The sequence below is a fragment of the Thermoprotei archaeon genome (assembly GCA_038881895.1).
Lineage (GTDB): Archaea > Thermoproteota > Thermoprotei > Gearchaeales > WAQG01 > JAVZOV01.
In genome coordinates, this window is the sequence record JAVZOV010000002.1 from 346,029 (window position 1) to 402,773 (window position 56,745).

70 protein-coding genes, 3 tRNA genes and 1 pseudogene (2 of these 74 running past the window's edge) are annotated in these 56,745 nt (G+C 34.6%); 50 read left to right on the forward strand and 24 right to left on the reverse strand.

The features are described from left to right. The 3 genes in view from QW128_04855 to QW128_04865 are tightly spaced (at most 9 nt apart) and all read right to left on the reverse strand, a layout consistent with a single transcriptional unit that may run on beyond the window. Nucleotides 1-721: the 5' portion of a (Fe-S)-binding protein gene (locus tag QW128_04855; GenBank protein ID MEM3832912.1), read on the reverse strand. It extends 230 nt beyond the left edge of the window; only the first 721 of its 951 coding nucleotides appear in the window; its start codon is at nt 719-721; its stop codon lies beyond the left edge, outside the window. A gap of 9 nt (nt 722-730) precedes the next feature. After that, the gene (locus tag QW128_04860; protein ID MEM3832913.1) at nt 731-1,042 is read right to left on the reverse strand and encodes a (Fe-S)-binding protein; all 312 of its coding nucleotides are present in this window, start codon (nt 1,040-1,042) and stop codon (nt 731-733) included. 5 nt (nt 1,043-1,047) lie between these two features. Next, nucleotides 1,048-2,487 carry an FAD-binding oxidoreductase gene (locus QW128_04865; GenBank protein ID MEM3832914.1) on the reverse strand — a complete coding sequence of 480 codons (1,440 nt, stop codon included), beginning with the start codon at nt 2,485-2,487 and terminating at the stop codon, nt 1,048-1,050. 197 nt (nt 2,488-2,684) lie between these two features. Here QW128_04865 and QW128_04870 point away from each other — a divergent pair, with 197 nt between their 5' ends. Further along, nucleotides 2,685-4,145 (forward strand): Nramp family divalent metal transporter, encoded by a 1,461-nt coding sequence (locus QW128_04870; GenBank protein MEM3832915.1) that lies wholly within the window; start codon nt 2,685-2,687, stop codon nt 4,143-4,145. A gap of 104 nt (nt 4,146-4,249) precedes the next feature. After that, a complete protein-coding gene (locus QW128_04875) occupies nt 4,250-5,212 on the forward strand; it encodes a TerC/Alx family metal homeostasis membrane protein (protein MEM3832916.1) in 963 nt (320 codons plus the stop codon). Nucleotides 5,213-5,454: 242 nt separating this feature from the next. Here QW128_04875 and QW128_04880 read toward each other — a convergent pair whose 3' ends face one another. From QW128_04880 to QW128_04890, 3 genes are all read right to left on the reverse strand, one after another. Then, nucleotides 5,455-6,225: a Sir2 family NAD-dependent protein deacetylase gene (locus QW128_04880; protein ID MEM3832917.1), complete on the reverse strand. Its 771-nt coding sequence runs from the start codon at nt 6,223-6,225 to the stop codon at nt 5,455-5,457. A 54-nt stretch (nt 6,226-6,279) separates the two neighbouring features. Next, nucleotides 6,280-6,780: a GNAT family N-acetyltransferase gene (locus tag QW128_04885; GenBank protein MEM3832918.1), complete on the reverse strand. Its 501-nt coding sequence runs from the start codon at nt 6,778-6,780 to the stop codon at nt 6,280-6,282. 658 nt (nt 6,781-7,438) lie between these two features. Further along, on the reverse strand, nt 7,439-8,356 hold the full coding sequence (locus QW128_04890) for an MBL fold metallo-hydrolase (protein MEM3832919.1): 918 nt from the start codon (nt 8,354-8,356) through the stop codon (nt 7,439-7,441). Between the two features lie 141 nt (nt 8,357-8,497). Between QW128_04890 and QW128_04895 the strand changes: the two genes are divergently transcribed. The 33 genes from QW128_04895 (at nt 8,498) to QW128_05055 (ending at nt 26,666) form a co-directional block, all read left to right on the forward strand. Then, nucleotides 8,498-9,499, forward strand: coding sequence for a 50S ribosomal protein L3 (locus tag QW128_04895; GenBank protein ID MEM3832920.1), 1,002 nt, complete (start codon nt 8,498-8,500; stop codon nt 9,497-9,499). A gap of 5 nt (nt 9,500-9,504) precedes the next feature. Beyond that, nucleotides 9,505-10,326: a 50S ribosomal protein L4 gene (gene rpl4p / locus QW128_04900; GenBank protein MEM3832921.1), complete on the forward strand. Its 822-nt coding sequence runs from the start codon at nt 9,505-9,507 to the stop codon at nt 10,324-10,326. Further along, complete coding sequence (locus QW128_04905; GenBank protein ID MEM3832922.1) at nt 10,327-10,578, forward strand: 50S ribosomal protein L23; 252 nt, start codon at nt 10,327-10,329, stop codon at nt 10,576-10,578. A gap of 10 nt (nt 10,579-10,588) precedes the next feature. Next, complete coding sequence (locus QW128_04910; GenBank protein MEM3832923.1) at nt 10,589-11,314, forward strand: 50S ribosomal protein L2; 726 nt, start codon at nt 10,589-10,591, stop codon at nt 11,312-11,314. 61 nt (nt 11,315-11,375) lie between these two features. Beyond that, nucleotides 11,376-11,771, forward strand: a complete 396-nt coding sequence (locus QW128_04915; protein MEM3832924.1) for a 30S ribosomal protein S19 — start codon at nt 11,376-11,378, stop codon at nt 11,769-11,771. A gap of 9 nt (nt 11,772-11,780) precedes the next feature. Next, nucleotides 11,781-12,245: a 50S ribosomal protein L22 gene (locus QW128_04920; protein ID MEM3832925.1), complete on the forward strand. Its 465-nt coding sequence runs from the start codon at nt 11,781-11,783 to the stop codon at nt 12,243-12,245. A 1-nt stretch (nt 12,246) separates the two neighbouring features. Then, a complete protein-coding gene (locus tag QW128_04925) occupies nt 12,247-12,912 on the forward strand; it encodes a 30S ribosomal protein S3 (GenBank protein MEM3832926.1) in 666 nt (221 codons plus the stop codon). Continuing rightward, nucleotides 12,881-13,162, forward strand: coding sequence for a 50S ribosomal protein L29 (gene rpmC, locus QW128_04930; protein ID MEM3832927.1), 282 nt, complete (start codon nt 12,881-12,883; stop codon nt 13,160-13,162). The genes QW128_04925 and rpmC overlap by 32 nt, the downstream gene beginning before the upstream one ends. Next, nucleotides 13,159-13,422: a ribonuclease P protein subunit gene (locus tag QW128_04935; protein MEM3832928.1), complete on the forward strand. Its 264-nt coding sequence runs from the start codon at nt 13,159-13,161 to the stop codon at nt 13,420-13,422. Before rpmC ends, QW128_04935 begins: the two co-directional genes overlap by 4 nt. Then, the gene (locus tag QW128_04940) at nt 13,413-13,751 is read left to right on the forward strand and encodes a 30S ribosomal protein S17 (GenBank protein MEM3832929.1); all 339 of its coding nucleotides are present in this window, start codon (nt 13,413-13,415) and stop codon (nt 13,749-13,751) included. Before QW128_04935 ends, QW128_04940 begins: the two co-directional genes overlap by 10 nt. 63 nt (nt 13,752-13,814) lie before the next feature. After that, the gene (locus tag QW128_04945; protein MEM3832930.1) at nt 13,815-14,243 is read left to right on the forward strand and encodes a 50S ribosomal protein L14; all 429 of its coding nucleotides are present in this window, start codon (nt 13,815-13,817) and stop codon (nt 14,241-14,243) included. Nucleotides 14,244-14,253: 10 nt separating this feature from the next. Next, nucleotides 14,254-14,649, forward strand: a complete 396-nt coding sequence (gene rplX, locus QW128_04950) for a 50S ribosomal protein L24 (GenBank protein MEM3832931.1) — start codon at nt 14,254-14,256, stop codon at nt 14,647-14,649. Continuing rightward, on the forward strand, nt 14,646-15,401 hold the full coding sequence (locus QW128_04955; GenBank protein MEM3832932.1) for a 30S ribosomal protein S4e: 756 nt from the start codon (nt 14,646-14,648) through the stop codon (nt 15,399-15,401). The genes rplX and QW128_04955 overlap by 4 nt, the downstream gene beginning before the upstream one ends. Then, nucleotides 15,373-15,891: a 50S ribosomal protein L5 gene (locus QW128_04960; protein MEM3832933.1), complete on the forward strand. Its 519-nt coding sequence runs from the start codon at nt 15,373-15,375 to the stop codon at nt 15,889-15,891. The genes QW128_04955 and QW128_04960 overlap by 29 nt, the downstream gene beginning before the upstream one ends. Before the next feature lie 11 nt (nt 15,892-15,902). After that, complete coding sequence (locus tag QW128_04965) at nt 15,903-16,067, forward strand: 30S ribosomal protein S14 (GenBank protein ID MEM3832934.1); 165 nt, start codon at nt 15,903-15,905, stop codon at nt 16,065-16,067. 57 nt (nt 16,068-16,124) lie between these two features. Next, entirely contained in the window at nt 16,125-16,517 is a 393-nt protein-coding gene (locus tag QW128_04970) for a 30S ribosomal protein S8 (protein MEM3832935.1), read from the forward strand. Beyond that, entirely contained in the window at nt 16,507-17,076 is a 570-nt protein-coding gene (locus QW128_04975) for a 50S ribosomal protein L6 (protein ID MEM3832936.1), read from the forward strand. Before QW128_04970 ends, QW128_04975 begins: the two co-directional genes overlap by 11 nt. Further along, entirely contained in the window at nt 17,073-17,465 is a 393-nt protein-coding gene (locus QW128_04980) for a 50S ribosomal protein L32e (GenBank protein MEM3832937.1), read from the forward strand. The genes QW128_04975 and QW128_04980 overlap by 4 nt, the downstream gene beginning before the upstream one ends. Next, nucleotides 17,462-17,914 carry a 50S ribosomal protein L19e gene (locus QW128_04985; GenBank protein MEM3832938.1) on the forward strand — a complete coding sequence of 151 codons (453 nt, stop codon included), beginning with the start codon at nt 17,462-17,464 and terminating at the stop codon, nt 17,912-17,914. The genes QW128_04980 and QW128_04985 overlap by 4 nt, the downstream gene beginning before the upstream one ends. A gap of 4 nt (nt 17,915-17,918) precedes the next feature. Continuing rightward, complete coding sequence (locus QW128_04990) at nt 17,919-18,527, forward strand: 50S ribosomal protein L18 (GenBank protein ID MEM3832939.1); 609 nt, start codon at nt 17,919-17,921, stop codon at nt 18,525-18,527. Next, nucleotides 18,527-19,147, forward strand: coding sequence for a 30S ribosomal protein S5 (locus QW128_04995; protein MEM3832940.1), 621 nt, complete (start codon nt 18,527-18,529; stop codon nt 19,145-19,147). The genes QW128_04990 and QW128_04995 overlap by 1 nt, the downstream gene beginning before the upstream one ends. Before the next feature lie 6 nt (nt 19,148-19,153). Continuing rightward, nucleotides 19,154-19,621: a 50S ribosomal protein L30 gene (locus QW128_05000; protein ID MEM3832941.1), complete on the forward strand. Its 468-nt coding sequence runs from the start codon at nt 19,154-19,156 to the stop codon at nt 19,619-19,621. A 109-nt stretch (nt 19,622-19,730) separates the two neighbouring features. After that, nucleotides 19,731-20,174, forward strand: coding sequence for an uL15 family ribosomal protein (locus tag QW128_05005; GenBank protein ID MEM3832942.1), 444 nt, complete (start codon nt 19,731-19,733; stop codon nt 20,172-20,174). A 14-nt stretch (nt 20,175-20,188) separates the two neighbouring features. Then, nucleotides 20,189-21,637: a preprotein translocase subunit SecY gene (gene secY / locus QW128_05010; GenBank protein ID MEM3832943.1), complete on the forward strand. Its 1,449-nt coding sequence runs from the start codon at nt 20,189-20,191 to the stop codon at nt 21,635-21,637. Between the two features lie 5 nt (nt 21,638-21,642). Further along, on the forward strand, nt 21,643-22,137 hold the full coding sequence (locus QW128_05015) for an EMC3/TMCO1 family protein (GenBank protein MEM3832944.1): 495 nt from the start codon (nt 21,643-21,645) through the stop codon (nt 22,135-22,137). A 10-nt stretch (nt 22,138-22,147) separates the two neighbouring features. Continuing rightward, on the forward strand, nt 22,148-22,414 hold the full coding sequence (locus QW128_05020) for a 50S ribosomal protein L34e (GenBank protein ID MEM3832945.1): 267 nt from the start codon (nt 22,148-22,150) through the stop codon (nt 22,412-22,414). A gap of 10 nt (nt 22,415-22,424) precedes the next feature. After that, nucleotides 22,425-22,970, forward strand: coding sequence for an AAA family ATPase (locus QW128_05025; protein MEM3832946.1), 546 nt, complete (start codon nt 22,425-22,427; stop codon nt 22,968-22,970). 351 nt (nt 22,971-23,321) lie between these two features. Continuing rightward, on the forward strand, nt 23,322-23,600 hold the full coding sequence (locus QW128_05030; GenBank protein ID MEM3832947.1) for a 50S ribosomal protein L14e: 279 nt from the start codon (nt 23,322-23,324) through the stop codon (nt 23,598-23,600). Between the two features lie 2 nt (nt 23,601-23,602). Next, entirely contained in the window at nt 23,603-23,896 is a 294-nt protein-coding gene (locus QW128_05035; protein ID MEM3832948.1) for a tRNA pseudouridine synthase A, read from the forward strand. Further along, a complete protein-coding gene (locus QW128_05040; protein ID MEM3832949.1) occupies nt 23,847-24,608 on the forward strand; it encodes an RNA-guided pseudouridylation complex pseudouridine synthase subunit Cbf5 in 762 nt (253 codons plus the stop codon). The genes QW128_05035 and QW128_05040 overlap by 50 nt, the downstream gene beginning before the upstream one ends. A gap of 252 nt (nt 24,609-24,860) precedes the next feature. After that, a complete protein-coding gene (locus QW128_05045; protein MEM3832950.1) occupies nt 24,861-26,018 on the forward strand; it encodes an FAD/NAD(P)-binding oxidoreductase in 1,158 nt (385 codons plus the stop codon). Between the two features lie 4 nt (nt 26,019-26,022). Continuing rightward, the gene (locus QW128_05050) at nt 26,023-26,505 is read left to right on the forward strand and encodes a DUF1641 domain-containing protein (protein MEM3832951.1); all 483 of its coding nucleotides are present in this window, start codon (nt 26,023-26,025) and stop codon (nt 26,503-26,505) included. 54 nt (nt 26,506-26,559) lie between these two features. Next, nucleotides 26,560-26,666 (forward strand) — tRNA-Ser (locus tag QW128_05055). A 110-nt stretch (nt 26,667-26,776) separates the two neighbouring features. On the opposite strand, the gene QW128_05060 is transcribed toward QW128_05055, so the two are convergent. The 4 genes from QW128_05060 to QW128_05075 all read right to left on the reverse strand — a co-directional run bounded on the left by QW128_05060 (nt 26,777) and on the right by QW128_05075 (nt 30,839). Beyond that, the gene (locus QW128_05060) at nt 26,777-28,144 is read right to left on the reverse strand and encodes a cation-efflux pump (protein MEM3832952.1); all 1,368 of its coding nucleotides are present in this window, start codon (nt 28,142-28,144) and stop codon (nt 26,777-26,779) included. A gap of 397 nt (nt 28,145-28,541) precedes the next feature. Next, entirely contained in the window at nt 28,542-29,696 is a 1,155-nt protein-coding gene (locus QW128_05065; GenBank protein ID MEM3832953.1) for a transposase, read from the reverse strand. Continuing rightward, complete coding sequence (locus tag QW128_05070; GenBank protein MEM3832954.1) at nt 29,663-29,848, reverse strand: helix-turn-helix domain-containing protein; 186 nt, start codon at nt 29,846-29,848, stop codon at nt 29,663-29,665. Before QW128_05070 ends, QW128_05065 begins: the two co-directional genes overlap by 34 nt. Nucleotides 29,849-30,035: 187 nt before the next feature. Continuing rightward, a complete protein-coding gene (locus QW128_05075; GenBank protein ID MEM3832955.1) occupies nt 30,036-30,839 on the reverse strand; it encodes an SDR family oxidoreductase in 804 nt (267 codons plus the stop codon). Between QW128_05075 and alaXM the strand changes: the two genes are divergently transcribed. The 4 genes from alaXM (at nt 30,812) to QW128_05095 (ending at nt 34,945) form a co-directional block, all read left to right on the forward strand. Then, nucleotides 30,812-31,690, forward strand: a complete 879-nt coding sequence (gene alaXM / locus QW128_05080) for an alanyl-tRNA editing protein AlaXM (protein ID MEM3832956.1) — start codon at nt 30,812-30,814, stop codon at nt 31,688-31,690. The two genes, QW128_05075 and alaXM, sit on opposite strands and share 28 nt — an antisense overlap. Before the next feature lie 48 nt (nt 31,691-31,738). Continuing rightward, nucleotides 31,739-32,737, forward strand: coding sequence for a thiamine-phosphate kinase (gene thiL / locus QW128_05085; GenBank protein MEM3832957.1), 999 nt, complete (start codon nt 31,739-31,741; stop codon nt 32,735-32,737). 70 nt (nt 32,738-32,807) lie between these two features. Then, on the forward strand, nt 32,808-33,902 hold the full coding sequence (locus QW128_05090; GenBank protein MEM3832958.1) for a formate--phosphoribosylaminoimidazolecarboxamide ligase family protein: 1,095 nt from the start codon (nt 32,808-32,810) through the stop codon (nt 33,900-33,902). Between the two features lie 14 nt (nt 33,903-33,916). Further along, nucleotides 33,917-34,945 (forward strand): formate--phosphoribosylaminoimidazolecarboxamide ligase, encoded by a 1,029-nt coding sequence (locus QW128_05095; protein MEM3832959.1) that lies wholly within the window; start codon nt 33,917-33,919, stop codon nt 34,943-34,945. A 1-nt stretch (nt 34,946) separates the two neighbouring features. Here the strand turns inward: QW128_05095 and QW128_05100 are convergent, their stop codons facing one another. Then, nucleotides 34,947-35,333, reverse strand: a complete 387-nt coding sequence (locus QW128_05100) for a RidA family protein (GenBank protein MEM3832960.1) — start codon at nt 35,331-35,333, stop codon at nt 34,947-34,949. A 130-nt stretch (nt 35,334-35,463) separates the two neighbouring features. After that, a tRNA-Cys gene (locus QW128_05105) sits at nt 35,464-35,538 on the reverse strand. A 197-nt stretch (nt 35,539-35,735) separates the two neighbouring features. Between QW128_05105 and QW128_05110 the strand changes: the two genes are divergently transcribed. From QW128_05110 to QW128_05125, 4 genes are read left to right on the forward strand one after another with little or no spacing between them, the layout of a single operon-like run. Next, entirely contained in the window at nt 35,736-36,308 is a 573-nt protein-coding gene (locus QW128_05110) for an ECF transporter S component (GenBank protein MEM3832961.1), read from the forward strand. Then, complete coding sequence (locus QW128_05115) at nt 36,296-37,771, forward strand: ABC transporter ATP-binding protein (GenBank protein MEM3832962.1); 1,476 nt, start codon at nt 36,296-36,298, stop codon at nt 37,769-37,771. Before QW128_05110 ends, QW128_05115 begins: the two co-directional genes overlap by 13 nt. Nucleotides 37,772-37,777: 6 nt before the next feature. Continuing rightward, nucleotides 37,778-38,497 carry an energy-coupling factor transporter transmembrane component T gene (locus tag QW128_05120; protein ID MEM3832963.1) on the forward strand — a complete coding sequence of 240 codons (720 nt, stop codon included), beginning with the start codon at nt 37,778-37,780 and terminating at the stop codon, nt 38,495-38,497. Continuing rightward, on the forward strand, nt 38,498-39,106 hold the full coding sequence (locus QW128_05125) for a phosphoribosyltransferase family protein (GenBank protein ID MEM3832964.1): 609 nt from the start codon (nt 38,498-38,500) through the stop codon (nt 39,104-39,106). It abuts the gene before it with no gap. Between the two features lie 8 nt (nt 39,107-39,114). Here the strand turns inward: QW128_05125 and QW128_05130 are convergent. From QW128_05130 to iorA, 5 genes and pseudogenes are all read right to left on the reverse strand, one after another. Then, nucleotides 39,115-39,935 (reverse strand): annotated as a pseudogene (locus QW128_05130) (NAD(P)-dependent oxidoreductase). A gap of 414 nt (nt 39,936-40,349) precedes the next feature. Beyond that, nucleotides 40,350-42,320: an acetoacetate--CoA ligase gene (locus QW128_05135; GenBank protein ID MEM3832965.1), complete on the reverse strand. Its 1,971-nt coding sequence runs from the start codon at nt 42,318-42,320 to the stop codon at nt 40,350-40,352. A 220-nt stretch (nt 42,321-42,540) separates the two neighbouring features. Next, nucleotides 42,541-42,666, reverse strand: coding sequence for a MerR family DNA-binding transcriptional regulator (locus QW128_05140; GenBank protein ID MEM3832966.1), 126 nt, complete (start codon nt 42,664-42,666; stop codon nt 42,541-42,543). Nucleotides 42,667-42,874: 208 nt separating this feature from the next. After that, nucleotides 42,875-43,504 carry an indolepyruvate oxidoreductase subunit beta gene (locus QW128_05145; protein ID MEM3832967.1) on the reverse strand — a complete coding sequence of 210 codons (630 nt, stop codon included), beginning with the start codon at nt 43,502-43,504 and terminating at the stop codon, nt 42,875-42,877. A 1-nt stretch (nt 43,505) separates the two neighbouring features. After that, nucleotides 43,506-45,380 (reverse strand): indolepyruvate ferredoxin oxidoreductase subunit alpha, encoded by a 1,875-nt coding sequence (gene iorA, locus QW128_05150; GenBank protein ID MEM3832968.1) that lies wholly within the window; start codon nt 45,378-45,380, stop codon nt 43,506-43,508. Nucleotides 45,381-45,634: 254 nt separating this feature from the next. Here iorA and tuf point away from each other — a divergent pair, with 254 nt between their 5' ends. From tuf to QW128_05170, 4 genes are all read left to right on the forward strand, one after another. Then, nucleotides 45,635-46,945 (forward strand): translation elongation factor EF-1 subunit alpha, encoded by a 1,311-nt coding sequence (tuf, locus tag QW128_05155; GenBank protein MEM3832969.1) that lies wholly within the window; start codon nt 45,635-45,637, stop codon nt 46,943-46,945. Nucleotides 46,946-46,964: 19 nt separating this feature from the next. Then, nucleotides 46,965-47,279 (forward strand): 30S ribosomal protein S10, encoded by a 315-nt coding sequence (gene rpsJ, locus QW128_05160; GenBank protein ID MEM3832970.1) that lies wholly within the window; start codon nt 46,965-46,967, stop codon nt 47,277-47,279. A gap of 52 nt (nt 47,280-47,331) precedes the next feature. Continuing rightward, nucleotides 47,332-47,436: transfer RNA gene (locus QW128_05165), tRNA-Ser, on the forward strand. A 209-nt stretch (nt 47,437-47,645) separates the two neighbouring features. Continuing rightward, entirely contained in the window at nt 47,646-48,563 is a 918-nt protein-coding gene (locus tag QW128_05170) for a carbohydrate kinase family protein (GenBank protein MEM3832971.1), read from the forward strand. Nucleotides 48,564-48,712: 149 nt separating this feature from the next. On the opposite strand, the gene QW128_05175 is transcribed toward QW128_05170, so the two are convergent. From QW128_05175 to QW128_05200, 6 genes are all read right to left on the reverse strand, one after another. Continuing rightward, nucleotides 48,713-49,414, reverse strand: a complete 702-nt coding sequence (locus QW128_05175; protein MEM3832972.1) for an ECF transporter S component — start codon at nt 49,412-49,414, stop codon at nt 48,713-48,715. Between the two features lie 426 nt (nt 49,415-49,840). Next, entirely contained in the window at nt 49,841-50,266 is a 426-nt protein-coding gene (locus QW128_05180; GenBank protein MEM3832973.1) for a hypothetical protein, read from the reverse strand. A gap of 102 nt (nt 50,267-50,368) precedes the next feature. Beyond that, the gene (locus QW128_05185) at nt 50,369-51,505 is read right to left on the reverse strand and encodes a transposase (protein ID MEM3832974.1); all 1,137 of its coding nucleotides are present in this window, start codon (nt 51,503-51,505) and stop codon (nt 50,369-50,371) included. Nucleotides 51,506-51,554: 49 nt separating this feature from the next. Continuing rightward, entirely contained in the window at nt 51,555-51,749 is a 195-nt protein-coding gene (locus tag QW128_05190) for a helix-turn-helix domain-containing protein (protein ID MEM3832975.1), read from the reverse strand. A gap of 212 nt (nt 51,750-51,961) precedes the next feature. After that, nucleotides 51,962-52,417, reverse strand: a complete 456-nt coding sequence (locus QW128_05195) for a DUF2258 domain-containing protein (GenBank protein ID MEM3832976.1) — start codon at nt 52,415-52,417, stop codon at nt 51,962-51,964. Nucleotides 52,418-52,649: 232 nt separating this feature from the next. Then, nucleotides 52,650-53,495, reverse strand: a complete 846-nt coding sequence (locus QW128_05200) for an FTR1 family protein (protein MEM3832977.1) — start codon at nt 53,493-53,495, stop codon at nt 52,650-52,652. Between the two features lie 522 nt (nt 53,496-54,017). Here QW128_05200 and QW128_05205 point away from each other — a divergent pair. The 3 genes from QW128_05205 to QW128_05215 all read left to right on the forward strand — a co-directional run bounded on the left by QW128_05205 (nt 54,018) and on the right by QW128_05215 (nt 56,032). Then, complete coding sequence (locus QW128_05205) at nt 54,018-54,662, forward strand: SCO family protein (protein MEM3832978.1); 645 nt, start codon at nt 54,018-54,020, stop codon at nt 54,660-54,662. A gap of 14 nt (nt 54,663-54,676) precedes the next feature. After that, nucleotides 54,677-55,294, forward strand: coding sequence for a hypothetical protein (locus QW128_05210; protein MEM3832979.1), 618 nt, complete (start codon nt 54,677-54,679; stop codon nt 55,292-55,294). 66 nt (nt 55,295-55,360) lie between these two features. Then, complete coding sequence (locus QW128_05215; protein ID MEM3832980.1) at nt 55,361-56,032, forward strand: hypothetical protein; 672 nt, start codon at nt 55,361-55,363, stop codon at nt 56,030-56,032. Nucleotides 56,033-56,378: 346 nt separating this feature from the next. Here the strand turns inward: QW128_05215 and QW128_05220 are convergent, their stop codons facing one another. Further along, a protein-coding gene (locus tag QW128_05220; protein ID MEM3832981.1) for a hemerythrin domain-containing protein crosses the window boundary here: on the reverse strand, nt 56,379-56,745 show its 3' portion. 38 nt of this gene lie beyond the right edge of the window; only the last 367 of its 405 coding nucleotides appear in the window; its start codon lies off the right edge, out of view; its stop codon occupies nt 56,379-56,381.

Below are 56,745 nucleotides of genomic sequence, written 5' to 3' on the forward strand. Positions count from 1 at the left end.
TAATGTTAATGCCACCTTTTTCTAAAAGTCTGCGAGGTTCATCGATGATTTTTAAATATCTTGCATAATAACATGGGTCATGTAGTGTTGCACTCTCCTTTAAGATTTTAGTTGGTTCAATACTTGAATTCGTAAGTATCTCAAAATAGTTTTTAACCATTAAATCATAACCAGGTATAATATTTTTGTAGACTTCTCTCATCATATACGTAGTATGTGGGTCAATAGTGATGAGTGTCCTCACACCTAGTGATTTTAATTTATTATAGACCATCACAGCATATTCCCTGAAGTCATTATCTAATCCCATATCATAAAGTAATGCGCCAGAATACATATCATTTTCGTATAAATAACCGAATTGAGTGCCTGTCTTTTTTAAGAGTATAGCGATCCCTCTTAACACTTCATATTGCTCTTTGAGTTCTTCTTCTGAAACCCTCAAAAGTAATTTACTTATTACACTTACGATTCCGCCAGCTTTCATTAAAACGCTAAGATATTTACTTTCCTCTACGGACTCTAAATATTTTATTGAAGCATTAATATAGGGGATCATTTGATAGAGAAGTCCAGTAAATAACACTGTATCACCACCTTTCGGTAGGTCTAATCCATCTGCCCATTTATAAATGACTTCTTTAGGCATTGGAAACGGCATACCATATTTTTTAGTATTATCAGCAATCATTTTTAAAATATCTTTTACAGGTAGAGGCATTTTTATCACCTAAATTTTAAAACTATTATATGCTAGATAGTATCTAAATGATCTTATAAATTTATCGATCTTAATTCCTGCAGGACATTGTGTATTGCAGGCTCCACATAATAAGCAACTAAAAATAGAATCTAAACCTGGTGCAGTCCAAATATTATTCTTTAATGCAAATATAATAATGTTAACTCTTCCTCTAGGTCCATATAATCTAGACTCATTAACTTTTAATGTAGGACATACCCACTCACAAAATCCGCAAAAAGAGCACTTCAAAAGTTCTTTCATAAACATCTCTTTTTCTAGCTTGACCTCCTCTAGCACAATTATCACCTTAGAAACATTTTATCTGGATTTAAAATATTTTTAGGATCAAAAATTTTCTTAACCTCCTTCATTAGTTCTAAAGCTTTCATACTTCCTTTACTTTCTAATTCCATAATTAATCCCTCCTTTTTTGTTTTCCCAATTCCGTGCTCTGAACTCATTGTACCATCTAATTCAATACCTATTTTCATAATCTCTTTAACCATTTCATAAAGAGCATTAAGCTTGTCCTCATCCTTTTCCTCGACCCAGATAACAGGATGAATGTTACCATCACTAATATGACCACCTAATGTCATAGGTATATTGAATTTATTCTCTAAATTTCTTAACCTATTAACTGCATCGATAAGTTTTGAAGGAGGAACTGAAATATCTTCAACGTATACCAATGGTCTGCTCATTGGATCTTTACGAGTTTCTGCCGCCAATTTAATTGATGCTGGATAATAATTTCTCCTGATATCAAAAAGGCCCATTTTTTCTGTTTCGTCCTGGTTCTTAGCCTTATAAATAGAGTTTGCTCCATGAGATGCGTATATGTTTTCTAAAGTGGACAAAATCCTTTCGGAAGCTTCTGGTGCGATAGCAACACTAGTTATTAAGAAATGTCCACTACCTTTTATTTTAGAACCCACAACTTCAGATGCTATTTTTACACTTTTATCATCAACAAACTCCATTATTAACACATCAATTTTACTCTTTTTTATATCAATAACAGTTTTCATCAAATCCTCGAGCTCTGAAAAGAACCCTGCTATAGTAACAACATTCTCAGGTAACGGTATTATTTTTAAAATTGCTTCTGTAACTATTGCCAGCGTACCTTCACTGCCAACGATTAACCTAATAAAATCATAACCCTGCCTATATTTCGTTGTCTTCGATCCAATACGAAGAATCGTTCCATTTTCATCAGGTAAAACAAATTCTAATCCCAACACCCAATCCTTTATTGTCCCATATTTAGCTCCCATCATTCCACCAGAACCACTATTAATAGCACCACCTATAGAAGCCGATTTAACTGATGCCGGATCTATCGGAAAAATATAGCCATGTTTTGCTAATTGCTGGTTTAGTTCAAACAATTTCAATCCAGGTTCAACAATCACATAAGAATCTACGATATTAATTTCCTTAATCTTTGTCATCCTTTCTAAACTTAATACAATACCATTTTCAGATGGTGTTGATGAACCAACAATCTCACTTGCAGAACCCTGGGGATAAATCTTCACATCATTCTTATAACAATATTTTATAATCTTGGACACATCTTCAGCAGATCGTGGAAAAACTACAGCTATCGCAGAACCTTCCATATAAACAGCATTTTTAACATAAAGCTTAATTACTAATTCATCGTCCTCCACGTTTTCACTTCCAATCATTTTCCGTAAATCATTAACAGCATCATCCTTTTTAACCAATTGCATCAACCAAGTTTAATTAATGCTCTATCTACAAAATATAGTTTTCGTATTTAACATAACTCTTATCATCACTATTCTAAAATTTAGTAACAGACCTATATATAATGTTATCCTATTTCATAACTTAATATTTAAGATTATCATATTATAATAGTAAAGTTTAAATAATACATATGAACAAACTATTAGTGTGATCTAGCATGGAAAAGAAGGATCCTGATGAAACTACACTTGGATATGAAGTTGCTGATAAATTACCTACACCAGAAGAAGTATTTAACGTGACTAAAATAACTTGGAAAAACAAGGTTATACTACTTTGGGGTTCAGCACTTATAGCATTAGGAACATCAATTGGAAGCGGAGAATTTCTCTTAGGGCCTTCAATGTCAATTACTATCGGACTTGGATTATTATGGTTAGTATGGATAGGAGCGCTATTACAGACAGCATTTATATACAGCTGGGCTAAAATTACGACAGCAACTGGAGAAACACCTATAACAACTATGTTCAGGATCGGAATATGGGCAGGAGTAATAGGTGCGGTGCTAGTTTTTCTCTCTTTTGTGTGGGGAGGATGGGCATATAGCAGTGCTGCTGCTCTCACAGGTGGAATTTTAGGAAGAATGCCAGGACCTGGTGATAGACCCTTAGTTGCTACTACAGGAATAATTCTATTAGGCTTAACATTCGTAATCTTATCTTTGGGTAAAAGAATCGCTAGAACACTTGAAATTTTTAATTGGTTTGATTTAGGTGTACTCTTTACATCATTTATAATTTTAGCTATAATACTTGTACCATTCTCTATTTGGAGTGAAGCTGGAAGGTACTTAATCTCAGTTGGGTATTTTCCTCCAAAGATAGATCCTGTTATGTTCGGGGGTTGGTGGGGATATATCGGCTATGCCACAGCTATTAATTATATCATTGTAAATTATTTTAAAGATAAAGGATTTGGAATGGGTTCTGTTACAGGATACATTCCAGCCATCGTTGGTGGTAAAAAGATACTCGTGTCACCTGTCGGAAAAATATTTAGGCTCACCGCTGAAAATCTTGCTACTTATAAAAGATGGCTAAAACTCGCTATGGAAGAGCTTTTAATAATATTCTGTCTTGGCGCAATTGTCGGTATGGCTATACCTATGATTCTCGCATATTCACTTGCATATGGTTGGAAAATATCAATATTGTGGAATGTCCCATTATGGTTAGCATATGGACTTGAAAAGTTTTATGGAGTGCCAGGATACTGGTGGGGTGTTATTGTTGCCATATTAGTTCTATTTAAAACACAAATGGGCGTTGCTGATGCCATAGTAAGAGCATTTAGTGACGCATTTTGGAAAATAGAAGGAGTAAGAAAGTGGGCCAAAGGTGATATTAGATATATATACTATATAACCTTAGCGGTAATTCTGGCTTGGGCCTCTGTGGCAATGTTCACATCTGCACCAGTCGGATTAATTCTGATAGCAGCAAATGCAGCTAATTTCGCAGCGTTCTTCTCTATCCCATTTCTGTTATATCTTAATTATAAGCTTCCCAAAGAGCTTAGACTGCACTGGGTCCTAGTACTTTCAAACATAGTTTTCATGATAATATGCATTATTGTCTTTGGATTCTCAATAACTAAGGCTTTAGGATTATGGTAAAATTTATAATACTTATTTTTTATGTCCTATTATGAGCATTCAGAGTGAAGTTTTCAGTTACAATAAATTTAAAATAGAGGATATTAATTGGAATTGTGATTAAGATGATGGAAACCCCACCAGCTCACTTAAACATTGTCCCCCCAGAGTGGTTTTGGGTTGTATATCATACTATTATAATCGTGTTAATTATTATTGATCTTAAATGGGCTTGGGGTGGTAAACATAAACCAACTTTAAAAACTACTTTGATGTGGTTAGTTGTGTGGATTTCTACGGCATTAATTTTTGGAGCATACATAATGTTAAGTTATGGTCATTTGGCCGGATTATTGTATTATGCTGCGTATGTTATTGAATATTCGCTTAGCATAGACAATATGTTTGTTTTCGCAGTAATATTTACATATTTTGCAGTTCCGTTAGAGTATCAAACAAAAACGTTATACATAGGTATTTTAACAGCAATAGTTTTAAGGGCTATTTTTATAGGGGTTGGAATCACAGCCCTTATGATATGGCGACCAATTATATATGTTTTTTCTGCTATTTTATTCTACACTGGATATAAGTTAATGAGGTCCAAGGAAGTTAGTATAGAGCCCGAAAGAAATCCATTAGTTAAACTTGCCAGAAAATATCTTCCCATCGTAAACTTCTATAAAGAAGACAAATTTATTGTTAGAGATAACAATGCATTACTATTTTCCCCATTAATACTTGTATTATTCACGATTGAGAGCACTGATATTATGTTTGCATTCGATTCTGTACCCGCAGTTATAGCTGTTACTGAAAATTTTTTCTTAGCATACGCATCTAACATAATGGCTATCTTGGGTTTACGAAGTTTATACTTTGTAATTGCAATAGTAGCATTCAGGTTAAAATATTTAAGTAAGGGATTAACAGTAGTACTAATGTTTTTAGGAGCAAAGATTATTGTGAATGAACTAGGTAGAGCATATGGTTTTGAAATACCAACAATAATATCAATAATCATCGTTCTATCAATAATATTTACATCAGCAATTGCATCAGTAGTATCTAAAAAAAGAGCTAAATAGCTGTTATCTAAACGCTGTCATAAGCAATTCTCTGTACTCAGATCACAGAAGATCTTAAAGGAACACTAAAGTATCATAAATATTGTAATTGAAATCTTCAATCTTTAGGGCAAGGATGTTAATATGTTAAAAAGCTTTAAGAATTTCGTTAAAATATGTTCTTCTATACGTTTTTATGTAAATTCTCATACTTTAATCCTTATAATACTTAGTCATAAGAAATTCTAATCGTTATGTGGAGGTTATTGGAGATGGTCTTTATGGTGTGTTTTTATTATTTTTACTATTTTTGGAAGAATTTCATCTGCTGGCGCTCTCAGTATGTGATAGGCTAAATCATCTATGGGGGTTTCAAGTATGTTTATTACTATGAGTTTTGAGCCTCTTTCGAATGCTTTTATTGGTAAGCTAGATGCAGGTTCAACGGCTAACGATGTACCTATTACTAGCATTACGTCAGCATTCGATGATAATTGGAGAGCCTTTATATAAGCATCTCTAGGTATAGGTTCATCAAACAAAACTGCTGTCGGTTTTAATATTGAGCCACAATTTTCACACGCTGGCACAATGCCTTTCTTAATTTTTGATACTAAAGGTCTAGCATCGTATTCAGACTTACATATTGGACATTTTAGTTTACTGATATTACCATGAAGTTCTATTACATTGGAACTACCAGCTTTCTGATGTAATTCATCAATATTCTGAGTGATTATGCCCTTAAGCAAACCTAAACGCTCAAGCTCTGCAAGAGCCTTATGTGATGGAGTAGGTTTTGCTTTAAGAAATAATTCCATTAAATCTTTAACCATATTCCACCAATCATAAGGTTTTTCAAGAAAGTAGCTTAATGTGAACTTATTAGGATCTAAACGTAACCATAAACCCTCAGGTCCTCTAAAAGTAGGTATACCAGCACTAACTGAAATGCCAGATCCTGTTAATGCAATCGCATAATTAGAATATGCTAATATTTTGCTAACTTCCTTTATTAACTCAGGCGTAGTCATTAATCATTTTTATTTATCTCAGGTATTTAAATATTTAAACGTGAATAGAAAAATTCACAAGTCCTCTTTCTCTGTGAATGCAGGACCTTTAACTTTTACCATATCACCATAACTAGCCACAGGTTTTGCGTTAAATTTTCTTAGTAAGTTGAGTACTTGAACGTTTTCTCTGAGCACATATGCATAAAGCCATTTTACACCTCTCTTCTGCGTTTCATTGATAAGTATACTTATCAGCTTTTTACCTAAACCTTTATTCCTCCAATCTTGACGTATAACAACGCCCACCTCTGCTTCTTCGTTAAATATATGCGCATCGGCGATACCAATAATATTGCCTTGTTTATCATGGGCAAGTAAGCACACCGTATTCTTATCACACGCAATTCTTTGCGCAAAATCATCAAAAAATTTTACAAAGTGTCCAAACCGCATGTATACACTTTCATAATCAAGCTGGCTCAAGAATTCAATAATCTTTTTAATATCTGAAACAGAAACAGTGCGAATAGAAACCTTTGAGCCATCTTTTAAAACAACTTCATATCTATCCATTTTATATCGTATGTATTATGCTATTTTTATTTTTAAACTTAATCCTTATAAAGATGGGCTCTAAATTATGTGGTTTTTGATGGACGTACGTAGCTTTTCCCTCTCGATTTTTTCATCGAGGCGCTTAGAAAACTAGAATTTTTGTTTTGTGATAAATAGACAACGCTTAAACATGCCAAATCTTAGGAAAACAGGAGGCACTCAAGGATTATCTACAATAGGAACTTGAATGCATACGTACATAGCTTACAGAATAATAAGATCTACGGGATGGAAGAACTGAAGAGTTCTTCAAACCAGTAGATAAAGAATAGTTGACACTCTCCACGGCTAAAGCCGGGAGATTCTCGGTTCCTCAGGCTTAAGCCTTCATCGTACTGAGTTCTGGGCTGTGTCAAGGCAGCCCCTGCCATGAGCATGTAATTCATAGCCCGCTTGCTGGAATCATCCCCCACCAGTCTTGGATGGAAGCCTTATTCCAGCTTTCGGACGTCCCCACCATCTCCTTGAGCGGGTCGCTCGCATGTGGATGAATGGAGGGATATAAACTTAACGGCAATTCATCTCCACGACTGAAGTCGGAAGCCTTCTCGCCGAAAGAATAGGTAAAAAGCTTACTGAATACTGAAAACCTTCTTAGTCATGAGGTGGCTCATTTTCATTCAGATTTCTTTGAAATACGATCGAGATAATTATATACTCCCATGACTGTTATTGCTATCGAACCTATAGCATAAATTGGTGTTCTCTTATTAGTAACCTCTTTACTAACTTCAGTTGATAAGAAAGATACTATATCATTCTGTGTTGATCCTTGTGAACGCATTTCACTAATCAATCTTAACCATTCGTTCATCCTGTCCCTATTTTTCTTAAATATATGTTCATCGTTCTCAATAACACCAAAATGTGGTATCAATATAAGTTTTGGTTTAAAGGATTCTAACACATCAATGCTCTTTAAAGCTAGGTTAAGGTCAAAACTCGGAGGGGGCATTGTAGGTATTAAGGCTGGGAAATGAGGATATATAATGCCTAATGCATCACCTGAAAACAGAATTTTTCTTGTTTCATCAACTACAGATATATGATGTGGCGCATGACCTGGTGTATAAATTAATCGCAGTTCAGTATTGTTTCCTAAATTTAAAAATAATTCATCTTTTACTGCTTCTACACGATCTTGTTCAACAGGTTCTGGAGTTCCGTATATTTTCATTAATTCTTCGCCATATACTGAGGTAGCGCTTTGTATTAACTTTGAAGGATCTATTATATGCCTTACAGCACGTTCATGAGCTATGATTTTAGCATTTTTCATATGTTTCGCAAGTGCTCCGACCGCTCCAGCATGATCTAAATGAACATGAGTGGGTATTATATAATCGACACACTTGAGGTCTATATTAAGCATCTGAAGACTCTTTATAACATTAATATAAGATGATGCGTATCCAACATCAATTAACGCAATCTTAGACCCTTTTACTAAATAAGATGCAATAGTTTTCTCAAAATTTGCTCCTAAAGTATCTATTAAATAAACATTCTCAACTACTTTAGATACTAATGACATTTTTATTCTAGTATTAGGTAATAAAGCAAAATTATAAAGTTTTCACATATCTTAAGTCTTTAAAACTCAAAGTGTTCATGCAATACTTTGTTAAAAGATATATAGAAGCCTTTCATTTCTTCTCTGTTGAGGGGTTGAGTTGTGGGCCGAAGGATTCATGAACCGCGGAGGGGGTCGCACGGATTTTATCCTAGAGTCAGGGCTAGCTCTCTTATACCTAGAATTAGAACGTGGCCTAAAGTAATTGGATCCCCCCGTTTATTAGGTTTTCCAGTTTATAAGGTTGGTATGGGTTATGTTATTAAAACCGAAACTTATCAAATGAGCCCTTATCATGGCAGAGATATTGCTAAACCTGTCACATTTCTCGAAGCACCACCGATATTTATTGCAGGAATTCGTGTATATGGAGAGAATAACGGGGCACTCAGGTCACTAACAGAAGTTTATGCAGAAAAACTTCCAGATAAACTATTTAGATTGATCAGTAGAAGAAAGAAAGAGACAAATACCGATGAAAAAATAAAAGAATTATATGAGAATATTGACAAGATTAAAGAGATACGAGTAATAGCAATAACACAACCATACAAAACAACAATTGGTAAAAAAACACCAGAATTACTAGAAATCGGAGTAAGCGGAGGAAATAACATTAAAGAACAATTAGATTTTATAAAGAATCTCCTAGGAAAAGAGATTAATATAAAAGATGTGTTCAGTAGTGGGCAGTTAGTAGATATTATTGGTGTCACAAAAGGTAAAGGCTTTCAAGGTGTTATAAAAAGATTTGGAGTGAAAGAATTGATCAAGTGGCATAAACACCGTAAAGGTTCTAGAAAAGTAGGAGCAATAAGTCCTCAGCATCCCTCAATGGTTCGCACAGTGCCTAGACCCGGACAAATGGGATTTCATAGAAGAACAGAATACAACAAACGTATTATAGAGATCGATAATGATCCTTCAAAGGTTAATCCATCATCAGGATTTAAATATTATGGCATTATAAGAAATAGTTACGTAATAATTGAAGGTAGCACACCTGGACCAGCAAAACGTATACTTATGTTAAGATACCCAGTAAGATCAAAACCAAGCTTATTGCAAATTCCACAAAAAGTAGTTCAAATCATCGGAGGATGAAATGAATGTCGACGTCAAGAGTAAAAGTTTTATCATTAAAGGGAGACACAATTGAGGAACTTAAAACAATACCAGAAGTCTTCACAATACCATATAGGCCAGACTTAATAAAAAGAGCTTTCCTTTCTGCATTAACGGCTTCTAGACAAGCACAAGGAAGAGATTCAATGGCTGGTAAAAGAACGACAGCTGAAAGTTGGGGTGTTGGGTATGGTATAGCCAGGGTTCCGAGAGTTAAAGGTAGTGGATACCCCGAGGCGAACGCAGGAGCCTTTGCTCCAATGACTGTTGGAGGATATAGAACAAAGGGTCCAAAAGTTGAAAAAGTAATTAGAGAACGAATCAATAAAAAGGAAAGACGCTTAGCTATAGCTTCAGCCATTGCAGCCACAGCAGAACTTAAAATCGTAGAATCACGGGGTCACATAATACCAAGAAACATTGAATTACCAATAGTGATAGATAATGACATAGAAAATATTAGTAAAACTTCTGAGTTAGTCAACGTCCTTAAGACTCTTAACTTGTACGGTGATGTAAGCAGAGCTAAGGATGGAGTTAAAACCAGAGCAGGTAAAGGTAAAATGAGAGGAAGACGGTATAAAAAAAGAAAAAGCCTCCTGATAGTCGTTAATAAAAGTGAAAATATCATGAAAGCAGCACGAAATCTACCCGGGGTCGATGTAGTGAATGTTAGAAGATTAAGCATACTTGATCTAGCTCCTGGCGGCAGAGCTGGCCGCCTTACAATTTGGAGTAAATCTGCATTTAATGAACTCATGAACTTCAAACTACAACATGCTTACATTGGATTGGGGGTGTCATAAATGGGAGTAATACTTTATCCGGTTCTTACTGAAGCCGCAATAGCTAAACTTGAAAAAGAAAACAGGTTCACATTTGTAGTAGATCTAAAAGCAAATAAGACACAAATAAAAGAAGAAGTCGAGAAACTATATGGTGTAAAAGTTGAAAATGTAAAGACATTAATAACACCACGGGGAATCAAAAAAGCTTACGTAAGATTATCAGAGGAATATTCAGCCATAGAATTAGCTACGAAATTAGGACTCTTATAAGGTGGTAAAAATGGGTAAACGTCTTCTCGCACAAAGAAGAGGAAGAGGAGTTTCACAATGGCGTGCACCAGATTGGAGAAAAATTGCACCAGCACGATATCCCCAAGACCTAATCAATCTAATAAACAATGGTAAAACAATCATAGCGACAGTTAAAAACTTAATTCCCGAAAGCGGACGAAATACACCATTAGCAGAAATCGTCTACAATGATGAAGTGTTCTACGTACCTAGCGTTGAAGGATTATCAAAAGGACAAACAATAATGATAGGTACAGAAGCATCAACATCAGTAGGCAATATAGTACCATTAGGATCTATTAGTGAAGGAACAATAATAAGTAACGTCGAGCGAAGGCCAGGTGATGGAGGTGCAATAGCTAGATCAGCAGGTGCCTATGCAGTTTTACTCTCACAAACAGAAAAAGGAGCAATAATACAATTTCCATCTGGGAAAACTATGGAACTAAATAAAAACTGCCTAGCAACAATTGGTGTAATAGCAGGTGGTGGTAAAACTGAAAAACCAAAACTAAAGGCAGGTGTAAACTACAAAATAATGAGAGTTAATAAGAAGAAGTGGCCAAAAGTAAGAGGAAAAGCAATGTATGCAGCCTCACACCCACATGGTGGTGGAGCACATCCAACAGGTGGTAGGCCAGTAAAAAAGATTGCCCCGCCAGGCCGGAAAGTCGGATTTTACGGATCAAAGAGAACTGGACGAAGAAAAAGGTAGAGGTGATCAAATTTCTCCCAAAAACTTTTATTTACCAATTATATATTAAGGGGTGAATAGCATGCCTAAAGAATTTATGTATAGGGGATACACTATAGAACAACTCCGTAACATGACGATGGATGAGTTAGTCCAAATTTTCCCAGCCAGAATTAGAAGAAGCTTAAAACGAAATCTTTTGGCAAGAGATGCAGTATTACTAGAAAAAATTAGGAAAGCTACAAGAAGTGATTTAAAAAAGCCTATAAAAACGCACTACAGGGAAATGATTATATTACCAGAAATGGTTGGATTAACTATTCACGTGTATAATGGTAAAGAATTTGTGCCTGTAGAAATTAAACCTGAGATGATAGGTCACAGGTTAGGAGAATTTGTTCATACATGTAAGAAAGTAACGCATGGAGAACCAGGTTTGAGAGCCACTCGGTCATCCATGTACGTACCGCTCAAATAGGTGTTCATTATGCCATCGTGGGGGTATTCAATAACAAAACTGGACCCGGAAAGAAGCGCAATAGCCAGTGGTAGAGACATGCCAATTTCGTTTAAAGATGCTGTAGAAATATGTAAAAACATTAAAGGACTTGATGTAGAGAGCGCTAAAAAGTTTCTCGAAGATGTAATATCAATGAAAAGAATGGTATCAATAAAGCGTTATAAGAAGAAACTACCACATCACTCTCTACAAGGATGGTATACAGGACGTTATCCAGTTAAAGCATCAAAATACATTCTGGATGTAGTAAAACAACTTGAAGCAAACGCAGAATATAAGGGTTTAGATACTTCGAGATTAAAAATTATTCACGCCGCAGCACAAAAAGGCATGGTAATAAAGAAATACATTCAAAGAGCCTATGGACGTTCAACACCATATTTTAGACAAACCGTGCATGTAGAACTGGCAGCCGTTGAGGTGATAAAATAACATGTCGTCAGTAAAAGGTACTACAACAAAAAAGCAATTTCTTTTAGAATCATCAAAGCGTATGGAGGTTATTCAGTACTTAAAGTCAACATTAAAGCGAGCAAGAATTGGAAACATAGAAATCCAAAGCACACCATTAGGATCTATGGTAATTATAGAGGCTGAGCGACCAGCCTTAATAATAGGAAGACATGGTTTAAAAATAAAAGAAATCGCAAAAACCTTAGAGGAAAAATTCGGCCTACTGAATCCCCAAATAAACGTTAGTGAAATACAAAATCCAGCATTAAATCCAGCACTTATAGCAGAACACATAGCATCAGCATTGGAACGAGGTATACACTTTAGACGTGCAGCAAACATAGCACTAAGGCAAATAATGGATGCAGGAGCTAGAGGTGCGGAAATAATTATAACAGGAAAATTAGTTAGCGAAAGATCGCGTCGTGAAAAATTCAGAGCAGGGGTATTATTAAAAGCTGGACAATACTCCATGGAGGAAGTAAGGACAGCGGTCACATCAGTATTACTTAAACCAGGAATTGTTGGAATACAGGTTAACATATTACCTCCCGTTGAATTACCTGAGGACACCCTACGCAAATTCGAGCTTATAGAAGCAAAGGTGGTAAGTAATGAAAGCTCAGGAGATCAGAAAGCTCAGTGATGAAGAATTAAACAAGAGACTTAATGAAATATCTGCTGAACTAGTAAAACTTAGAGGATTATACACTGCAGGAAGACCACCAAAAAATGTAATGTACCTAAGAAGCTTAAGAAAAGATTACGCAAGAATTTTAACAATACTACGGGAACGTCAACTCGGAATAACTAAAAAAGAAAAAGCCAAAGAAAAACCAAAAGGTAGTACGGAGAAAAAAGAGAAAAAGACTGATAGTGAGGTGAATAAAAATTGAGAATTAAACCAAAAAATATTATTGCTCATGAATTAATAGGTCTTAAAGTCAAAATTTATGATATGCATCATAAATATTTAGGTTCAGGAATCATTATTGATGAAACACGAAACCTTATAAAAGTTGTGACTAATAACTCAATAAAGAATTTTTTAAAAAATTCTTGCTTCTTTCATTTTATTCTTCCTGATAAAAAAACCGTTAAAATCAACGGCCAAGATCTTATTGGTAGACCGGAGGAGAGATTAAAATGGTTGTAGGACCAGGAAAAAAGATCTTTGGAATAGAACCTCCTCCTAATACATGCAATGATCCTAATTGTCCATATCATGGATCAATAAAAGTTAGAGGATTAATAACTGAGGGTATCATAGTAAAAACACGAGCGCAAAGGACAGTCGTTGTTGAGCGAGAAGTAATAAATTACGTGCCCAAATACATGCGTTATATAAGATCAAGAAGTAGAATGCATGCTCATGTCCCAGAATGTATGAACGTAAAAGAAGGGGATAAGGTTATCATAGGAGAAACTAGGCCAATAGCTAAAACCGTTTCCTTTGTAGTCTTAAAAAACTTCTCAGTGAGATGATAAGTATGCGCACAATTTTATATTCCAGTTTTATTTCTCATGTTCAGTATATAGGTGAACTAAATGGCTAAAAGAGGAGCAAAGGGTCCAACAGGAATCACGTATAAGCCTAATATAACTAGAGGATTACCTGTAGGCTCAATTGTTAACGTAGCCGATAATAGTGGTGTCTATTTAGGATTAATCATATCAGTTAAAGGTATGAAAACTCGACTAAGACGATTACCAGCAGCAGCTGTAGGTGATGTAGTAAAAATTGCAGCAAAGAAGACTAAACCAGGATTAAAAGGGCAAATCTTTGATGCAGTAATAATAAGACAGCGAAAGTCATACAGAAGACCAGACGGCACGTGGATACAATTCGAGGATAATGCAGCTGTAATAGTAACACCAGAAGGTGATGTGAAAGGTACTGAAATTAGAGGACCTGTTGCACGTGAAGCAGCAGAAAGATGGCCTAAAATTGCTGGTCTAGCAACAATGATCATATGAGGTGTATCCTATGCAAAGTGTGAAACCTGGAAATCAGCGAAAATCGATTTTTTCAGCTTCTTTACATAAAAGAAATAAATTGCTTCATGCACACTTAAGTAAAGAACTACGTAATAAATATCGTAGAAGAAGCATTAGAGTTAGAACAGGTGATAACGTAATTGTAATAAGAGGAGATTCAAAGGGTCATGAAGGAAAAGTCGTTCGTGTAGATGCTGAACGTGGATTTGTGTACATAGAAGGACTAACTATGAAAGATTCAAGAGGCAGAACCACATTAAGGCCTATTCATGCATCAAAAGTTATAGTCACAAAATTGGATCTAAGCGATGAGAAAAGAAGAACCAAATTAGAAGCTTTATCGAAAGTAACAATTAGTAATGTTCAAGCTGGTGAACAACCATGACAGGTCATTTAAAACGTGAAGCAGCACCATTTTACTGGCCGATATTAAGAAAAGAATATACATGGACCATAAGACCATCACCAGGGCCTCATCCATCTAAATTCTCAATACCGCTTCTATTAATAGTACGCGATATGCTTAAGTATGCTGAGACTTACAAAGAATCAAAAAAGATTATAAAAAGAGGGCTTATTAAAATAGATAGTAAAGTGAGACGTGATGAATCGTTTCCTGTTGGATTAATGGATATAGTAGAACTTATGCCCACAGGTGAAATATACAGAGTGCTACCTTATTCACGATATCCGTTAACGCTTGTGAAAATACCTGACACTGAAAAAGATATAAAAATAGGTAAGGTCATCAACAAACAACGTATAAAACATGGAAAAATACAAATTACATTACATGATGGAAGGAATATCCTTATTGACCAGTCTAGCACTGATATTCCTAATACTTATGATTCCTTAGTAATTAAATTATCTACTAACGAAATAATCCAACGCATACCATTAGCACTTGGATCTTATGGATTGGCTTATGCAGGTAGGTCAGTATCAAAACATGGCAAGATCATAGAAATCAGACACTTAATGCCTAAATATCGTTCAATATCTGTCCTTGATATAGGTGATGGTAAATCTCTCTCCGTTGGTATAAAGAATTTAATTCTTATTGGTATCGATTCACCTATTATAAAATTACCAAAAGGTGATTCAGATGTCGTTACAGGCAAATCCCATGAATAGGGTTAGACTAGGAGCAGTTACTATAAATATAGCAGTTGGTGAATCAGGCGAAAGATTATTGAAAGCAACAAAGGTTTTAGAGGAATTAACAGGTCAAAAACCAGCATTAAGGCCCGCAAAGAAAACAATAAAAGGTTTTGGTATTAGGAAAGGTGAACCAATAGCATGTATAGTAACATTGAGAGGACAACGTGCTAAAGAATTTCTTGATAAGACACTCAACGTAATAAATAGAAAAATACCACTTTCTAGTTTTTCAAAAACAGGAGTTTTTTCATTTGGTATTAAAGAACACATAGAAATACCAGACGCAAAATATAATCCTGCATTAGGAATTTTCGGCATGAATGTTTGTGTTACCCTTGAGAAACCAGGTTATAGGGTCAGTAAAAGAAGACGTGCTAAATCAAAAGTTGGTAGAAAACAACGTGTGACACCAGAAGAGGCTGCATCATTCATGAAAGAAAATTTTTCTGTTGAGATTATTTAAGGTGATTACTAATGGGTAAATACCGTCCTCCTAAGGTTAAAAAATTCGGGAAGGGTTCACGACAATGTAAGATTTGTGGTACTCATGAGGCGGTAATACAGAAATACGGATTAATGATCTGCAGACGCTGCTTTAGGGAAGTAGCTCCACTCATGGGTTTCAAGAAATACGAGTAACTAAGCTTTATAAGTAACCATGTCCTCATATCATAAGAATAAATCTAGGTGTTCACAATGGTGGTAAAAAATACATTGGCAAACACCCTATCAACATTGTATAACAATGAGCTACGAGGTAATAGAGAATGTACAATATATCCTGCTTCAAAATTTGTTGCTAGAGTGCTTCAAGTTATGCAACGCAACGGATACATAGGGGTATTTGAACTTATTGATGATAACAGAGGTGGTAAGTTTAAAGTTCAATTGCTCGGTCGTATTAACAAATGCGGAATTGTCTCTCCCCGCATCTCAGTAAAACATAATGAAATTGAAAAATTCGAAGTTAATTATCTTCCATCAAGAGACATAGGTATTATAATTATATCAACACCGCAGGGCATTATGACACATAAAGAGGCTAAAGAGAAAGGTATTGGAGGGGTGCTGGTGGCATATGTCTATTAGTACAAATATAACAGAATTCGTAAAAATCCATAGCATGAAAATTAAATTACCAGAAAACATAACTGCAGAAATTAATGATAAAAAAGTACGAATAAATGGACCGTTAGGATCTATAGAGAAAGATTTTTCACATGCTAAAGTTTCAATTGAGCTCTCAAATAATACCATAAATGTTTATAAGTTTATACGAAAAAAACGTGATATTTCAATAGTGAACACAATAGCTTCAAAAATAAAGAATATGATAACAGGTGTAACTCGTGGATATATTTATAAACTTAAAATAGCATATTCACATTTTCCAATTAATGTGAAAATGCACGGTAATTATGTGTTAATCGAAAACTTTATAGGAGAAAGAGCGCCTCGGAAAGCACGAATCATAGGAAACGTGAAAATCGATGTAAAAGGAGATGAAATAATAGTAAGCGGAATAGACCTTGATGAAGTGAGTCAAACAGCTGCAAACATACAACAAGCAACTAAGATTAGAAAGAGAGATCCAAGAAAGTTCCTTGATGGTATATATATAAGTATTAGAGGTGAGCACATAAAATGAAAGTGCACAAACATTTAGCGAAACTGCGAGCAAAATACAAAAGAGATCTACTTAAATTTTATAGAAGCCCAGACGCTTGGAAAGTTAAAAGATTAATCGATTCTTCATGGAGAAAACCAAAAGGACAAGATAATAAAATCAGGCTTGAGATCAAAGGATACACACCTAGAGTAAAAATAGGTTATAGAAATATGAAAAAGATTAGAAGTATTCACCCATCAGGTTATATTGAAGTTTTAGTACATAGAAAGGAAGATTTGGTAGGACTCCAACCAGATAAACATGTAGTAAGAATCGCTGCAACAGTAGGAAAATTTAAAAGACTGAGCATTATAGAAGAAGCTAACAAATTAGGACTGCGTGTATTAAATCCAGGTGGTGCTAAATGAGTCTTGATCATATAAAAGAATTAGCAGCACGAGAATTAGGCGTTGGTAAAAGCAGAATATGGTTAGATCCGGATGAATTTGATACGCTATCTTCCGTAATATCGAGAGAAGAAATTAGGGCTTTAATAAAGAGCGGTGTTATACAAATAAAACAGAAAAAAGGTATAAGTAGAGGAAGAACAAGAATAAGAAAAGCTAAAAAAGCAAAGGGGCTTAGAAAAGGCCCTGGTAGTAGAAAAGGTCATAAAGCAAACATCGAAAAAAGATTATGGTCTACACGGACCAGAACACTTCGATCATACTTAACAGATCTTAAAGATAAAAAATTAATCGATGTAAAAACCTATAGATTGCTCAGAAGTTACATCAAAAGTGGCATGTTTAAAAGCAAATCCCAACTTAAAGCTTATCTCTTAGAACATGATTTGCTAAAAAGAAAAATAAGGTGATCATATGGTAGTAGGACCCCACTATAGAGTACCGTTCAGAAGAAGACGAGAAGGTAAAACTAATTATAGGAAGAGGCTGGGTCTTATAAAATCTGAGAAACCGAGATTCGTAGTAAGAATTACAAACAAACATATAATAGCCCAACTTATACAGGCTTTTCCAGACCATGACAAAGTGATCATATCATCTTCCTCAAAAGAGCTCCTTAAACGCTTTGGTTGGAAAGGAGATGAAAATAACTTGCCAGCATCGTATCTTGTAGGATTAATATGCGGTTATAAAGCGTTAGCAAAAGGCGTAAAGACCGCAGTACCAGACATTGGTTTATACACTCCCACAAAAGGAGCTAAAGTATTTGCCATACTAATGGGAGCTAGAGATGCTGGTTTAGAAATACCTACAGGAGAAGAGGTCCTACCAAGTGAAGAAAGATTAAAAGGTGAACACATAGCTAAGTATGCTTTACTATTAAAAGAAAAAGATCCTCAACGTTATGAGAAACATTTTTCAAGATACATAATTCGTGGATTAAAACCTGAAGATCTACCACAACATTTCGAAGAAACAAAGAAAATTATTATTAAGGAGTTTAGTAATGCTAAAGAGGGTTGATAAAAGTGTCTGCAAACATTGAAGAGTGGGCACCAAAAACAAAGCTTGGTCAAATGGTTAAAGATGGTAAAATAACAAGACTTGAAGAAATATTTGAAAATAATCTAAAAATTAAAGAACCAGAAATTGTAGCAACACTATTACCCAACTTAAAACACGAAGTAATAACGGTAAACTATGTTCAACGACAAACAGATGCTGGAGAAATAGGTAGCTTCAGGGTACTTGTAGTAGTCGGTGATGAAAACGGACATTTAGGCATAGGAATAGGTAAATCAAGACAAATGAGAATAGCCATTAACAAAGCCTTTAATAATGCATTACTAAACACAGTACCCGTGTTAAGGGGATGTGGTAGCTGGGAATGCTCATGCACAAGACCACACAGTGTTCCATTCAAAGTTACAGGCAAGAGTGGGAGTGTTAAGATAGCAATTTATCCAGCTCCAAGAGGATTAGGATTGGTTGCAGGCGAAATAGTTAAATTAGTAATGTCAATGGCTGGAATACAAGATGCATGGACAAGATCTAGCGGTGAGACACGAACAACATTAAATCTTGCATTAGCAACCTATAACGCATTAAAATCAACATACAAATTTAACATAATGCGAGGCTGAATAATGATGGGATTATTAGCGATTATACGAATAAGAGGAACTGTTAATATGAACAGTAAAGAGGAAACCGCGTTAAAAATTTTGAGATTGCATAAAAGAAACCACACTACACTAGTTAGCAACACACCGCAAATGATAGGAATACTCAAGACAGCGTGGAAATATATAACATGGGGTGAGATAGATAAAACAACATTACAACTTCTGCTCATTAAACGAGGAAGAAAAGTGGGTAATAAACCCCTTACAGAGAACGATATAAAGAGTATAGGGTTTAACGGATTTGAAGATTTAGCACAAGCACTTTTAGAAGGAAAAGTAAAACTCAAAGATCTAAAAATAATAAAACCAGTGTTTAGACTGCACCCACCTAGGAAAGGTTTTAAGAGATCAGTAAAAAAGATGTATACTGACGGAGGAGAACTAGGTTACAGAGGATCTAAAATAAACGAACTTCTCTTACGCATGATATAACATTCATTTATAACTGAGAGTATAACTGAGCTGAGTTTCGTTTTAAGTGGAGAATAAGTTAATTTATAAGTAAGGTTGTTATAAAAATAAATTAAAGTGGTGTAGAATTGTGAGCATAAGAAGAGAAAAAAAGATTCGAAAAATGAGAGGATCACGCACTCACGGATGGGGAATACAAGGCCAACATAGGAGATCCGGTAGAAAAGGTGGTAGAGGAAAAGCTGGAAGAAAAAGCGGAAAACATAAATGGTCATGGGTTCTAAAATACCAGCCAGACTACTTTGGAAAACACGGTTTTCATCCAATCCCTAAAGGTATAGCCAGAACAATAAATGTTGGAGAATTAGACGAATTAGTCGAAATATTGGTTAACAAAGGACTAGCTATTAAATCCGAAAAAGGTATTGAAATTGACCTTACAAAATTAGGAATTAACAAAATGCTAGGGTCAGGAAAAGTTACAAAACCTCTAATCATTAAAGGAGTTGAGGATGCAAGCAAATTAGCCGAAGAAAAAATAATAGCTGCAGGTGGAACTATAATAAAAGAATAAGGAGGGTCAAATAATTGGGAGCTCTACAAATTTTAGATCCCATAATCAAACGATTACCAGAGGTAGCAAAACCTAGCAGACCAGTAAGTTTTAAAGGAAAGTTGGCATGGACAACAATAGTCCTTACAGTTTACCTAGTAATGGGACAAATACCATTGTATCCCTTAAACTATTCTACAAATCCAGCATTTCAAGGGCCACAAATTGCATTAATGAGTATAGTATTTGCATCGAAAATCGGCACTCTAATGCAATTAGGTGTAGGCCCAATAGTGACTGCAGGATTAATTATGCAGTTGCTAGTAGGCTCAAAACTCATTAACATGGATTTAACTGATCCCACACAAAAAGCCTTATTCACAGGAGCCCAAAAGCTCTTGGCAATAGTATTTGCTGCATTTGAAGCAACAGCTTATATTTTTGGAGGGTTCTTTGGCGCAGCCCCCTCAGGTTATTCATATCCACTTTTTGCTACACTTATTTTCACACAACTCTTTATCGCCGGTATATTAGTAATATATCTGGATGAAATCCTTGAGAAGGGTTGGGGTTTTGGGAGTGCAGTTAGTCTCTTTATATTAGCTGGAATAACGCAGCAGATTTTCAGCGAATTATTAAATCCAATATCTGTTGGTGATGGTCTTGCTTATGGCATTCTCTGGGCATTAGGATCTAGTATATCAAATAGTACAGCACTTCACTATATTATCATACGCGGTGGATCATGGCCGTCAATTGTAGGATTAATAACTACAATTATAGTTTTAATAATAGTAACTTATGCGACCGGAGCAAGAGTTGAAATCCCAATAGCCTATGCTAGATATGGTGGAATGAGAACAAAAATACCGCTCCAATTTCTTTATGTGTCTAACATACCTATAATACTTGCGTCAGCACTAAACGCAAATATCATATTCTTCTCACAATTTTTATGGAGAATGTATAATCCAGGAAATAGTAACCCAATACTCAATCTGTTTTTCCAATTCACATACGCACCAAATGCAACACAACCAACACCATCAGGAGGCCTTATATATTATATGACACCACCAAGAGGACTTATTAACGCTGTATCAGATCCGTTGCATGCTGTTGGATATGTTGTTATATTGGCATTATTATCTATAATATTTGCAATAGCATGGGTAAATACATCTGGTATGGATGCGCACAGTCAAGCCGAAAACCTAGTTCGTTCTGGAATACAAATACCAGGGTTCAGATCAAGTGTACAAGTTATTGAAAGCATGTTAAACCGCTATATACCAACCCTCACATGGTTCAGCGGTCTCATAGTAGGATTATTAGCAGCTTTCGCTGATATACTCGGAGCCTTAGGTACTGGAATGGGAATATTACTTGCAGTAGGTATTATAAACCAGTTCTATCAAATACTAGCAGCACAAAGATTAGAGGAAGAATATCCCGCAGTGGCTAGAATATTAGGATTAAGGTGATCTTTATGTATCCTTTAATACTTGAAAGCGTTTCTGATTATATTAAAGGCATCTTAGGAATATGGGCGCACCCACCATTAGCATCAATAATAGTGCTTTTACTTGCTACATTAATACCATTGATATCATACTCGATAACCAGAATGGTCGTAGGGGACATAAATAAATACAAACTGCTTCAAAGAGAAATCATGTCTCTCAATAGAGAGATACAAGAAGAATTAAGAAAAGTTAGGGATCCTAAATTAATCCCAAAAAAGAAAATGGAACGATTAAATGAATTACAAGCCAAAGTATTTAAATATTCCATGATGAACATGATCATCATGTTACCAATCTTCTGGATAATATGGATAATATTTTCAAATATATTTGGCGTTGAACCAATGGTATACTTCCCGCTTCTTAACGCAGTTCTTCCGTTCTATTGGTGGTACATGATCTGTGCATTTGGAATAGGAGCAATCATTTATAAGTTACTTGGTTTACAACCACCATAGGTGAAACACCTTGCCCAGGCCAGCGTTAAGAACACATTCAAGAGCAAAGGTTAAAGTAAGAACTCCAAGTGGAAAAACTTCACTACACGTTAGACCAAGAAACACTGAGAAAGCTCGATGTATAATTTGTAATAAACCTTTACACGGAACACATGTCAGTTTAAAAGCTAGAAAAATGGCCTTAAGCGAGAAAAGGCCTAGCAGACCTTATGGCGGATATATTTGCTCAACGTGTTTAAGTAATCTGATTTCTGCCAAAGTAAGAGCATCTTACTGAGGTCTTAACGATGCAGCCATTAGTTATTGCAGTTAGCGGGCCTCCAGGTTCGGGAAAATCAACCTATGCACAAACTATAGCTTATAAATTTAACTTAAAATATTTTTCTGCAGGAGCAATCTTCAGACAAATCGCTAAAGAAATGAGCGTAACATTCGCAGAATTGCATCAGATTGCTATGTCAAATTTTGACATTGATAAAAGAGTTGATGAGACAGTAATTAGTGAAGCAAAGAAAGGAAACATTGTTATAGATTCTCACTTGGGTGCATGGTTACTAAAAGACATCGCTGATATTAAAATATACGTTACGGCACCATTAGAGATTAGGATCGCAAGAATTAGTAAAAGGGATAATATAAGCATAGAAGATGCGAAAAAAATAGTAAAACATCGAGAAGAAATAAATGCAAAACGTTTTAAGATGTTCTATAACATTGATATAAATGATCTATCTATCTTCGATCTAATGATAAATACCGCACTATGGAATGAAGAATTCATAGCATCAACATTGATAAGTGCTATAAAAAATCTAAACAAAATAAGAGCATAGTTTTTATTTAGAATTTTACATAAAATTCGACAGGAAGGCTTACTGTTTTAACCGTGGGATGAATTGTTGGAAAGCTTAAATACGTTATCAGAACTATATAGTTTTTCAACGAGCCACTCCCAAGCAGACTATGGGTTATATATCCATGCAGAGGGCTGGTTGTGCAAATCCCAGAACTCAGTACGATGAAACCTCAAGCAGAGCAACAGAGAACCCCCATTTCAGTAGTGGAGCATGCCAAATCTCAGATCATTTTAGTGTGGTTTAACTATATTACATAAGTAAAATTGATTTTATTGAGGGTAAATTTATAAACATGATTAAGTTGTTGATTTAAGTTAGGTGAGAAAAATGCCTATAATAAATGTAGGATCAATCTGTGTAAAAAATAGAGGAAGAGAGGCTGGTCGAAAGTGCGTAGTAATAGATATAATAGATGAAAACTTTGTTTACATTACTGGTCCAAAAAGTCTTACAGGTGTAAGGAGAAGAAAAGCTAACGTAAAACATTTAGAAGTTACGCAATTGAAAATAGATATAAAAAGAAGAGCTACTGATGAAGAAGTACTAAAAGCATTAGAATCGGCAAAATTAATTGATGAAATGAAAACTCCTATTAAGGTTGGTTAATGATGAAATACATCGAAAGAATTCTCAGTGAAGCAGATATTGTAAAAGCAAAAGAACCTGATAGAGGATTTGGAATATCGCCATATGAACGCCCTATCGAAGAATATTTATTAAAAGGTTTCATACTTTTAGACAAACCAAGGGGTCCCTCAAGTCATGAAGTAGTAGCATGGATAAAAAAGATAATGAACATTAAAGCCGGACACGGGGGAACCCTAGAGCAGGAAAAAGCGGGGAAACCCCAAAGTGTCCGGTATACTTCCTATAGGTCTTGGAAAAGGCACAAAACTAGTTAAAGTATTATCAAATAGTGGTAAAGAGTATGTATGTCTTGCAAGACTCCATGGTGATGTAGATGAGAATGAGATCAGGAAAGTCATCAACCTATTCAAAGGAAAAATTTATCAACGTCCGCCAGTCAGATCGTCAGTAAAAAGGATCCTCCGCACTAGGACCATATATTCTATCGACATATTAGAAATAAAAGAGAGGAATGTACTCTTGAGAGTCAAATGTGAGGCAGGAACATACATGAGAAAACTATGCTATGATATAGGAGAAATACTGGGAGTTGGTGCCCACATGGATGAATTAAGGAGAACAGGAGTAGGACATTTTAATGAAAACGATGAAAGATTGGTTACACTCCATGAAGTATTAGGAGCTTACACGCTTTGGAAAGAGCAGAAATATGAAGACGAGCTTAGAAGAGTTGTGAGGCCAATGGAAGAAATAGTAACTAACTTTCCACCAATAATAATTAGAGACAGTGCAGTAGATGCGATAGCGCATGGTGCAAGCTTAGCAGCACCAGGAATTCTAACAATCAGTAGTAAAATAAATCGTGATAGTGTAACAGCATTATATACAAAAAAAGGAGAATTAGTAGCCATAGCAAAAGCACTATATTCAGCAAAAGAAATAGTTGAAATGGAATCAGGATTAGTAGCAAAACCTCTTAGAATTTTTATGGAAGCAGGAAAATATCCATCATGGAAGTCCGATTAATTACTTAATAATGTTATTCTAACTGATTATTTTATAACCTATAAACCTCTATTTTAGCTAACTACTTTATTATCAGAGTGTAAAAATTTATTATTTTTAGAAAATCTATTGAGCACGCAATGCGAGATCGAATATAATAGTAATAATTTAATATATATTAGATATGCTAGTATGTGTAGCACATGTATTTGATAGATTTATACCAATAGATAAATATTTATTACTACATTTATATCTCTACTATGAGTGATAATGAAAAATATTCTGGTACTAGGAGCTGGAGTTGGGGGATCCATAGTTGCGAACAATTTGGCATATAGGCTTTCAGATGATATTCGAAACAATAGGATAAAAATTACTGTCATAGATAAAGCTGATGTTCATTATTATCAACCAGGTTTTCTTTTCATCGCACTAAGTCTGATGACACCTAAAGAGATTATGAAACCAGTAAAAAGTGTTCTAACACCTAACGTAAACTTTATTAAGGATGAAATAAGTAAAATCGATTTAAATAATAGATCAGTCTTCACAGTGTCAGGCAAACAATTAAATTATGATTACTTAGTAATATCAACAGGAGCGCGTCTAGACTTAGAATCGGTACCTGGCATTAAAGAAACTGATCACTTCTATTCTCTAGAAGCAGCATTAAAACTTAGAGATAAAATATCTAAATTTAAAAATGGAAATATAGTAGTGACAATAGGCGGATTACCTTATAAATGTCCTCCAGCACCATTAGAAATGACTTTTATGATAGATAGCTACTTTAGAAAACTTGGAATAAGAGATAAAGTTAGCATTACTTATGCGTATCCATTACCAAGAGTATTCACAATACAGAATGTTGCCGAAACAGCGGGTGAATTGTTAGAATCTAGAGGAGTAAAAACTTCATTAATGTTTAACGTAGAATCAATAGACCCAGAGAAAAAAGAAATAAAATCCATGGAAGGAGAAACATTGAAATATGATCTTGCAATAGTTGTGCCACCTCATAAAGGTTCTGAAGTAATAGAGAAATCCGGAATTGGTGATGATGAGGGATGGATACAGACTGATAAATACACACTTAACATAAAAGGTTACGATGACGCATATGCAATAGGTGATGCAACAAATATTCCAACTTCCAAAGCTGGATCTGTAGCTGATTTTGAGGCATCAACTGTTGCCGCTAGAATAGTAGATGATCTACAAGGTATAGAACCTAATAAAGTATATGATGGAAAAACTATATGCTTTATGGTAACCGGAATTGGTGAAGGAACTCTACTGGTATTTGATTATAATACAATGCCTAACCCACCCCCTCCATCATTTGCATGTTATTGGACAAAGTTAGCATATAACAAGCTTTATTGGAGTTTAACTGTTAAATCTATATTACCAGGCATGGGGTGGTAAGACCATGGCATCTCAACCTGAACATAATGATATAGAAAAACTAGCAGAGATTCTATCAAAACAAGAGAACATAGAAGCCGTGACAAACCTCATTAACAGTTTACCAACAATACAATATACTATATCAAAACTGGAGGAATTAAAAAGAACAGGTTCACTAGATGTAATATTTAACTTACTTTGCCTTACTGCACAACTCAGAAACTTACTAACTGATGAAATGATAGCAGGCGGAGCTGAAGCACTTTCTACAGCTTTAGAATTATTATCGAAAGTAAAATCCCCAGCAATAGAAAAAATATTTTCAACATTAACAGATCATCCGAGCGAGCTTGAAGAGACAATTAAAAATGCACAGCCAGTCAAAGGAGTTTTAGGTTTAATGAAAGCACTTAGAGATCCTGATGTTCAACAAGGTCTCGGAGTCATAATAGCATTCTTAAAGTATTTCGGAAAATATGCAAAAGAAGAACTATCTGAAAAGTAACATCAAACTTTTTTAGAAATAAATTTTATAATCCAGTTAAGACTTTTTAAGCATGCCGGGGTCGCCTAGAGCAAAGCATCGTGCGGGCAGCTGGTAGGGCGCAGGCCTGGAGAGCCTGTGTCCGTTTAACGGACTCGCGGGTTCGAATCCCGCCCCCGGCGCTTTATTATTTTAAATTCTCATACTAACAAAGAACATTAATAAAAAGGAGATAAAATTTCGCTTGAGAACATGCTCTAAAGAGATTAAGATCTTGGAACAATTTAAAAGGTTATTTTTCACTCTCTGGTTCAATATGAATTGTGACTTTTATATTATTACCAATGGCATCAATAAAATAATTTTCTAATCTAGTGACCAAGTCATGAGCCTCCTCAACACTAATGTTTTTATTGATTACGCATGTAATGTCCATAAAGCGTTTCGAGCCAACTACAGAGTATGTGGCGGATTTTAATTTAATTTTAGATGATATTTCTGGATGGCTGTAAAAGACCTCATAAAGTATATTGTGAGGCTCTTTTTTATGTATTTTATAGTACGGTTCAACGTGGACTATAACATTTCTAATATTATCAATGTTATGCTTTATTGATTCTTCTACTTTTGTAGCTATCTTATGAGATTCGCTTATATTCAAGTTAGGGTCCATTTCTATATGTAATCTCACATCAAATTTATTATTGTAATAGCTTACATTTACATCGTTAACATTTAAAACTCCGCTAATACTTCGTGTGTGTTCTATAATTTTTTTCTTTAATTGTTTATTAATTATCGTTTCTTCTGTCCACGGTTCTACATGTATTATTATATCAATATTTAATTTATTGTATTTGCTTTTTATTGTCTTTTCTATTTTCTCAGTAATAGTGTGAGCAGCCTCAATATCTAAATCAGGAGGTGTTATGATAACCATATCAATAAAAACTCTACTCCCAGATTTGCGCGCTCTTAGATTTTTTATCTTAACATCCTGTTCATTAATAATACCTTTAATATTTTCTATTAACTCTTTAGGACTCCTATCCATCAACTCATCGATTGCTCGTTTACTTAATGTATAACTTGCGCGAGAAAAATAAACAGATATTAATATTGCAGTAGCAGAATCCAAAAACACTAAGCTTCTCTCGTCAGGATGCATAAGTATAGCATACAAAATAATTATAAGTACAGTTCCTGAGCTAAATAAATCACTAAAATAATGTAATGCATCAGCTTCAAGAGCTTGACTTTCATATTTTTTAGCAACATTATATAAGGTTTTTGATCTAGAATAATCTATAATAAGAGAAATAACCATAACCAATGCGGCAACCCCAGAAAACTCAACAGCAGCACCGCTGAAAATTCTTTGAAATCCCTCATAAATCACCCAAAAACTTGTAATGATTAATAACAAAGCCTCAGCCAATCCACCAAGATTCTCAGCTTTTCCATGACCATACATATGCTCAATATCAGGTGGCTTAGAAGCAATACTTACAGCATAAAGTGTAATGACCGTTGATAGTAAGTCCAACGATGAATGAAGAGATTCAGCGAGAATACTTAAACTTCCCGTAAATAAATAAGCTAAAACCTTAATACTAACAAGAAATAATGTAGCTAACAATGATACAAAAGCAACCTGCATCCGGGGATCTCTAATAATCATTGTTCCTATTAAGATGAAGAAATGGATAGATTTAAGTTTTAAGACTTCGTATAAAAAACTTTTCATGTGAATTATCTTAACTTAAAAATGTTTGTTGAATCACAATTCATGTCGAAAAAGAGTTTCTATTGACACCTCCCTAAAGTTGAGGAATTCTTGATTTTCCTGCTCTGCTTGAATGTGTTAATCACACCATCTTTGATGTGAAACCTCTTCAGATCCCTTGAATGACTTGCTGTAATATTCCTTAGATATACCTAATTTGAGCTTAATAATACACCCTAGACTGAAGTTCTAGGCTTTTTTGTTAAATTTTTCTTAAAATATTTTAGGAACTTCTACATCTCTACTCTTCCAGTTTCAGGAGGGTTCTGGATTAAGTAGGAATGCATAGTGAATTGTTGCTTTTATTCCTACTTAACCCTTCCCTCTCGATTAATTCGTTGAGGGCTCTTTGGGAGAACCCAATTCCCCGCATCTGAAGGTTCAACACCGCTACAACATCCCTATCCATCGTTAACCCGCATTCTTCGCATCTCATTATCCTGCCCAGATAGGAAGCCATGCTTCCAGAGCAGGCTGGGCAGGTTTTAGATGAGTTAGCTGGGTTAACGTATTTTACTGGTAGGTTAAGCCACTTCAGCTTATATTCAAGCATGAGTTGGAACATCCTCGCATTCCACTTTGAGAGCTTTCTGTTCATGTCTTTAGACTTGTTGAGGATTCGCCTCTTTACACCTTTCAGGTTTTCAAGTATTGCTCCGCAGTCCTTCTCCTTGAGCTCCCTCGCAACCTGCGTTGTTAGTTTGTGCATGAAGTCCTTGGCTCTATTCTTCTCACGCTTAGAGTATTTCTCTAATAGTCTCTTTGATGTATTGGGCTTAATCTTAGATAACTTTTGTATCCTCTGTCTTTTAACCTCATAAACTCTATGAATGTGGTAGAGCTCTCTTAAGTCATAGCGCTTAACCTCACCACCTATGAACGCCGTCACATTCGTTAAGTTAACATCGAAGGAAGCCCATTTTTCTGCCTTTGGCTCAACCCTCTTCTTAACCGTTACTATAAGCTCACTTTCAGTCATAAGTAGTCCACCGACTTTATCAAAGTCTTTTGGAATCCACGAACACTTACTCAAGTCGACCCCAAGATACCGCTTATTAGGCTCTATGCTTACCCTCAGCATGCCGTTTCTGAAGCTGAAGAGCGTGCCCTTAATATATACTGTCCTCTTAGTTATCTTAGGAGGCTCCTTCGCTTTCCCCCTATTGTAGAGCGTTATCCAGCCCTTAACCAATCCGATAACGGAGTTCATTGCTGAATCAACGTAGTGTTTGGAGTATCTCCACTCCCGTAGCAATTCATCCCTAAGCCTTTTCCTATCCTCAGCTTTCAAGTTAAGGTGAGCCTTCTTGGAAATTTTAACGTGCGAGAAGATTGCGTCTAAAGCCTTCTGCTTAACTTTGAAGTATTCCTCGATTAAATCCTTCGGAGCTTCTACTGGGATCCCGTAGCTCTTAACTGCTTCCATAGCCTCTCAACTTCGCTCTTGGGATAGCGGAGCTTGCCAGTTGGGAGTTTAACTGCCCTAATAATGCCTTTCTTCTGCCACTTCCAAAGAGTTTTAACTGAGATGTTGAATATCTTTGCGACATCCTTTGGTCTAAGCAGTTCTTCTTTCATCAAAGAGTTAATAGAGTTAAACAAATATTTAAACCTATCTATTCCAAAACTGCTGACCACGGCATCTCTTTCGGTAATAACGCCCTGCTTTAACCATTTTAACTGATGAGAATCTTAGAAGCGTGAATGTTCTGATCTTAATCACAGAAAGTGTCATGATAGATATTTATTGTTAAAAATGGATTATTTATAGGAACATGTAATTTCTGGATTCGTTAATTGTTTGACCTGAGTCTATTACGAATATCTGTCCTGTTATATTTTTAGCTTTTTCAGATGCTAAAAATACGACTAGTTCTGCAACCTCATCTGGGTTTAGCATCTTTTTAGTTAGAGTATGTTGTAATGCCCAGTTATCAGCAATCTTTTCCACATCATCCTTTCCTGCAAGTAATTCAATCAGGCTTAATCCCATTTTAGTTTTTACTAATCCGGCTGCTACTACATTCACAGTAATACCATAGGGTGATAATTCAGCAGCAAGTGCTCTTGTTAAACCTATTAATCCAGCTTTTGCAGCGCTATAAGGTATTAGAAGAGCCATTCCTATTATACCTGCTATGGAAGAGATGTTTATTATGCGCCCCCAACCTTTTTTAATCATAATCTCAGATGCGTATTTCGAACATAAGAACGCAGATTTTAAATTAGTATTAATTTGTTTATCCCATAATTTTTCATCAATATCATGAAGAGCTCTTGCTATGCCAACACCAGCATTATTGATTAGTATATCTACCGTTCCAAAAGCTTTTACAGTTTCACCAATTAATTTCCTAGCACCAGAATCTGCCGATACATCGGCTTGAATGATAATCCCGTCTCCTCCTGCACTTCTTATGTTCTCTAATGTCTCATCAGCTTCGTTAATACCTTTCTTCACATTCACAACAACCTTGGCTCCCATCTTTGCTAATAAAATGGCAATGCTTCTTCCAATCCCCCTACCGCTTCCAGTAACTATTGCTACACGACCCTTCAAATCGTTCATGTCACAACACAATATTATTAATTCTTCCAAAATTTAAATCCGTTTATCATAATTATTTCATTAAAATTTGTTCCAGAGAAACGGTAAATAAGTTTGTTAAATTTATAAAGCATGTAAAATTTAATGTTATTAGACGCAAAATGAGTAGTAAATTACTTTATATGTATGATAGTTATATAAAAGAGTTTGATGCGACAGTAACCTATGTTAATAATAACTCAATAGAATTGGATCAAACTGCGTTCTTTCCTACAAGTGGTGGTGTACAACATGATACTGGAATCTTGATATCACAGAATACGATTTATCAGGTTATAGATGTTGTAAAGGAGAATAACAGAGTATTTCATATAATTAATAAACCAGGATTAAAAATTAGTGATAAGGTTCACGGTGTAGTAGATTGGAATAGGAGGTACAAGTTAATGAGGATGCATACAGCAGCACATTTACTCAGTGCAGTATTTTATAATGACTTACATGCTTTAATAACGGGGAATCAATTAGATGTAGACAAATCAAGAATAGATTTCAGTGTAGAAACGTTTGATAGAGAATTGATCATGAAACTTGTTGAAAAAGCTAATCAATTGATAAAAAGTGATATTAAAGTTAAAATATACTTCATGAAAAGAGATGACGCACTAAAAATACCTGATCTAGTTAAACTTGCCGAAGCTCATCCACCAGATATTGAGGAATTACGTATAGTAGAAATTGAGGGAATTGATAAACAAGCCGATGGGGGCCCTCATGTTTCATATCTTAATGAGATTGGTAATATAGTAGTGCTTAAGTTAGAAAACAAAGGTAAGACTAATAGAAGAATTTACTACACAGTTCAACCATAAAAATAATAACATAAAAATTAATTTGATTATGTGATTTATTAGATTAGTATGAGAGATATAGTAGCATCGTTGGGTGAGCGAGGCATAATAGAGTATGCATGGAGCATTTTCTCTAAACACCCTAAAGAATTAATGGGTCATAATGATGATGTTGTTGCGCTACGAATTAATAATAAATTTCTGGTGTTTCATACTGATGTTTTAGTTGAAAGTTGTGACGTTTTGCCAGGAATGACTCCATACCAGATTGGACGAAAATCTATAGTAATGAACATATCTGATTTAGCATCAAAATCTGTAAAACCAGAAGGTATTTTAATTTCACTTGGGCTTCCGAAAACATATAAAAAACGTGATCTAGCAATGTTATTTAAAGGTATTGAAGAAGCATCAAGAAAATATAACTCTTATATATTAGGCGGTGACACAAGTGAATCTTCAGAGCTTTTCATAGCAGTTTTTGTTTACGGAATAACAGATTTTGAACCACCCAAAAGAAGTAATGCAAAACCAGGCGATATAGTAGCAGTTACTGGGTTATTTGGTCTTACTAGTATAGCCTATAAAATACTCTTAGAAAAGAACATGAAAGTCATGAAGAGTACAGCAAAGGAAGCATTACGATCAGTTTACTATCCTAATGCTAGATTAATGGAAGGATTAGCATTAAAAGGATTAGTCTCAGCAAGCATGGACGTTAGTGATGGCTTAGCTTTTTCCTTACACACAATAGCTGAAATGAGTAATGTAGGCATTAAAATAACTAACGTACCATTACATCCTTTAATTAAAAAATTTGCAAAGGATAATAAATTAGATCCGATAGACCTAATATTCTATAATGGAGGAGAAGAGTACGAGTTATTAGTCACAATTCCTCCAAATAAATGGAATGATGCAGTAACTAATATAAAAAACATAGGTGGCACACTCATAGAAATAGGAAAAATAACACATGAAAAAAAAGTTACAGCTAAGATAGGAAAAAAATACTATAAAATTGAAAAAAAAGGATGGAGTCACTTTAAAACATGGAATTATATATAGGATCAAACTTCTTATAAATTGCATCATAATATTTATAATTGCTTTTAAAACCTACTATTTAGTGAGAAATATGATAAGAACCAAGATTATTGAACTTGTTAAAAAATATGATACAAACAATATTCATATAGGTACAATAGGAAGCCATTCTGCACTGGATATCATGGATGGTGCCAAAGATGAGGATTTAAAGACTATAGTGGTGTGCCAGAGAGGAAGAGAAAAACCATACCTAATGTTTAAGAGACTGTATGACGAAATAATAATCCTTGATAAATTCTCGGAAATAATTAATGAAGAAGTTCAAGAAAAACTAAGGAGATTAAACACAATATTTATACCCAACCGTGCATTCACAACGTATATTCCATATGATGATATTGAAAATAAGTTTATGATACCAATATTCGGTAACAGGGATATGTTAAAAACTGAAGAAAGATGGGCACCAAAAAACCAATATTACCTTCTTGAAAAAGCTGGTATAAAACAACCCAAAAGATTTAAATCTCCAGATGAGATTGACCGGCTTGTAATAGTCAAAGTTCAGGAGGCTAAAAGAAAAACAGAGAGAGCATTTTTTACAGCGACTAATCTAGAGGATTACTGGAAAAAAGTCAGAGATAGGATAGAGAAAAAAATTATAACAAAGGAAGACTTAAAAAACGCTGTTATAGAAGAATTTGTACTCGGTACATACTTTAACTTTAATTACTTTTATTCTTTAATAGATGACGAATTAGAATTTTTAGGTATTGATAGGAGACTACAAACAAATCTTTATGACTTCGTGAATTTACCAGCAAAGCAACAATTAGATATTGATATACCACTCCAAAACATAGAAGTAGGACATATACCAGCAACAATAAGGGAATCGCTTCTAGAAAAAGTGTTTGATATAGGTCTAAGATTCGTTCAGACAACTAAAAAAGAGTATCCACCAGGTATTATAGGACCCTTCGCGCTTCAAGGGGTTGTTACTGTCGATCTAGATATAGTGATATTTGATATATCACCTAGAGTGCCAGGCAGCCCTGTACTAATCACAACATCACCATATAGCAAGTTCAAGCATGGATTCATCGTTGGAACTGGTCGGAGAATAGCTATGGAGATCAAAAAAGCTATAAACCTAAATAAAATCACGGATATTATAACATAAACGTGGTGACACGAATGAATAAATCAAATATAACAATTGCAACGCTAGGCTCACACTCTGCTTTACAAATACTCAAGGGAGCCAAAGACGAAGGATTTAAAACAGTTTTAATAAGTCTAAAAAAGAGATTAAAGCTTTATAGTAGATTTCGAAAATTAATAGATGAATTAATAATTGTAGAAGATTTTTCAGAAATTTCATCAAAAGAAATACAAGAAAAACTCCTTAATCTAAACTCTATACTAATACCTCATGGTTCTTTAATTGAATATATCAATCTAGAAACTATTGAAAAAAATTTTAAAGTTCCAATATTTGGTAACAAATATATCTTCAGATGGGAATCAGACAGGGTGCTTAAGGATAGGCTATTAAATGAGGCCCATATAAGAACACCAAAAACGTATAAAACACTTGACGAAATTAATAAACTAACAATAGTTAAACTTCCAGGAGCTAAAGGTGGCAAGGGATACTTTCTAACATCAAATCCAGATGACGTCAAAATAAAAATTCATAACATGGGATTAAAAATAGAGGATGTGTTCATCCAAGAATATATTATAGGTACAACAGCATATATTCATTTCTTCAATTCACCATTAACCAATGAACTTGAGCTAATAAGCATCGACAAAAGATATGAGACAAATGTTGATGGACTAGGAAGACTTCCAGCTGATATACAGCTATTATTAAAACCAGAAACCTCATATTTAGTTATAGGAAACGTCCCGATTGTGCTCAGGGAATCATTACTAGAGGAAATATTTGAAATAGGTGATAACCTCGTTGAAACATCTAAAAAACTTATACCACCAGGACTCATAGGCCCATTTTGTATCGAAGGAACTTATGATAAAGATGGAAATTTTTATGTGTTTGAATTCTCAGCCAGAATAGTTGCAGGCACAAACCTTTATACGCACGGTTCACCTTACACATGGTTACTATACAACGAGCCAATAAGCATGGGTCGGAGAATAGCTATAGAAATCAAAAAAGCAATACAAGAGAATAGGATAACAGATATTATAACATAATTTATGGTATAAACGCTATAGCTTCCACCTCTAAATCTACACCTCTAGGCAAATTACTTACCTCCACAACGCTTCGTGCAGGAGGACTATCTAGAAAATATTCAGAATATATAGAATTAAACTCGCCAAACTTGTTCATATCTTTAAGATACACATTAACTTTAACAATATTTCTTAAATTTCCTCCAGCAGCCTCTACAATATTTTTTAGATTATCTAAAACCCTGCGCACCTTAGTAGCAAAATCACCCTCAACGAGTTGACCAGTAACAGGATCGATTGGTATTTGTCCAGATATAAAAAGAAAAGATGACGCGAACACTCCTTGTGAATATGGACCAATTGGTTTAGGCGCCTTTTCTGTAAATATGATCTTTTTAACTGGCATAGACATCAGCATCAATTATCACAGACTGGTATTAAAGGTTTATCCCGGATTCTAATATATCGGATGCTATAAATATATAATTATGGCTTATATAAATATTCCTGTTCAATACTAAAACTATGAATAATAATGGAGCCGGGGGCGGGATTCGAACCCGCGTATAGCGGGTCTGCAGCCCGCCGCCTCACCACTCGACCACCCCGGCTTTAGACTTCTTCATATAGAATAATGGATATGGGAGTTAAAATATTTAACGTTAAAGAGACCCTAAAAGTTATGCAACACACATAATAATCAAAAATTTATGGATTCAAATTTATTAAGAAATTTAAATAACTATGTTAATTTTATAAAGTTATGTAGATCAAAATTTAAATACAGTTGTAACATAGATATTATTTGGTGATAACTGTGGATAAAAGTGTTACCCAATTATCAAAACCTGACACTTTTACTGCAATAGCGTATATTGCAGTAACATCAGCTGTCACAGCAGTTGGTTTTCTGTTTACTGCTCCAATACCTTTGATACCTGGCGCTATACAGTGGAGGGTTCTTGCATTTTTACCATGTGTGTTTGGCATATTATTTGGACCATTAATAGGTTTTCTCTCAGGAGCAATAGGTAATACTCTTTGGGCATTGCTCGGAGGTTATTTTAATCCTGCAACACCAATATTTGATCTTATCGGAGTTGGCATAACCGGATTATTACCAGGTCTTCTAACTAAACCAGAGGACTCACTAAATAGAAAAGGTCTTATTAAGATAAGTGTGTTATCGTTTGTTTCCGGTTTGATTATGGTTCCAATCGTTGCAATAGGATTTGATTGGGTTGGTGTTGCTCCTTTTGGTACTGCAGTGATTTTGTTAGCAATTAGTGATTTACCACCAATTCTTATTGGAACACCAGTAGTAGTGAGAATCATTGTTCCTACTTTAATAAGAAGAGGTTTAATACGATGGAGACTTTAAATAAACTTGTTGTTAAAAATTTACGTTGTAGTTATGATAGAAAACAAGTTCTAAATAATATATCTTTTTCTTTAAAAGATAGAGAAGCATTAGCAATAATAGGATCAGCTGGAACTGGAAAATCAACATTGGCGTATTGTTTATCAGGAATAATACCCCACAAGATTAGAGGAACAATTAGTGGAGAGATTCTTTTTCGTAATGAAAATATTTTAGGGAAGAAACCCAGTGAATTGGCTAGTAAAATTGGTTTTATTATGCAAAATTATGATATGCAAATTTTTGGTTTAACAGTTGAAGAAGATGTTAGATTTGGTCTTGAGAATCTTGGATTCGATGAAAACGAAATTGAAAAACGAATAAACTGGGTCTTGAAATCATTAGGGTTAGAAAAGTATAAAAGAACTTACGTATCACAACTTTCAAGTGGTTTAAAACAAAAGTTAGTGATGGCATCTATACTCGTTATGAGACCTGATATAATCATCATGGATGATCCTTTATTAAATCTTGATTGGATCGGGACCAAAAATTTAGAAAAGATTATTATTGATCTTAAGAAACAGGGTACTAGTTTTATAATACTCACCAAGCATATCGAAGGATTAGACAATGCTGTTGACAAAGTCGTCTTATTAAATAATAATATAATGAGTAATGAAAAAGTGAAGACATCTAGTATGTCAGAAATGCATAAAGTAAGAAAAAATGAAGAATTAGTAAAGCTAGATAAGGTGTGGTTTAGATATCCTAATGGAGATTTTATACTCAAAGATTTAACATTAAGTGTAAATAAGTATGATATAATAGCTATAATGGGTCCCAACGGTTCTGGAAAAACTACATTAATAAAACTCATGAGTGGCCTTCTAAAACCTACTAAAGGATGTGTTACTGTGGTTGGAAAAGATACTAAAAAATATAACGCGCCTAAATTAGTTAATCATGTTTCTCTTGTTTTTCAAAATCCTGAAAAATATATAACGTTTGAGACAGTATGGGATGAGGTCACTTTCGGATGTAAAAATCTAAAACTCCCTTTAACATACGCAGAAAATGCTTTAAAACTCTTTAATCTGTATGAAAGAAGACGTGATCCTCCCTATGAGCTAAGCATGAGTGAAAAAATTAAACTCCATATAGTATCTGCATTAGCATTAAATCCAGATATACTTATTCTTGATGAGCCAGTGACAGTTCATGATGCAAATTCATTAACACCATTAAAAACAGTAATAGAACAGTCATATAAGCAAGGTAAAGCTGTCATAATCGTCACCCATGATACTGACTTAGCATTGCATCTATGCAATAGAATCATCATAATTAATAACGGCGCGATCATAGCTGATAATACACCTGATGTAATACTTTCTAACGATACGTTAATAAAACAAATTGGATTAAAACCCATAAATACTTACGAGATTGGATTAACGATAAAAAAACAAGCTTCTGGGTGATATTCTATGATAAGTTTAGACCCGAGAACAAAGGTTATATTATTTGTTGTGTTGTTTGCGCTGGTTTTTATAGTAACAGGCTTCTATTACTTTTTGACGTTGATCATCATAGCATTTATAATAACCTTGTTTAACAAAAATGAGAAACGTTTTTTGAAGTCCCTGGTAAAATTCATACCGGTATTGTTGATTGCATTTATTATGTGGTCACTGTTTCATAACTGGTCACTATTTCACATAAACGATACGGAAAACTCCGGCGTAAATATAGGCATACTCATGACGGTTCGCCTTCTTACACTTTTTTCCATTTCATTATCCTTTCTCTTAACAATAAGACCTGAAGAGTTAATTAAAGCATTAGAAGCTCTTAACTTTCCTTATACGATTGCATTTACATTAGGACTTGCGCTAAGATATGTGGACACTATATCAGAGGAATACAATACTATAAAGGAAGCACAAACATCAAGAGGATTAGAATTAGATAGCGGATTTTTATTAAAAAGAATAAAAAATTACACATATGTTCTAATTCCATTGTTAGTTCGGAGTATAGAAACTGCAGAAAAGTTGGTATTTGCAATGGAACTTAGGGCATTCTCACTTAGAAAAAAACAACATAAGATAACGTACAAGCTTAAACTATTAGATTATATCTTGATTACATTTTCGCTAATAATTCTAAGCTTATCCATAGCTTATTATATTTTAAAGGTGATTTAGATGAACGAAGTTTGCATCTATAAGGGACAAAAATATTATACAATAGGATTATTTAACCTCATAAGAAAGCTTCCTATAGTACCTGTTGATGATGATATTTGGATAGCATCTGATGCTGAGCTTGTACTGGAAGATACTGAATTTATCAGCAGAGCCGCCCAGGAAATAGCGGAAACAATAAAACCATTAAACCCAGACATAATAATAACACCAGAAGCAAAATCAATTGCATTGACGTATGAGATTTCAAAAAACCTTAATCATAAACGATTTGTTGTCGCTAGAAAAAGTGTCAAAGGATACATGAAAGAGCACATAATTGAACAAGTTAGATCTATAACAACAAAGGAAGAACAAATGCTAGTATTAAACTTGGATGATATAAATCTTATTAAAGATCATAAAGTATGTATCTTTGATGATGTAGTATCCACCGGAGGAACCATAAAAGCATTGGAAAGCCTCGTAAAAAAAGCTGAAGGTAAAATTGTGTGTAAAATTAGTATCTGGCGTGAAGGACCATGGTATAAAACAAATGATTTATTATTCTTTGACATACTTCCTATTTTTGTTTCAAAAAAACTTTATAACAAATTTATAAAAACATGATCTTTTAATTATGTTGGTGACAGTCTCTTAAACACTTCAAAGATCGAAACAAAATCAGATTCTGATAATCCTAATCCCTCTGCCATTTTATAAAGCTGAAGTGCAATAGTTGACATTGGTGTTATCGCTTTTATTCTCTGAGCTTCTCTCTCTACTATTTCTAAATCTTTTTTCATGTGCTTTGTAGCGAACTGCGTGGAATAATCTGCGAATAATACTTTAGAAACCTTCAGTTCAGATGTGGGAGATCGTGCGCTGCTAAGCTCAGTTAATATTGTTGCTGTAATATTAGGATTAAGAACCACTTTTATTCCGAAATTATAAGCTTCTGCTATAGCAGCAATATAAGAACCTATTAACAAATTATTCACAAGCTTAGCGTACAATCCCATTCCATTTCTACCAATATAGATTATTGATGATGAAATATGTTGTAAAACATCCTTAATAGTATTAAAATATTCGCTTGGTCCTCCCACCAATATTGCGATCTTTTTCTGTTCCACCATTATAGAGGTTCCAATAACTAGTGCATCAAACATAATACCGCCATTCTCGTTAACCTTTTTAGCAAGCTCAATACTAACCGAAGGTGGTATAGTGGACATATCCACTAAAATTTTATCTTTTAAATAAGGAAGGATTTGATTTATTACTGAGGAGACTGCTGTATCATCAGAAAGCATAGTAATTATAAAATCTGCATTTCTACTAATCTCTTCTAAAGATCGTGCGTACGGAGTCCCGTACTTTTTACTGAAACTTTCAGCTTTCTCTAAAATTCTGTTGTATACAATAAACTCTTAGCGTTAGCTAAGTTAGCTCCTATTCTCCAACCGTTGTTGGATAGTTAATTTTTTATAACTATCTGTTCCATCTCTGCCAAAGTTTCATGGATGGCTTTCTGGGGCACGGGGCTCCCCTCATCCTGAGCAGATTAATACACGCAATTACATCTCTATCGTTTTCGTATCCGCATTTACATTTTAATAGTCTATTGCCCATTCAGTGCTAATTCTCCACCACACCGGGCACAGGCTTGAAGTTCCTCGAGGATTGACGTACACGATTGTCAAACCTTCAAGTTTAGCTTTGTATTCGATGTAGGATTGTATTCTTCTGAAGTTCCGTGAGTGGAGTCTTCGGTTAAGCATCTTGCCATGGTTCATGTGTTTACGTATTCCCCTCAAGTCTTCCATGATTACGCCTATTTTTCTTTCAAGATGAGTGACCAGAAAATTATTTACTCTTCTTTCTGAAGTTGTGGAATTATTTTTTCATAAAAATCTAAGGATTCTGGGTTTATAAGCGCATCTCTATTTGTTACAGGCTTACCATTTATTATGTTATAAACTGCGCTTTCTACCTTTTTCATATTAAATGTATATGGTATGTCTGAGGTTTCTATAATTAGGGCTGGGACGTGTCTAGGTGAGGCTTCTTCACGTAATGCTTTCCTTATCCTATCTTTTAGTTCATCTGTCAGTCTATATCCATAATTCAATTTAACAAATAATATAATACGTTCGTCACCTTTCCATTTCTGTCCAACAGCAAGACTGTCAGCAATTTCTTTAAATTTCTCCAATACTCTGTAAATCTCTGCAGGACCGATGCGTATACCAGAAGGTTTGAGAGTAAAATCTGAACGTCCAAGGAAAGTTATCCCACCAGTATCACTATGAATTATAATCCAATCGCCGTGTCTCCATACATTACGATACGGAGCATAATAACTAAAATACGATTCCCAGTATTTTTTACCATCAGGATCGTTCCAAAAGTAGAGAGGCATTGAGGGGGCTGGAGCTTCACATACAAGTTCTCCTTGCTGATCAAAAACTGGAATTCCTTTCTCGTCATATGCTCTAATTTTCATTCCAAGAGCTGGACCTTGTAATTCACCTGCAAAAACTGGTTGTATTGGAGAACCTGCAGCAAAACAACCATTAATATCTGTACCACCAGAAATAGAATTAAAATGCAAATCCGCCTTAATTTCTCTGTAAACATACTCAAATCCTTCTGCCGAAAGAGAAGAACCAGTTTGAGAGATCTCTCTTAACGATGATAGATCAAAAAACTTTTTAGGTTGTGCCCCAACATTTCTAAGATAATTTATGTAACTGGCACTGCAACCAAAAATTGTTATTCTCTCTTCTTGAATTAATCTCCACATTGTTGTCCAATCAGGATAATTAGGATTACCATCATATAGGACTATAGTAGCACCAACAGCCAGAGAACTCATTAACCAATTCCACATCATCCAACTAGGACTTGTTATGTAAGTAATTCTATCATCACGTTTCAAATCTGTATGAAGGATGAGTTCTTTCAGATGATTAATTAAGATACCTCCAGCTCCTTGAACCATACTTTTCGGTTTTCCGGTTGTACCAGATGAAAACATTATGTAGACCGGATGATCAAAAGGTAATTGTTCAAAAATAATTTCCTCTTTTGTAGATGAGATAAAATTATTATAAAGAATAGCATTAGGAATGGTACTTATGTCAGGCTTATCATTTATGTATGGAATAATGATGATTTTTTCTAGCGAAGAAATTCCTTTAGCAACTTTCTCAACATTAGGCAATAAATCATAAATTTTTCCTTTGTATGGATATCCATCAACAGTAAACAAGACTTTTGGGTTTATTTGAGTAAATCGATCTAAGACCGCATTAGGTCCTAATTCGACACCACATGATGACCATATAGCACCTATACTTGTAGATGCTAACATAGCTATTGAAGTCTCTGGTATATTAGGCATATAGGCAGCTACACGATCTCCAGGGGAGAGTGCAATCTCTTTTAAAGATCTCACTAAACGTGATACTATATCATATAATTCAGAATATGTGATTCGTTTATATTTTCCGATTTCAGATTTAAATATAAAAGCTAAGTGATCATCTCTATATCTTAAAAGATTTTCAGCAAAATTTAATCGAGCACCTATAAACCATTTAGCGCCAGGGAACTTGCTCAAATCATCAACTATAATATCATATGAACGCGATGCCTTAATCCCAACAAAATCCCAGACTGCAGCCCAAAAATCTGGTATATTTTCTATAGACCATTTATACAATTCATTATAAGATTTTATCTTTAGATCATATTTCTTGTTTACGAATTCAATGAACTTTGTTATGTTAGCTTGTTTTATTAGTTCTTCTGAAGGAGACCATAAAGCTGTCTTCATCATTAACTATACTATAAAGAAATAAATAAAGATTGCGCTAATTGTTCATGCGAATCTTTTTATGTATAGAATTTTTATTATGTAAAACTTACAAAAACTAATACAATTCTGAGTCATGAATGTGTTTAGCTAATACAGAAACGTTTAAGTTTCATTTTTAATAGTTAAACCATGCTAGGAATACTAAGTTAATGTAGTTACGGAATTTTAACCTAAGCCATTATACTATCTGTCCAACAGTCCTAACACGCCTTATTTTACCTTGTTTATCCCATTGCTGAACGGTCCAGGTGGTGACTCCAAGAAGCTTCTTTGCCTCCTTGATTGTATAGAGCTTTTCGGACATCATATTCTCCTATACCCACCAATATTTAAATATCTATTTTGAAACCGCTGAAAGAGGCTTTTAATAACAATGCAGTACTGATCTTCCCTGATCCGTAGAGCTCTTGTATTGTTTCTCCTATATTCTGGTCCAGCTCATCTCTTTTTCGCTCTAAGCAAAGAAGAACTCCCTTTAAGGTGGAGAGGATGACAGATTTAATTTTAGATTTCTATGAGATCTTTTCTTTAAGGTGCAACCCGATTTCCGATATAACTTGTTTAGAAATTTCATAGCCTTCATTGAATGCTAGCTCGTTTACAAGATAGAACTTCGGAGCTATCCGTTCTTTGATGGCATTAAGCAATTCGTTTGACGAAAGTGGAAGTACTTCTGTACCTGCTAATGCACCCAGCATCACAGTATTAATTACTTGAATAGCATTTAGCTTTCTAGCTATACTATCAGCATCGATTTTTATTATATTCTTTGTGATTTTTTTAATTCTAACGTATATTTCCTCTTTATCTGGAATGTTTATCTTTGGAAGAACAGGTTTGATAATATTATCATTCACAAGGACTATTGTCTTAGGATTCATATATCTTGCAGTTCTTAAAGTTTCTAGGGCCTCCAAACCTATAACAACATCAGCACTCCCATCATCTGCTATTGGTGAAAATTCTGTAAAACCAGCTTTTAGGTGCGAAATTACAGAACCTCCTCTTTGAGCCAATCCATGAATCTCTGTACTCTTCACGTTGAATCCCTTTTTCATTAGTGCACGCCCTATGATTTCTGATAATGTTAATATACCTTGTCCACCTACACCCGTTATTATTAATGTTAAAATTTTATTCATACTATTTTACCTCCATTATAGCTCTGTATGGGCATATCTGAGCACATGAACCGCATCCAGTGCATAACAATGGATCTATGAATGCTTTGTTCCCTGAAAGGCTAATAGCAGGACATGTGAAATAATCCGTACAGACTTTACATCCAGTGCACTTCAAATTATCAACAGTATAAAGTTTCATTTTTTCTCCACGGACTCTATGAAGATTTATTTCCTCAAGAGCACATAATCCACGTGAAATCACAACAGCAGGTCTCTTATTTTCAAGAACATATTTTATTGCATTCTTAATAATGTCTATACCATCCTTTATATTAAAAGAATTAATAACTTTCACATATTCAATGCCCAATGATTGTACTATATTCTCAATTGGTATTCCTCCTGTACCGAGAAGTACGCCAGTGCCCGGATGACTCTGTTGACCTGTCATAGCAGTAACACCATTATCCATAACAAGAATTAACAAAGGTGTACGATTATGAACCGCATTAATTAAAGCAGGTATGGCGGCATGATAAAATGTAGAGTCGCCTACAGCTGCAACGATAAACTGATCTTGTAAGAATGCTAATCCCTGTCCAACACCAACGCCAGCCCCCATAGAATAAAGAACGTCACCAAATCCAAACGGTGGATTTACAGATAAACTATAACATCCAATATCATTACTGTAAATGTAACTGACTCGCATAATAGCTAATGCTCTTTGCAATGAGTACAACGTAGATCTGTGCGGACAACCGGCACAAAAAGCTGGAGGTCTAGGTGGTAAAAATTTTGTTAACTCGTTATTAATGTTATCGTAAAATGAATAATCCCTAGAAACTTTAACACCAGTTAATTTGGAAAGAGCAATTATTACATGTCTTGGGCTCAGCTCATAGAACTCTGGAATTAAATCCTTTCCGTGTATTCGTTTTACCAAATTCTCATCTACCATGATACTTTTTACGCTATTTTCAATTATTGGATCTAACTCCTCAACAACTAATATTTCATTAACAGATCTAATAAAATCACTAACAACTTTTTTTGGTATTGGATAAGTGAAAGCTAACTTTAGAATACTCACTGCATCCCATAAATCTAAAGTGTCTACAGCCTCAACAACATTTGAATATGCAGCTCCAGCAGTTATTATTCCTAATCTTGAACCACTTTCGATTCTTTTTTCTAACTTGACCTCCTCAATCAAATTGTTCAATTTATTAAAACGTTCTAAAAGGAGTATCTTATTCTTCTTAGCGATAGAAGGTAAAAGTTGGAAACGTCCAGGATTCTTACTAAACAATGGTTTTCTATCCATCTTTATAACTTTTCCAAGTTTAACAACTCCACGAGAATGACTAACACGAGTAGTAGTTCTTAATATGACTGGCAACTCAACTTTTTCTGAAATGTCAAAAGCAACCTTTACAAAATCTTTGCACTCTTGAGCGTTACTAGGTTCAATAACTGGAACGTGCGCAAGTTGGCCATAAAATCTAGTATCCTGTTCATTCTGAGATGAATACATACTAGGATCATCAGCAACCACTACAACAAGACCGCCAATTACACCAGTGTAAGCGGAACTCACGAAGGAATCAGCTGCAACATTTAAACCTACGTGCTTCATTGTAACTAATGCCCTAAGTCCTGAAAGTGATGCAGCGATACCATTTTCATAAGCAACCTTCTCATTCACTGCCCATCCAGCTTTTATTCCAACTTTGTCAGCAACATTAATTAAAGTCTCTAAAACTTCAGTAGAAGGAGTGCCTGGATAACCAGAAGCAAGATCAACTCCTGCTTCAAGAGCTCCTCTAGCAATTGCTTCATTACCAAGAAGATAAACAATTTTTTCAGAAGAATCTAAAATCTCATGCCTCATACATAATCACCATAAGATAGATGATTCATACCAATACATGAAAAACTTAGTGATAGATAAAGTTATCATTTTTGATCCCTCATAAAAACCAAAAAGATATTCACTATAAAATTTTGCGTAAGAAATTCGCCCAGAAACCCTATCTTAGTTCTAGTATTATGTTGTTAGTAAGCTTAACAGGTAATAACATTAAAATGAGCTTTAACCTTATATATTCGTTTATATCAATGTGAGATAGAGACAGGTGGTATGTGATGTCATCTAAAAAACCACACATGAACCTGATAGTGGCAGGACACGTAGATCACGGTAAATCAACTACGGTAGGACACATACTTACTCTACTAGGAATCGTTGACGAGCGCAAGATGAAAGAAATAGAAGAGGAAGCTAAAAAGAAAGGCAAAGAGTTTGCAAAATATGCTTGGATTCTTGATACCTACAAAGAAGAACGAGAGAGAGACATGACAGTAAACCTTTCATTCTTAGAATTTGAAACGAAAAAATACTATTGGACTATTATAGATGCTCCAGGTCATAGGGACTTCGTAAAAAACATGGTAACAGGAGCATCACAAGCTGATGCAGCTATATTAGTTGTCTCAGCTAAAAGAGGTGAATATGAAGCAGGTACAGGCGTCACAGGCCAAACACGAGAACATGCATTCCTTTTAAAAACTATGGGTGTTAACCAATTAGTAGTTACTGTGAACAAAATGGATGATGAAACAGTCCAGTGGAGTAAACAGCGATACGAGGAAGTAAAAAGCGGGTTAGAAAAAATGCTAAAAATGCTTGGATATAAAACTGATACAATACGCTTTATTCCAACCTCCGCATGGTATGGTGATAACTTGTTAGAACGCAGTAAAAATACATCATGGTATGATGGACCAACTTTGATAGAAGCTTTAGACGAATTCTCTCAACCACCAAGACTTATTGACAAACCATTAAGATTACCAGTAGAAGCGGTTTACAGCATTTCTGGTGTCGGTCTGGTACCTGTAGGTAGGGTTGAAACTGGTATTATGAAACCTGGTGATATGGTAGTGTTCATGCCTGCAGGAAAAAAGGCTGAAATAAAGTCAATAGAAATGCACCATAAAAGACTCGATCAGGCAGTACCTGGTGACAACATTGGTTTTAACGTAAAAGGTGTTGAGAAAAACGATGTAAAGAGAGGAGACGTTATAGGTCCTGAAAGCTCTCCACCAACTGTTGCACAAGAATTCACAGCAAGAATCTTCGTCCTCTATCACCCAACATCCATAGCGGTAGGCTATACTCCAGTCATGCACGTTCATACAGCAACTGTTGCTACACAATTCGTTGAACTATCAAAGAAACTTGATCCTAGAACAGGACAAACAATTGAAAACAATCCTAAGTTCCTGAAACAGGGTGATGCAGCAATTGTAAGATTAAAACCATTAAGACCAACACCAATCGAAATATATCAGAACTTCCCACCATTAGGCAGATTCGCTATTAGAGATATGGGCAGAACTATAGCAGCCGGTGTAATATTAGATATTAAGCCATTAGAAATTAAGATTAAGTAAAACCTACAAGGCGACCATAATGCCTCAAGTAGCGCGTATAAAGCTTTCAAGTTTAAATTTAACAGAGCTAGAACAAGTTGTAGCAGAAATAAAAGATATTGCGGAAAAACAGGGCTCTAAAATTGCAGGACCAATCCCATTGCCAACGAAACGATTAAGAGTTGTCACTAGAAAAACACCGTGCGGTGAAGGAACACATACGTTCGATAAATGGGAAATGCGCATTCACTCAAGACTAATTGATGTAGTTGCAAGCGATCGATTAATGAGACAGATAATGAGAATCAAAGTACCTGATACTGTAAAGATCGAAATCAAACTTTTAACTTCTTAATAGATAAAGTTTTTAAATAAAATTAAATTTCTTTATCATGCCGGGGCTCCTAGCCGGGGTTGTAAAAAAGACCCCGAGGGCCGAGTGGATCAAGGCGCAGGCCTTGAGAGCCTGTGTCCGTTTAACGGACTCGCGGGTTCGAATCCCGCCCCCGGCGCTTTATAAAAAAAGAAATAATAAAACCTATCAAGAATTATCCAGCATATAAGCATTGATCATGATGTGTATGGTTAATAATTTCTTTATTAACAAATTTAACCGAAACAACAAACGTTTTCTATAGGGAAAGAAGATCAGCTAAAAGCTTTCATTTTTGTTAACAAAATAGTGTTATATTCTCAACGTTTATAAATAATATGAGATAACATGGTCGATGTGATTGCAGTTGGAAATGCTAATATTGATCTTATGTTTACGATAACATATTTTCCTAAACCAGATGAGGAAGTTCTAGGCAAAGATTTTAGAATTGTACCTGGAGGTTCAGCATCTAATTTTGCAGTAGCAATTTCGCGCCTTGGGGTTGCAACAGGTCTTATAGCATCTCTTGGTGATGATGCCTTTGGACAATTGATAATGAATAATCTAAAAAATGAAAATATTGATATATCTCACATCAAAGTTATTAAAAATTTCCCCACGGGCATAGTTACAATATTCATAGATGAACATGGAGAGAGAAGAATGATTGCATATAGAGGTGCGAACCTAATGCTGAGTAAAGATGATATAGACGTGAGATATATTAAATCGGCAAAATTAGTTCATCTAAGCGGAACAAAATTAGACCTATCTGAATATATTTCATCTATAGCAAAGCACGAAGGCTTAACTGTATCTTTTGACCCAGGAAGTGTGATATCTTCAATGGGTATTATAAAATGTAAAACAGTGCTTAGTAATACTGATATACTATTTGTTAACCGCCTAGAGATCATACAATTAACAGGAATACAAGATATTTTGAATGGTGTTTATGAATTAATCAACTATGGGCCTTCTATAGTAGTTGTGAAATTAGGCTCGGAAGGATCACTGGCTGTAACTAAGAATAAGAAGATAAGAGTTCCTGCATTTAAGGTCAAAGTTATTAATACAACCGGTGCAGGTGATGCATTTGATGCAGGATTTCTGAAAGCATTTTTATTTAATATGAAAATAGAAGATGCGCTAAAAATTGGTAACGCAGTTGCAGCATTATCAATAACAAAACCTGAGCCAAGGTTATCATTTCCTAAATTTGATGAAGTAGCGCATTTCTTAAGAACACAGACTTCATCATAACATCTCTGCTTTGTTGTTATAAGCATTATACATAGGTGAAAAGATATATAATATTAAAGCTAATCGTTCGAAAACTGCTGAAGAACTCTTCAGAGCAAAAAAGAGATTAATAATATCAAATTTTGTGATAACTTAATTTAGAAATTGTACTACAATACTAATCTCTTTCTTAACGATCTATATATTGGTAAGCTTATTAAAAGTCCTATGGTCATCTGTCCTATGTTAAATGGTATCTCTGCATAGGCTTCGGCTCCAACTATGATTAGTTCATACAAAAAGTATCCAGTCACCATTTCTATGCCACCAATTATTACTGAGAATGCTATCCAACCTAGTTCAGGATCAAGCTTTAGTGTACTTGCTATAATACCTATTAATGCAAAAATTACTAAAATTATCCACAAAATTCCTGGTATTAATAAAGTAAAGACGAAACTCCCTATTGTAAACTCTGCAATACCCTGATAATACATAAAGAGTACTACCATTGCGATAACTAAAATTATTGATAAAATTCCTACTAATCCAGCTCTCCATGATTTTTTAGCTATTTTCTTCGAAAATTTATGTGTCAGATAGCCTGTAATAAAGCCTTCTAAACCTTTAATTACCAATGTCCCAGGTGCATACTGAAAATAACCTAAGGTTATATCTGATATGGCAGAACCAACACCACCCGCAAATGCCCCAACATATGGACCAAAAAGTAATGCAGTAAGATAAACTGCAGCTTCTCCTATATTAAAATACCCACGTGTAGGTGCTATATAGACACTTATGGCCATGGTAGTTACTGCTACTAAAGCAGTCATGACACTAGTTATGGCAATAATCATAGTCTTATTCATATCATATTGATTAGAAAGATTCCAATGTATAAGTATTAGCTTATGCATAAGTCACTGTTGGAATAAAATTTTGCTACACAATCTTTAGTTATGTGTTAACAATAATTTCATGAACATATGTTGATAATAATATAAAAATTTTAAGTCGAAAAAATAAACGAATACAACTTATCGTATGAGAAAATTAACTTCTGATGACCTACTTACCTTTCTTCTTTTTCCCTTTTTTCTCTTCTTTCTTTTCTTCTGGTTTAGCTGCTTCAGACATTTTAGGTCACCGTTAAATATTCAATGATAACCTAAAAATAAAATTTTTCTTTAAAATTTAACAAATAATAAGATAAATAATTCCAATGAAATAATAATTCTTGTATATTTTATTAAAATCTTTTCAAAATAATCAAATGTTTAATGTATAATCTATAATTATTTTAATAACGCATCGTTTTTAGTGTGAGACTGAGTTGAATTCTTATGATGCCTCAGCATGTTCATTGTTGTGTATGCTTTTACACCACGTCCTCCCCTATATGCAAGCGTTTTTACACTAAGCGGACTCACAGACCCTGTTCTAGATGTCCATACAGAAACTCGTTCAGTAAGCAAGTCACGCCAGCTTAATTTTTTTGCTCGTATAGCTAAAAAGAGCATGTGATAAAGTGCTGCTGTAGCTTTATTACCTTTAGTATTTTCTGACGCCCACTTTGTTGATAACTCTGCTAACATCTCTAAACCATCAGGTGGACTTAATACTGACAACTGAGCTTCACTTTTATCTGAAGTAAATCTAACTATAAGTATCTTACCACTTTTTGTTATCCACATTTTTACATCTTGATACTTTGAATTCATTGCTGAACACAATACGTAAATTTCAACGAGTAATATATTTCTTGTCTTACACTTTATGGTATTTTAATATAAATTTTACATGAATATTCGATAAGAAACCCTTTAGTTTTGTGAGAGATTTTCAATAAGCTTATGTATGTTTTTAGATATAATATTTTGGGTTCTGAGTTGAGTAGGAATACATGGTGAATTGTTATTTTCATTCCTACTTAACTCTTCCCCCTTGATTAGCTCATTGGGGGCTCTCGGGGTGAACCCTTCTCCCCGCATCTGAAGGTTCAACACCGCTACAATATCCCTATCCATTGTTAACCCGCATTCTTCGCACTTCATTATCCTGCCCAGATAGGAAGCCATGCTTCCTGAGCAGGCTGGGCAGGTTTTAGATGAGTTGGCTGGGTTAACGTATTTCACTGGTAAATCAAGCCATTTAAGCTTGTATTCAAGCATAAACTGAAACGCTCTTGCGTTCCACTTTGAGAGCTTTCTATTATTTTTTCTTGAGCCGTTGAGGATTCGCCCCTTTACACCTTTCAGGTTTTCAAGTATTGCTCCGCAGTTCTTCTCCTTGAGCTCCCCCGCAACCTGCGTGGTTAACTTGTGCATGAAGTCCTTGGCTCTATTCTTCTCACGCTTAGAGTACTTCTTGAGGAGCATCTTTGATGTATTGGGCTTAATCTTAGATAACTTTTGTATCCTCTGCCGCTTAGTTTCATAGGTTCTGTGAATATGGTAGAGCTCTCTTAAGTCATAGCACTTAATCTCGCCACCTATGAACGCCGTTATGTTCGTTAAGTTAACATCGAAGGAAGCCCATTTTTCCGCCTTCGGCTCAACCCTCTTCTTAACCGTTACTATAAGCTCACTTTCAGTCATAAGTAGTCCACCGACTTTATCAAAGTCTCTTGGAATCCACGAACACTTACTTAAGTCGACCTCAAGATACCGCTTATTCGGTTCAATGCTTACCCTCAGTATACCGTTTCTGAAGCTGAAGAGCGTGCTCTTAATGTAGACTGTCCTCTTAGTTATCTCAGGCTTACCTTCAGCTTTCCCCCTATTATATAGTGTTATCCAGCCCTTAACCAATCCGATAACGGAGTTTATTGCTGAGTCAACGTAATGCTTTGAAAACCTCCAGTCTTTCAGCAGTTCATCTCTAAGCTTCTTCCTATCTTCTCTACTGATGCTTAGATGGACTTTATTGGAAAACCTTACATGAGCGAAAATGTGCTCCAAAGCCTTCTGCTTAACTTTGAAGTATTCTTCGATAAATCCTTCGGAGCCTCTACTGGAATTCTGTAGCTCTTAACTGCTTCCATAATCTTTCAACCTCGCTCTTTGGATATCTCAGCTTACCAGTTGGGAGCCTAACAGCCCTAATAATGCCTTTCCTTTGCCACTCCCAAAGCGTTTTAACTGAGATGTTGAATATCTTTGCAACATCTTTAGGTCTAAGCAGTTCTTCGTAATCTCCAGACATCGTTAAGGATAAAGCAATCAACCTCTATTTAAACCTGTCCGTCTCGAAACTGCTGACAACGGCGCTGCTCTAATCATATAACATCTAAAGTACTCTACTAACAATGTTAGATTCTTTAATCACAAGTAGTAAATAAAATAATTAAATAATTATAGTTTTTAGTTTACTTTGCAACGATCAAATTCATTTAAAAAGAAAAAGTGATATTTTAATTAGCCGAGTATCTTCTTAATCTCCTCTATTTTATCCTTAAGTTGTGTATTTTCTATTTTCAGAACTTCATTCTCTCTCAGTAATTTGTTGTATTCATCCTCACTAACATATCTCAATATCTTATAATCCTCCCATATTATTTTATTCGATCCCTGATCATAATAACCATTGACAGTGATTTTAATTATATCCAGTTTTCCTATTTTTCTTTTTTCCACTATTTCGTTATGAAGTTTCATGTTGAGCTCTGAAACATCCCTTATTATAACATCCTTGGGCACCATTTTACTAAGAGCAACTATAGCAACTCTTCTAAGTTTATCAGCAAATCTAGCAGCTATGATCAAACCTGTACTAAGTTCAAACTTGTTCCCTCCTCTTAATGCTCCTCTCGAGTACATTAGTTCATACTCTTCAGCTCTCTCTAGATCTCTAACTTCTTCCTTCTCAGACATGATAATCATCCAAATAATTTATTTATTTTGGCAAATTAAAATTTTATCCTGACACTTTCTCCATCCCGGAGAACAATATTCTCTAAAGTTTCGAGGAGTACAACTGAAAACTTTGCTTTCATGATTGAGAAGAATGTTGATGCTTTTTACAACTACATAGAATAAAATACTAAATGAGATTTATATTAAAAGAATTATTATTTCTATAAAATTAAATTATTTGTCATGTAAATTAACGAACATACGTTTTATAAAATAAGATGCTTGCTACGGTCCAATATATTATATAAACTATAATGCCGATCCATGTACTGTAGACCATATATCCAGTAAAAGCACTAAAAATTCCACCTATCAATCCTTTATCAGAGAGAATGCTTCCCTCAGGTATATCTAAATAATAAGCTAAATGTCCTAAAACGCCTAACGATATGCCATTATCAGCTAATAAATTGACCATTTCATTCACAGTCTTAAATAAAATACCTGCAGCAAGGACAATTATGAGCAAGCTGGTATACTTGAATATAAATTGTAGCTTAATCCTTGTAAAACCTTTATTAATAACCCATAGAAAACCTAGTGCGAAAAGAATCCCAATAACACTGCCAACCATAGTACTGAAAGCAGATGATCCTATGAACGTTATTAAAAATAAAACAGTTTCCAAACCTTCTCTAGCAACAGTAGTTAACGAAAGTATCATTATACCTATTAAGTAATTCCGACTAATAAAAACCTGTAACTGTCCTTCTAACTTGTCACGCACCTTCTTAGCATTCCTAGCCATCCATATTATCATAAAAGTAAGCACAGGAACAGCAATAAAACCAGCAATTACCTCAAAAAAATCAGCACCAACATCACTAAGCTCGCTGTATACAAAAGATATCAGACTACCCAACACAACAGAGAGAAAAATTGCTAAACCTGCTCCTGAATATACATACTTATCTAGATCACGTCTATTAATCCTAGCAAGATATGTAAGAATAATAAGACTAACAAGTCCAGCCTCAAGACTTTCTCTAAAAACTATAACAGCAACACCAATCCAATCAAAACTTATATTAAGCATGTAATACACACCTATTTTTAATACTAAATTCTATTATATATATTTTTGGTTAAAAATTATTACTAGTAGTTTTGCTTTCTATGTTATTACCTTTGATATTATGAACTACAAATTAGTGTTCCTTCTTATAACATATGTTATAATGAACTAAAAAGTTAAGAAATAAAAACATTTGATCACTGTATCTTTGTTGCAAAGGCTCAGCAAAAAACTGCCAATGAGGGTTCTAAGTTATGTAGTCTTTGATGGATGCACATAGCTTTTTCCTCTCGATTTTCATCGAGGGCTCTCGGAAAAATCCATTTCCCACATCCGAAGGTTCAACACAGCTACAACATCCATATCCATTGCTAAACTCATTATTTTTTGATAAAAGCTGAGAATGCTATAAATATTTTCTAAGAATTTTGTTGAAGATAATTAAATACTAAGAACGAAATAAACTAGTATCGAGAGTTATTATGGAATATGTTCATGTATAATATTTATATTTTTAAATATTGTTTCTTTTAACGATAAGCTATGAGGAAAATTTTCATAATTATTCTTTCGTTGATAATTGTTTTAATTGTGTCTGTGTACATTTTAACCATTTACAATAGAACGCCCCCTGAGAGTTTCCCATATAATAAAGAGGTTACTGATTTTAGACTTGTCGATCAAAATGGTTCAACAATAAATCTTTCAGATTTCAAAGGAAAGGTTATTGTTCTCACGTTTATCTATACGCATTGTCCAGACATCTGTCCTGTAATAACGAGTCATCTTGTTGCTGCGTATAATAGATTAGTACAAATGGGATTAAAGGATCAGGTGGCGTTCGTGTTTGTTTCTGTAGATCCGTATGGTGATAATGTAACTGCAATGAAAAATTATTCTGAACGTTTTAATGCATCAAGCTTATATTTTCTTACTAATAATACAGCAGGCCTTTCAACAGGTTCATACTCAAATCTTACTAATTTGCAATCAGTATGGAATTCTTATGATGTATATGTTAATATTAATAGGACATCAACTGAAGAAGGATGGTACGAAGTTGATCACACTACAGTTACATATATAATAGATAAGAACTTCAGGATACGCGAAGCACTTTTTGGTGTTCCTCCATTATGGAGCACTGATGATGTAGTCCATTATGTAAGTATTTTAGCTAAATCATAATCAGGGTGTTCTTAATGAACAAAAATACTGAATTCTTTTCACGGTTTATGTCAAGTAAAACTGTTGTATCACTGATTCTCTTTTGGATTTTGTACACGTTATCTCATGGAGCATATGAGAGCCTTCCTTATGTGCTGAAATCATTGAGCCCAGAAGATATGGAGTTCTTGGGTTTTTTAGTTCTGTTTAGTGAAATGGGAATCATGGCAAGTTTTATAGCATTAATAGTTAATGTTTTTCAGCATTCTTATTCAAGACGCGCGAGAAGGCTCACAATAATAGCAGTGATTGCGATAATTATGCTGTTCTTTATTTATTATGTTAATACATATGCATACTCATATGAGAATAGAGCTGTGATTATTGTAAACACTAAATTACCTTATGTATGTGGTTCCGAGGTTTTTCAGCCAGCTATCATTAGAATTATAATAGGTGTTAATAACACTATAACATGGAAGAACGTATCACCATTCACTCAGAGCATAATTTCTATGAATAATTCTTTCAGTTCAGGGCCAATACCACCGGGTGGTGAATGGAGTTACACTTTTACGAAACCTGGAATTTATAAATATCGTAATGGTTTCTATCCATGGGTTCAAGGTACCATAATTGTTGATGAGGCATGATGGTAAAATTCCCCATTAAAGCAAAAACTATTTTAGATAAAGATCATATAAATTTGGCGAGGCGAAATGGCGATTTCTGTTTTAAAAGCATTAGGTATTGTTTTCTCAAGAGCCAAATATCGAGTATTATTTGTTATAATATCAGTCCTTATGGTAATTATTAATATATTAACACTAATAGGTCTGCAATGGATATTAAGTGGTACACCACGAATTAATATTGGATTATTTTCAAAACCACCAAAGATTCCAATACAAACACCAATAATAATGTGGGTTGAATCGAATTATGGGAGTTCTACGTTATTCTGGGTTATTTATTTTACACCAGAACTTTTCATAACAATTGTATTATCATCTGTTCTCGCCTCTTTATTATTTTCAGAAATATTATATTTTTCAAAGGAAATGCGAAGCAAACTTAAGGTTAGGAAGAAAACTTGGCGACTTCTGTCTGCATCAATTACAACAGTAATAGGTGTAACATCGATGACATCTACCACTTTATCTTGTCCAGCATGTGGTGTGACAATTTCTGCAACTTTAATAGCTATATTAGTGTCAACAATAACTGGTTCAACATTAGGCGTAGCCTCAATATTTATACAGTTTACATTCTATCTTTTCTGGATAGGGATCTTACTTAATTTAATAATGCTCTACATAATATCAAATAATATTCTAAAGACAGCTCCAATCTTTGAGGTACCAGGAAGAAAATTAGATAAAATAAAATAATAAAAACATTTAAATACCCAATGGAAATAAGGAGCAATATTTTCGTTTGTAAGAGTTTGTGAAATTCTGAGCGTCACTAGAGCTAGCTATCGTGGATTAAGAGTAGGAAAGATTGTTGTCGAAAATATTTATGGTAGTTGGAGAATATCATAGCGGAGTCAAGAGAAGCTTAAAAGTATTCCCAGAATCAGGGGAGTTAATCTGCACTTGTATAGATGGAAATATGCTGACAAACAACTTAGAGAGAAGTGTTTTGCTTTTTCACAAAGAACACAATGAAGTTATATGGAGAAGTTAGTGGAAGATCTAACAGAGATAATTACTTTTTTAGAAAGTAAGAAGGGTGTCAAAGAGAGGGGTCGACATTTGGAAATACTTTTGTTTCTTCTAATTTATGATGTTCTTCAAGAATAATTTTAAGATCAGCAATAATTTCTTTGAAGCTCTTCTGATCATTAGAATTTAGTACCAACTCAAGTTTATCAAGATGTTCTAAGATATCTAGATGTTGTTGCATAATATGACTTAAGAATCCCTGATCAACAAGATTTTTATTAACAATTTCTGGAAATAACACAGATTCCTCATCGATAATATGATTAGATAACTTACTCCTAAATTCATTTAAAAGACTAGCTATATGGTTTATATTAGATGTATTAATTGAGTCCTCTATAGATTTTAAATCTGAAGCAAATAAACGATGTTCCTGA

What these genes read in the sequence shown, in the direction of transcription:
- QW128_05070 (MEM3832954.1), bottom strand. Translation starts at nt 29,848, where the DNA reads ATGAAAGAAGAACTGCTTAGACCAAAGGATGTCGCAAAGATATTCAAC.
- rpl4p (MEM3832921.1), top strand. Translation starts at nt 9,505, where the DNA reads ATGTCGACGTCAAGAGTAAAAGTTTTATCATTAAAGGGAGACACAATT.
- QW128_05170 (MEM3832971.1), top strand. Translation starts at nt 47,646, where the DNA reads ATGGTCGATGTGATTGCAGTTGGAAATGCTAATATTGATCTTATGTTT.
- QW128_04915 (MEM3832924.1), top strand. Translation starts at nt 11,376, where the DNA reads ATGCCTAAAGAATTTATGTATAGGGGATACACTATAGAACAACTCCGT.
- QW128_05125 (MEM3832964.1), top strand. Translation starts at nt 38,498, where the DNA reads ATGAACGAAGTTTGCATCTATAAGGGACAAAAATATTATACAATAGGA.
- QW128_05135 (MEM3832965.1), bottom strand. Translation starts at nt 42,320, where the DNA reads ATGAAGACAGCTTTATGGTCTCCTTCAGAAGAACTAATAAAACAAGCT.
- rpmC (MEM3832927.1), top strand. Translation starts at nt 12,881, where the DNA reads ATGAAAGCTCAGGAGATCAGAAAGCTCAGTGATGAAGAATTAAACAAG.
- rplX (MEM3832931.1), top strand. Translation starts at nt 14,254, where the DNA reads ATGCAAAGTGTGAAACCTGGAAATCAGCGAAAATCGATTTTTTCAGCT.
- QW128_04875 (MEM3832916.1), top strand. Translation starts at nt 4,250, where the DNA reads ATGATGGAAACCCCACCAGCTCACTTAAACATTGTCCCCCCAGAGTGG.
- QW128_05145 (MEM3832967.1), bottom strand. Translation starts at nt 43,504, where the DNA reads ATGAATAAAATTTTAACATTAATAATAACGGGTGTAGGTGGACAAGGT.
- QW128_04965 (MEM3832934.1), top strand. Translation starts at nt 15,903, where the DNA reads ATGGGTAAATACCGTCCTCCTAAGGTTAAAAAATTCGGGAAGGGTTCA.
- iorA (MEM3832968.1), bottom strand. Translation starts at nt 45,380, where the DNA reads ATGAGGCATGAGATTTTAGATTCTTCTGAAAAAATTGTTTATCTTCTT.
- QW128_04920 (MEM3832925.1), top strand. Translation starts at nt 11,781, where the DNA reads ATGCCATCGTGGGGGTATTCAATAACAAAACTGGACCCGGAAAGAAGC.
- QW128_05190 (MEM3832975.1), bottom strand. Translation starts at nt 51,749, where the DNA reads ATGTCTGGAGATTACGAAGAACTGCTTAGACCTAAAGATGTTGCAAAG.
- thiL (MEM3832957.1), top strand. Translation starts at nt 31,739, where the DNA reads ATGAGAGATATAGTAGCATCGTTGGGTGAGCGAGGCATAATAGAGTAT.
- QW128_05140 (MEM3832966.1), bottom strand. Translation starts at nt 42,666, where the DNA reads ATGTCCGAAAAGCTCTATACAATCAAGGAGGCAAAGAAGCTTCTTGGA.
- QW128_04980 (MEM3832937.1), top strand. Translation starts at nt 17,073, where the DNA reads ATGAAAGTGCACAAACATTTAGCGAAACTGCGAGCAAAATACAAAAGA.
- QW128_04865 (MEM3832914.1), bottom strand. Translation starts at nt 2,487, where the DNA reads ATGCAATTGGTTAAAAAGGATGATGCTGTTAATGATTTACGGAAAATG.
- QW128_05100 (MEM3832960.1), bottom strand. Translation starts at nt 35,333, where the DNA reads ATGCCAGTTAAAAAGATCATATTTACAGAAAAGGCGCCTAAACCAATT.
- QW128_05205 (MEM3832978.1), top strand. Translation starts at nt 54,018, where the DNA reads ATGAGGAAAATTTTCATAATTATTCTTTCGTTGATAATTGTTTTAATT.
- QW128_04975 (MEM3832936.1), top strand. Translation starts at nt 16,507, where the DNA reads ATGTCTATTAGTACAAATATAACAGAATTCGTAAAAATCCATAGCATG.
- QW128_05025 (MEM3832946.1), top strand. Translation starts at nt 22,425, where the DNA reads ATGCAGCCATTAGTTATTGCAGTTAGCGGGCCTCCAGGTTCGGGAAAA.
- QW128_05180 (MEM3832973.1), bottom strand. Translation starts at nt 50,266, where the DNA reads ATGAATTCAAAGTATCAAGATGTAAAAATGTGGATAACAAAAAGTGGT.
- QW128_05000 (MEM3832941.1), top strand. Translation starts at nt 19,154, where the DNA reads ATGGGATTATTAGCGATTATACGAATAAGAGGAACTGTTAATATGAAC.
- QW128_04955 (MEM3832932.1), top strand. Translation starts at nt 14,646, where the DNA reads ATGACAGGTCATTTAAAACGTGAAGCAGCACCATTTTACTGGCCGATA.
- QW128_05015 (MEM3832944.1), top strand. Translation starts at nt 21,643, where the DNA reads ATGTATCCTTTAATACTTGAAAGCGTTTCTGATTATATTAAAGGCATC.
- QW128_04970 (MEM3832935.1), top strand. Translation starts at nt 16,125, where the DNA reads ATGGTGGTAAAAAATACATTGGCAAACACCCTATCAACATTGTATAAC.
- QW128_05060 (MEM3832952.1), bottom strand. Translation starts at nt 28,144, where the DNA reads ATGCAGGTTGCTTTTGTATCATTGTTAGCTACATTATTTCTTGTTAGT.
- QW128_04880 (MEM3832917.1), bottom strand. Translation starts at nt 6,225, where the DNA reads ATGACTACGCCTGAGTTAATAAAGGAAGTTAGCAAAATATTAGCATAT.
- QW128_04940 (MEM3832929.1), top strand. Translation starts at nt 13,413, where the DNA reads ATGGTTGTAGGACCAGGAAAAAAGATCTTTGGAATAGAACCTCCTCCT.
- QW128_04910 (MEM3832923.1), top strand. Translation starts at nt 10,589, where the DNA reads ATGGGTAAACGTCTTCTCGCACAAAGAAGAGGAAGAGGAGTTTCACAA.
- QW128_04870 (MEM3832915.1), top strand. Translation starts at nt 2,685, where the DNA reads ATGGAAAAGAAGGATCCTGATGAAACTACACTTGGATATGAAGTTGCT.
- QW128_05215 (MEM3832980.1), top strand. Translation starts at nt 55,361, where the DNA reads ATGGCGATTTCTGTTTTAAAAGCATTAGGTATTGTTTTCTCAAGAGCC.
- QW128_05175 (MEM3832972.1), bottom strand. Translation starts at nt 49,414, where the DNA reads ATGAATAAGACTATGATTATTGCCATAACTAGTGTCATGACTGCTTTA.
- QW128_05035 (MEM3832948.1), top strand. Translation starts at nt 23,603, where the DNA reads ATGAAATACATCGAAAGAATTCTCAGTGAAGCAGATATTGTAAAAGCA.
- QW128_05075 (MEM3832955.1), bottom strand. Translation starts at nt 30,839, where the DNA reads ATGAACGATTTGAAGGGTCGTGTAGCAATAGTTACTGGAAGCGGTAGG.
- QW128_04960 (MEM3832933.1), top strand. Translation starts at nt 15,373, where the DNA reads ATGTCGTTACAGGCAAATCCCATGAATAGGGTTAGACTAGGAGCAGTT.
- QW128_05200 (MEM3832977.1), bottom strand. Translation starts at nt 53,495, where the DNA reads ATGCTTAATATAAGTTTTGATTGGATTGGTGTTGCTGTTATAGTTTTT.
- QW128_04945 (MEM3832930.1), top strand. Translation starts at nt 13,815, where the DNA reads ATGGCTAAAAGAGGAGCAAAGGGTCCAACAGGAATCACGTATAAGCCT.
- QW128_05195 (MEM3832976.1), bottom strand. Translation starts at nt 52,417, where the DNA reads ATGTCTGAGAAGGAAGAAGTTAGAGATCTAGAGAGAGCTGAAGAGTAT.
- QW128_05045 (MEM3832950.1), top strand. Translation starts at nt 24,861, where the DNA reads ATGAAAAATATTCTGGTACTAGGAGCTGGAGTTGGGGGATCCATAGTT.
- QW128_05050 (MEM3832951.1), top strand. Translation starts at nt 26,023, where the DNA reads ATGGCATCTCAACCTGAACATAATGATATAGAAAAACTAGCAGAGATT.
- QW128_05210 (MEM3832979.1), top strand. Translation starts at nt 54,677, where the DNA reads ATGAACAAAAATACTGAATTCTTTTCACGGTTTATGTCAAGTAAAACT.
- QW128_04985 (MEM3832938.1), top strand. Translation starts at nt 17,462, where the DNA reads ATGAGTCTTGATCATATAAAAGAATTAGCAGCACGAGAATTAGGCGTT.
- QW128_04890 (MEM3832919.1), bottom strand. Translation starts at nt 8,356, where the DNA reads ATGTCATTAGTATCTAAAGTAGTTGAGAATGTTTATTTAATAGATACT.
- tuf (MEM3832969.1), top strand. Translation starts at nt 45,635, where the DNA reads ATGTCATCTAAAAAACCACACATGAACCTGATAGTGGCAGGACACGTA.
- QW128_05090 (MEM3832958.1), top strand. Translation starts at nt 32,808, where the DNA reads ATGATAAGAACCAAGATTATTGAACTTGTTAAAAAATATGATACAAAC.
- QW128_05120 (MEM3832963.1), top strand. Translation starts at nt 37,778, where the DNA reads ATGATAAGTTTAGACCCGAGAACAAAGGTTATATTATTTGTTGTGTTG.
- QW128_05115 (MEM3832962.1), top strand. Translation starts at nt 36,296, where the DNA reads ATGGAGACTTTAAATAAACTTGTTGTTAAAAATTTACGTTGTAGTTAT.
- QW128_05095 (MEM3832959.1), top strand. Translation starts at nt 33,917, where the DNA reads ATGAATAAATCAAATATAACAATTGCAACGCTAGGCTCACACTCTGCT.
- QW128_05065 (MEM3832953.1), bottom strand. Translation starts at nt 29,696, where the DNA reads ATGGAAGCAGTTAAGAGCTACGGGATCCCAGTAGAAGCTCCGAAGGAT.
- rpsJ (MEM3832970.1), top strand. Translation starts at nt 46,965, where the DNA reads ATGCCTCAAGTAGCGCGTATAAAGCTTTCAAGTTTAAATTTAACAGAG.
- QW128_04990 (MEM3832939.1), top strand. Translation starts at nt 17,919, where the DNA reads ATGGTAGTAGGACCCCACTATAGAGTACCGTTCAGAAGAAGACGAGAA.
- QW128_04925 (MEM3832926.1), top strand. Translation starts at nt 12,247, where the DNA reads ATGTCGTCAGTAAAAGGTACTACAACAAAAAAGCAATTTCTTTTAGAA.
- QW128_04905 (MEM3832922.1), top strand. Translation starts at nt 10,327, where the DNA reads ATGGGAGTAATACTTTATCCGGTTCTTACTGAAGCCGCAATAGCTAAA.
- QW128_05030 (MEM3832947.1), top strand. Translation starts at nt 23,322, where the DNA reads ATGCCTATAATAAATGTAGGATCAATCTGTGTAAAAAATAGAGGAAGA.
- QW128_04885 (MEM3832918.1), bottom strand. Translation starts at nt 6,780, where the DNA reads ATGGATAGATATGAAGTTGTTTTAAAAGATGGCTCAAAGGTTTCTATT.